The 54,905-nt window shown below is 76.0% G+C and carries 56 protein-coding genes and 1 riboswitch (2 of these 57 cut by a window edge); of the genes, 38 read left to right on the forward strand and 18 right to left on the reverse strand.

Annotated features, from left to right (window positions below):
- The 5 genes in view from A2CP1_RS17990 to A2CP1_RS18010 are tightly spaced (at most 48 nt apart) and all read left to right on the forward strand, a layout consistent with a single transcriptional unit that may run on beyond the window.
- On the forward strand, positions 1–67 hold the end of the coding sequence (locus tag A2CP1_RS17990; protein WP_015934683.1) for a fumarylacetoacetate hydrolase family protein. The gene continues 911 nt to the left of window position 1, outside the view; 67 of the gene's 978 nt are visible here — the last part of the coding sequence; the start codon falls outside the window, past its left edge; its stop codon occupies positions 65–67.
- On the forward strand, positions 64–726 hold the full coding sequence (gene maiA, locus A2CP1_RS17995; protein WP_015934684.1) for a maleylacetoacetate isomerase: 663 nt from the start codon (positions 64–66) through the stop codon (positions 724–726). Before A2CP1_RS17990 ends, maiA begins: the two co-directional genes overlap by 4 nt.
- Positions 723–1,910, forward strand: coding sequence for a 4-hydroxyphenylpyruvate dioxygenase family protein (locus tag A2CP1_RS18000; protein ID WP_015934685.1), 1,188 nt, complete (start codon positions 723–725; stop codon positions 1,908–1,910). The genes maiA and A2CP1_RS18000 overlap by 4 nt, the downstream gene beginning before the upstream one ends.
- Before the next feature lie 4 nt (positions 1,911–1,914).
- A complete protein-coding gene (locus tag A2CP1_RS18005) occupies positions 1,915–3,072 on the forward strand; it encodes a homogentisate 1,2-dioxygenase (RefSeq protein WP_015934686.1) in 1,158 nt (385 codons plus the stop codon).
- Positions 3,073–3,120: 48 nt separating this feature from the next.
- Positions 3,121–3,585 carry a hypothetical protein gene (locus A2CP1_RS18010; protein WP_015934687.1) on the forward strand — a complete coding sequence of 155 codons (465 nt, stop codon included), beginning with the start codon at positions 3,121–3,123 and terminating at the stop codon, positions 3,583–3,585.
- Positions 3,586–3,643: 58 nt separating this feature from the next.
- On the opposite strand, the gene A2CP1_RS18015 is transcribed toward A2CP1_RS18010, so the two are convergent.
- Positions 3,644–4,252: a hypothetical protein gene (locus A2CP1_RS18015; protein ID WP_015934688.1), complete on the reverse strand. Its 609-nt coding sequence runs from the start codon at positions 4,250–4,252 to the stop codon at positions 3,644–3,646.
- Positions 4,253–4,391: 139 nt separating this feature from the next.
- On the reverse strand, positions 4,392–4,928 hold the full coding sequence (locus A2CP1_RS18020; RefSeq protein WP_011422475.1) for a hypothetical protein: 537 nt from the start codon (positions 4,926–4,928) through the stop codon (positions 4,392–4,394).
- A gap of 341 nt (positions 4,929–5,269) precedes the next feature.
- Between A2CP1_RS18020 and alr the strand changes: the two genes are divergently transcribed.
- Positions 5,270–6,448 carry an alanine racemase gene (gene alr, locus A2CP1_RS18025; protein ID WP_041450550.1) on the forward strand — a complete coding sequence of 393 codons (1,179 nt, stop codon included), beginning with the start codon at positions 5,270–5,272 and terminating at the stop codon, positions 6,446–6,448.
- A 13-nt stretch (positions 6,449–6,461) separates the two neighbouring features.
- Here the strand turns inward: alr and A2CP1_RS18030 are convergent, their stop codons facing one another.
- Positions 6,462–7,523 (reverse strand): branched-chain amino acid aminotransferase, encoded by a 1,062-nt coding sequence (locus A2CP1_RS18030; protein ID WP_015934690.1) that lies wholly within the window; start codon positions 7,521–7,523, stop codon positions 6,462–6,464.
- A gap of 84 nt (positions 7,524–7,607) precedes the next feature.
- Here A2CP1_RS18030 and A2CP1_RS18035 point away from each other — a divergent pair, with 84 nt between their 5' ends.
- A complete protein-coding gene (locus A2CP1_RS18035; RefSeq protein ID WP_245529834.1) occupies positions 7,608–8,123 on the forward strand; it encodes a MarR family winged helix-turn-helix transcriptional regulator in 516 nt (171 codons plus the stop codon).
- On the opposite strand, the gene A2CP1_RS18040 is transcribed toward A2CP1_RS18035, so the two are convergent.
- Together A2CP1_RS18040 and A2CP1_RS18045 are read right to left on the reverse strand one after the other, a co-directional pair.
- Complete coding sequence (locus A2CP1_RS18040; protein ID WP_015934692.1) at positions 8,020–8,511, reverse strand: DUF4442 domain-containing protein; 492 nt, start codon at positions 8,509–8,511, stop codon at positions 8,020–8,022. The two genes, A2CP1_RS18035 and A2CP1_RS18040, sit on opposite strands and share 104 nt — an antisense overlap.
- Positions 8,512–8,753: 242 nt before the next feature.
- Positions 8,754–9,305, reverse strand: a complete 552-nt coding sequence (locus A2CP1_RS18045) for a GNAT family N-acetyltransferase (protein ID WP_015934693.1) — start codon at positions 9,303–9,305, stop codon at positions 8,754–8,756.
- Between the two features lie 91 nt (positions 9,306–9,396).
- Between A2CP1_RS18045 and A2CP1_RS18050 the strand changes: the two genes are divergently transcribed.
- The 3 genes from A2CP1_RS18050 (at position 9,397) to A2CP1_RS18060 (ending at position 12,803) form a co-directional block, all read left to right on the forward strand.
- Positions 9,397–9,783 (forward strand): hypothetical protein, encoded by a 387-nt coding sequence (locus tag A2CP1_RS18050; RefSeq protein WP_012527495.1) that lies wholly within the window; start codon positions 9,397–9,399, stop codon positions 9,781–9,783.
- 301 nt (positions 9,784–10,084) lie between these two features.
- Complete coding sequence (gene srmL, locus A2CP1_RS18055; protein WP_015934694.1) at positions 10,085–11,221, forward strand: PheS-related mystery ligase SrmL; 1,137 nt, start codon at positions 10,085–10,087, stop codon at positions 11,219–11,221.
- A 94-nt stretch (positions 11,222–11,315) separates the two neighbouring features.
- Positions 11,316–12,803 carry an amidase gene (locus tag A2CP1_RS18060; protein ID WP_015934695.1) on the forward strand — a complete coding sequence of 496 codons (1,488 nt, stop codon included), beginning with the start codon at positions 11,316–11,318 and terminating at the stop codon, positions 12,801–12,803.
- On the opposite strand, the gene A2CP1_RS18065 is transcribed toward A2CP1_RS18060, so the two are convergent.
- The 3 genes from A2CP1_RS18065 to A2CP1_RS18075 all read right to left on the reverse strand — a co-directional run bounded on the left by A2CP1_RS18065 (position 12,793) and on the right by A2CP1_RS18075 (position 15,866).
- Positions 12,793–14,622, reverse strand: a complete 1,830-nt coding sequence (locus A2CP1_RS18065; RefSeq protein WP_015934696.1) for an SLC13 family permease — start codon at positions 14,620–14,622, stop codon at positions 12,793–12,795. The genes A2CP1_RS18060 and A2CP1_RS18065 overlap by 11 nt on opposite strands.
- A 16-nt stretch (positions 14,623–14,638) precedes the next feature.
- Positions 14,639–15,073: an RsbRD N-terminal domain-containing protein gene (locus tag A2CP1_RS18070; protein ID WP_015934697.1), complete on the reverse strand. Its 435-nt coding sequence runs from the start codon at positions 15,071–15,073 to the stop codon at positions 14,639–14,641.
- A 67-nt stretch (positions 15,074–15,140) separates the two neighbouring features.
- Entirely contained in the window at positions 15,141–15,866 is a 726-nt protein-coding gene (locus A2CP1_RS18075) for a hypothetical protein (protein ID WP_015934698.1), read from the reverse strand.
- 60 nt (positions 15,867–15,926) lie between these two features.
- Between A2CP1_RS18075 and A2CP1_RS18080 the strand changes: the two genes are divergently transcribed.
- The gene (locus A2CP1_RS18080) at positions 15,927–16,472 is read left to right on the forward strand and encodes a hypothetical protein (RefSeq protein WP_015934699.1); all 546 of its coding nucleotides are present in this window, start codon (positions 15,927–15,929) and stop codon (positions 16,470–16,472) included.
- Here A2CP1_RS18080 and A2CP1_RS18085 read toward each other — a convergent pair.
- Entirely contained in the window at positions 16,469–17,443 is a 975-nt protein-coding gene (locus tag A2CP1_RS18085; RefSeq protein ID WP_015934700.1) for a histone deacetylase family protein, read from the reverse strand. The genes A2CP1_RS18080 and A2CP1_RS18085 overlap by 4 nt on opposite strands.
- A 187-nt stretch (positions 17,444–17,630) precedes the next feature.
- Between A2CP1_RS18085 and A2CP1_RS18090 the strand changes: the two genes are divergently transcribed.
- Together A2CP1_RS18090 and ppnP are read left to right on the forward strand one after the other, a co-directional pair.
- Positions 17,631–18,302 (forward strand): DUF6064 family protein, encoded by a 672-nt coding sequence (locus tag A2CP1_RS18090; protein WP_015934701.1) that lies wholly within the window; start codon positions 17,631–17,633, stop codon positions 18,300–18,302.
- Positions 18,303–18,334: 32 nt separating this feature from the next.
- Positions 18,335–18,616: a pyrimidine/purine nucleoside phosphorylase gene (gene ppnP, locus A2CP1_RS18095; RefSeq protein WP_015934702.1), complete on the forward strand. Its 282-nt coding sequence runs from the start codon at positions 18,335–18,337 to the stop codon at positions 18,614–18,616.
- Positions 18,617–18,661: 45 nt separating this feature from the next.
- Here the strand turns inward: ppnP and A2CP1_RS18100 are convergent, their stop codons facing one another.
- Positions 18,662–19,132: a hypothetical protein gene (locus tag A2CP1_RS18100; protein ID WP_015934703.1), complete on the reverse strand. Its 471-nt coding sequence runs from the start codon at positions 19,130–19,132 to the stop codon at positions 18,662–18,664.
- 126 nt (positions 19,133–19,258) lie between these two features.
- Between A2CP1_RS18100 and A2CP1_RS18105 the strand changes: the two genes are divergently transcribed.
- The 10 genes from A2CP1_RS18105 (at position 19,259) to A2CP1_RS18145 (ending at position 32,323) form a co-directional block, all read left to right on the forward strand.
- The gene (locus tag A2CP1_RS18105; protein WP_015934704.1) at positions 19,259–20,500 is read left to right on the forward strand and encodes an SMP-30/gluconolactonase/LRE family protein; all 1,242 of its coding nucleotides are present in this window, start codon (positions 19,259–19,261) and stop codon (positions 20,498–20,500) included.
- A gap of 101 nt (positions 20,501–20,601) precedes the next feature.
- Positions 20,602–24,234, forward strand: coding sequence for a DNA polymerase III subunit alpha (gene dnaE / locus A2CP1_RS18110; protein WP_015934705.1), 3,633 nt, complete (start codon positions 20,602–20,604; stop codon positions 24,232–24,234).
- A gap of 72 nt (positions 24,235–24,306) precedes the next feature.
- Positions 24,307–25,074, forward strand: a complete 768-nt coding sequence (locus A2CP1_RS18115; protein ID WP_015934706.1) for a sulfite exporter TauE/SafE family protein — start codon at positions 24,307–24,309, stop codon at positions 25,072–25,074.
- Positions 25,071–25,340 (forward strand): DUF1634 domain-containing protein, encoded by a 270-nt coding sequence (locus A2CP1_RS18120; protein WP_012527509.1) that lies wholly within the window; start codon positions 25,071–25,073, stop codon positions 25,338–25,340. Before A2CP1_RS18115 ends, A2CP1_RS18120 begins: the two co-directional genes overlap by 4 nt.
- A 459-nt stretch (positions 25,341–25,799) precedes the next feature.
- Complete coding sequence (locus A2CP1_RS18125; protein ID WP_174315306.1) at positions 25,800–26,327, forward strand: helix-turn-helix transcriptional regulator; 528 nt, start codon at positions 25,800–25,802, stop codon at positions 26,325–26,327.
- A gap of 141 nt (positions 26,328–26,468) precedes the next feature.
- Entirely contained in the window at positions 26,469–27,680 is a 1,212-nt protein-coding gene (locus A2CP1_RS18130) for a threonine ammonia-lyase (protein ID WP_015934707.1), read from the forward strand.
- A 1-nt stretch (position 27,681) separates the two neighbouring features.
- Positions 27,682–27,846, forward strand: coding sequence for a DUF1049 domain-containing protein (locus A2CP1_RS23305; RefSeq protein ID WP_012527512.1), 165 nt, complete (start codon positions 27,682–27,684; stop codon positions 27,844–27,846).
- Positions 27,847–28,030: 184 nt separating this feature from the next.
- Entirely contained in the window at positions 28,031–28,603 is a 573-nt protein-coding gene (locus tag A2CP1_RS18135; RefSeq protein WP_012527513.1) for an RNA polymerase sigma factor, read from the forward strand.
- Between the two features lie 13 nt (positions 28,604–28,616).
- Positions 28,617–31,835, forward strand: coding sequence for a WD40 repeat domain-containing serine/threonine-protein kinase (locus A2CP1_RS18140; RefSeq protein ID WP_015934709.1), 3,219 nt, complete (start codon positions 28,617–28,619; stop codon positions 31,833–31,835).
- Positions 31,835–32,323 (forward strand): hypothetical protein, encoded by a 489-nt coding sequence (locus tag A2CP1_RS18145; RefSeq protein WP_015934710.1) that lies wholly within the window; start codon positions 31,835–31,837, stop codon positions 32,321–32,323. Before A2CP1_RS18140 ends, A2CP1_RS18145 begins: the two co-directional genes overlap by 1 nt.
- 70 nt (positions 32,324–32,393) lie before the next feature.
- Here the strand turns inward: A2CP1_RS18145 and bioF are convergent, their stop codons facing one another.
- Both bioF and bioB read right to left on the reverse strand, forming a co-directional pair.
- A complete protein-coding gene (gene bioF / locus A2CP1_RS18150) occupies positions 32,394–33,590 on the reverse strand; it encodes an 8-amino-7-oxononanoate synthase (protein WP_015934711.1) in 1,197 nt (398 codons plus the stop codon).
- A 3-nt stretch (positions 33,591–33,593) separates the two neighbouring features.
- Entirely contained in the window at positions 33,594–34,679 is a 1,086-nt protein-coding gene (bioB, locus tag A2CP1_RS18155) for a biotin synthase BioB (protein WP_015934712.1), read from the reverse strand.
- 186 nt (positions 34,680–34,865) lie between these two features.
- Here bioB and A2CP1_RS23310 point away from each other — a divergent pair, with 186 nt between their 5' ends.
- Positions 34,866–35,018, forward strand: coding sequence for a lmo0937 family membrane protein (locus A2CP1_RS23310; protein ID WP_012527518.1), 153 nt, complete (start codon positions 34,866–34,868; stop codon positions 35,016–35,018).
- 26 nt (positions 35,019–35,044) lie between these two features.
- Here A2CP1_RS23310 and A2CP1_RS18160 read toward each other — a convergent pair whose 3' ends face one another.
- Complete coding sequence (locus tag A2CP1_RS18160; RefSeq protein WP_015934713.1) at positions 35,045–35,968, reverse strand: hypothetical protein; 924 nt, start codon at positions 35,966–35,968, stop codon at positions 35,045–35,047.
- Between the two features lie 143 nt (positions 35,969–36,111).
- Here A2CP1_RS18160 and radA point away from each other — a divergent pair, with 143 nt between their 5' ends.
- Entirely contained in the window at positions 36,112–37,500 is a 1,389-nt protein-coding gene (gene radA, locus A2CP1_RS18165; RefSeq protein ID WP_015934714.1) for a DNA repair protein RadA, read from the forward strand.
- A gap of 72 nt (positions 37,501–37,572) precedes the next feature.
- Complete coding sequence (locus tag A2CP1_RS18170) at positions 37,573–37,851, forward strand: hypothetical protein (protein WP_015934715.1); 279 nt, start codon at positions 37,573–37,575, stop codon at positions 37,849–37,851.
- Between the two features lie 173 nt (positions 37,852–38,024).
- Here A2CP1_RS18170 and glpK read toward each other — a convergent pair whose 3' ends face one another.
- Positions 38,025–39,503 (reverse strand): glycerol kinase GlpK, encoded by a 1,479-nt coding sequence (gene glpK, locus A2CP1_RS18175; protein ID WP_015934716.1) that lies wholly within the window; start codon positions 39,501–39,503, stop codon positions 38,025–38,027.
- A gap of 3 nt (positions 39,504–39,506) precedes the next feature.
- Entirely contained in the window at positions 39,507–40,373 is an 867-nt protein-coding gene (locus A2CP1_RS18180; RefSeq protein ID WP_015934717.1) for an alpha/beta hydrolase, read from the reverse strand.
- 132 nt (positions 40,374–40,505) lie between these two features.
- On the opposite strand from A2CP1_RS18180, the gene A2CP1_RS18185 reads away from it, so the two are divergent.
- The 9 genes from A2CP1_RS18185 (at position 40,506) to A2CP1_RS18225 (ending at position 49,922) form a co-directional block, all read left to right on the forward strand.
- Positions 40,506–40,820, forward strand: a complete 315-nt coding sequence (locus A2CP1_RS18185) for a DUF3467 domain-containing protein (RefSeq protein ID WP_015934718.1) — start codon at positions 40,506–40,508, stop codon at positions 40,818–40,820.
- Positions 40,821–41,122: 302 nt separating this feature from the next.
- Positions 41,123–41,374 (forward strand): hypothetical protein, encoded by a 252-nt coding sequence (locus tag A2CP1_RS18190; RefSeq protein ID WP_012527525.1) that lies wholly within the window; start codon positions 41,123–41,125, stop codon positions 41,372–41,374.
- Positions 41,371–41,709, forward strand: a complete 339-nt coding sequence (locus A2CP1_RS18195) for a ComEA family DNA-binding protein (RefSeq protein ID WP_015934719.1) — start codon at positions 41,371–41,373, stop codon at positions 41,707–41,709. The genes A2CP1_RS18190 and A2CP1_RS18195 overlap by 4 nt, the downstream gene beginning before the upstream one ends.
- Before the next feature lie 123 nt (positions 41,710–41,832).
- Positions 41,833–42,015, forward strand: a riboswitch (cobalamin riboswitch).
- Positions 42,016–42,082: 67 nt separating this feature from the next.
- The gene (locus A2CP1_RS18200; protein ID WP_015934720.1) at positions 42,083–44,077 is read left to right on the forward strand and encodes a TonB-dependent receptor; all 1,995 of its coding nucleotides are present in this window, start codon (positions 42,083–42,085) and stop codon (positions 44,075–44,077) included.
- A complete protein-coding gene (locus A2CP1_RS18205) occupies positions 44,074–45,522 on the forward strand; it encodes an MXAN_6577-like cysteine-rich protein (protein WP_015934721.1) in 1,449 nt (482 codons plus the stop codon). The genes A2CP1_RS18200 and A2CP1_RS18205 overlap by 4 nt, the downstream gene beginning before the upstream one ends.
- Positions 45,510–46,424, forward strand: a complete 915-nt coding sequence (locus A2CP1_RS18210) for an ABC transporter substrate-binding protein (RefSeq protein WP_015934722.1) — start codon at positions 45,510–45,512, stop codon at positions 46,422–46,424. The genes A2CP1_RS18205 and A2CP1_RS18210 overlap by 13 nt, the downstream gene beginning before the upstream one ends.
- The gene (locus tag A2CP1_RS18215) at positions 46,421–47,467 is read left to right on the forward strand and encodes a FecCD family ABC transporter permease (protein WP_015934723.1); all 1,047 of its coding nucleotides are present in this window, start codon (positions 46,421–46,423) and stop codon (positions 47,465–47,467) included. Before A2CP1_RS18210 ends, A2CP1_RS18215 begins: the two co-directional genes overlap by 4 nt.
- Complete coding sequence (locus A2CP1_RS18220) at positions 47,464–48,276, forward strand: ABC transporter ATP-binding protein (protein ID WP_015934724.1); 813 nt, start codon at positions 47,464–47,466, stop codon at positions 48,274–48,276. The genes A2CP1_RS18215 and A2CP1_RS18220 overlap by 4 nt, the downstream gene beginning before the upstream one ends.
- Before the next feature lie 539 nt (positions 48,277–48,815).
- Positions 48,816–49,922 carry an HNH endonuclease gene (locus tag A2CP1_RS18225; protein ID WP_015934725.1) on the forward strand — a complete coding sequence of 369 codons (1,107 nt, stop codon included), beginning with the start codon at positions 48,816–48,818 and terminating at the stop codon, positions 49,920–49,922.
- Here A2CP1_RS18225 and A2CP1_RS18230 read toward each other — a convergent pair.
- Positions 49,907–50,782: a porin family protein gene (locus A2CP1_RS18230; protein WP_015934726.1), complete on the reverse strand. Its 876-nt coding sequence runs from the start codon at positions 50,780–50,782 to the stop codon at positions 49,907–49,909. The two genes, A2CP1_RS18225 and A2CP1_RS18230, sit on opposite strands and share 16 nt — an antisense overlap.
- 93 nt (positions 50,783–50,875) lie before the next feature.
- Between A2CP1_RS18230 and A2CP1_RS18235 the strand changes: the two genes are divergently transcribed.
- The 3 genes from A2CP1_RS18235 to A2CP1_RS18245 all read left to right on the forward strand — a co-directional run bounded on the left by A2CP1_RS18235 (position 50,876) and on the right by A2CP1_RS18245 (position 52,943).
- The gene (locus tag A2CP1_RS18235; RefSeq protein WP_015934727.1) at positions 50,876–51,244 is read left to right on the forward strand and encodes a TraR/DksA family transcriptional regulator; all 369 of its coding nucleotides are present in this window, start codon (positions 50,876–50,878) and stop codon (positions 51,242–51,244) included.
- 65 nt (positions 51,245–51,309) lie between these two features.
- A complete protein-coding gene (gene galU, locus A2CP1_RS18240; protein WP_015934728.1) occupies positions 51,310–52,179 on the forward strand; it encodes a UTP--glucose-1-phosphate uridylyltransferase GalU in 870 nt (289 codons plus the stop codon).
- Entirely contained in the window at positions 52,176–52,943 is a 768-nt protein-coding gene (locus tag A2CP1_RS18245) for a hypothetical protein (RefSeq protein WP_015934729.1), read from the forward strand. The genes galU and A2CP1_RS18245 overlap by 4 nt, the downstream gene beginning before the upstream one ends.
- A 58-nt stretch (positions 52,944–53,001) precedes the next feature.
- On the opposite strand, the gene A2CP1_RS18250 is transcribed toward A2CP1_RS18245, so the two are convergent.
- Together A2CP1_RS18250 and A2CP1_RS18255 are read right to left on the reverse strand one after the other, a co-directional pair.
- Positions 53,002–54,471, reverse strand: a complete 1,470-nt coding sequence (locus A2CP1_RS18250; protein WP_012527537.1) for a sigma-54-dependent transcriptional regulator — start codon at positions 54,469–54,471, stop codon at positions 53,002–53,004.
- Positions 54,468–54,905 carry the 3' end of an ATP-binding protein gene (locus tag A2CP1_RS18255; RefSeq protein ID WP_015934730.1) on the reverse strand. Its footprint extends 1,134 nt past the window's final position, so only the last 438 of its 1,572 coding nucleotides appear in the window; the start codon falls outside the window, past its right edge; the stop codon is at positions 54,468–54,470. The genes A2CP1_RS18250 and A2CP1_RS18255 overlap by 4 nt, the downstream gene beginning before the upstream one ends.

Consider the following 54,905-nt stretch of genomic DNA (forward strand, 5'->3'; position numbering starts at 1 on the left):
CGAGGTCCGCGACGGCGAGGGCCGGAACGTGTTCGGCACCATCTCGCAGCGGGTGCGCGCGCCATGACCCTCCGCCTCTACTCCTACTGGCGCTCCTCCTCCGCCTGGCGCGTGCGCCTCGGCCTCGCGCTGAAGGGGCTCGCGTACGAGTATCGCGCCGTGGACCTGCTCGCGCAGGAGCAGTTCCAGGCGGCGCACCAGGCCCGGAACCCCATGTCGCAGGTACCGGTGCTGGAGGTGGAGGAGGACGGGCGGACGCACCTGCTGGTGCAGTCCATGGCCATCCTGGAGTGGCTGGAGGAGCGCCACCCCGAGCCGGCCCTGCTGCCACCCGACCTGTGGGGCCGCGCCCGGGTGCGGGCGCTCGCCGAGCACGTGAACTCCGGGACGCAGCCGATGCAGAACGCGCTCGTGCTGCGGATGCTGCGCGAGAAGGTGCCGGGGTGGGACCGCGAGTGGGCCCGGTTCTTCATCGCGCGCGGGCTCGCGGCCCTGGAGACCGCGGTCCGCGACGGCGCCGGCCGCTTCTCGCACGGCGACGCGCCCACCCTCGCCGACTGCTACCTCGTGCCCCAGCTCTACAACGCGCGCCGCTTCGGGCTCGACCTCGAGCCCTACCCCACGCTGCGCCGCGTGGACGAGGCCTGCGCGGCGCTCGCGCCGTTCCAGGCCGCCCACCCCGACCGCCAGCCCGACGCGCCGCCGCCCGACCGGAGGACCCCATGACCTCGCACTCGCAGAAGACGCAGCTCGAGCCGCTCGGCATCGTCCGCATCGAGGGGCTGCATTACTACGTGCACGACCTCGAGCGCAGCCGCCGCTTCTACACGCAGAAGATGGACTTCGCGGAGGTGGCCCGCAGCGCGCCCGCGCTGGAGCGGGAGGGCCGGCAGCGCTCGGCGGTGTTCGAGGCGGGCGACGTCCGGGTGGTGTGCTCGGAGCCGGTGGGCGAGGGCGGCCGCGCCTGGCGCTGGCTGCGCAAGCACCCCGACGGCGTGGGCACGGTGGTGTTCCAGGTGGAGGACGCGGACCGCTGCTTCCGGCTGCTGGAGGAGCGCGGGGCGACGCCCATCACCGACGTGCAGGAGCACCGCGACGACGGAGGGACGCTGCGCACGTTCAACATCACCACCCCGCTCGGCGACACCACCTTCCGCTTCGTGGAGCGCCGCGGCTACCGCGCCGTCTACCCGGGCATCGAGCCGCTCGCCGCGCCGGAGGGCGGGCGCAACGCGTTCGGCTTCGGCCACGTGGACCACCTCACCAACAACTTCCAGACCATGAAGCCGGCGCTCCTGTGGATGGAGCACGTCATGGGGATGGAGGAGTTCTGGGAGGTGGAGTTCCACACCAAGGACGCGGCCGGCGCGCGCCGGGCCGCGCTCGAGGCGCAGAAGGGCTCGGGCCTGCGCTCGGTGGTGATGCGCGAGCCGCGCTCCGGCGTGAAGTTCGCGAACAACGAGCCGTGGCGCCCCGCGTTCAAGTCCTCGCAGATCAACGTCTTCAACGAGGACCACCGCGGCGACGGCGTGCAGCACGCCGCGCTGACGGTGCAGGACATCCTCTCCTCGGTGCGCGGCATGCGCGCCCGCGGGGTGGAGTTCATGCCCACGCCGGCGACGTACTACGAGGCGCTGCCGGAGCGGATCCGCAGCACCGGCATCGGCCGGATCGACGAGGACCCGCGCGTGCTGCAGGAGCTCGAGATCCTGGTGGACGGCGCCGGCGACCACTCCTACCTGCTGCAGATCTTCCTGCGCGACGCGGCCGGCCTGTACCACGAGCCCGACGCCGGGCCGTTCTTCTTCGAGATCATCCAGCGCAAGGGCGACCAGGGCTTCGGCGCGGGCAACTTCCGCGCGCTGTTCGAGTCCATCGAGCGCGAGCAGGTGAAGGAAGGGCGGGCCTGAGCGGATGCTCGACCGGATCGTCCAGGGAGAGGTGCCGCGCAAGCACCACCTCGCGTTCCGCGACGCGGAGGGGCGGCTCCTCCACGAGGAGGCGTACACCCGCGCCGGCTTCGACGGACCGTACGCGCTGCTCTACCACCGCAACCGGCCGCACGCGGTCCACGCCGCCCAGGCCCGGAACGGCTTCCCCCTGCCGCAGCCCGCGCCGGCGCGGGCGCTGCTGAAGCGCCACTACCGCACCCAGGACCTCGCGGCGCGCGGCGGGCCGCCGGTCGACGCGCGGCGCCCGCTCCTGTTCAACGCCGACGTGGTGGTCGGCCTGGTGACGCCCACCTCCGAGGACCCGGTCTACTTCGCGAACGGCGACGGCGACGACCTCTACTTCGTCGCCGAGGGGGGCGGCCTGCTGCGCTCGCCCATGGGCGACCTGCGCTTCGGGCAGCACGACTACGTCTACGTGCCGAGGGGCCTGCTGCACCGGTTCGTGCCCGATGCCGGGCCGCAGCGCTGGCTGTCGCTCGAGCTCCCCGGCGGCATGCACCTGCCGGCGCAGTGGCGGAACGAGACCGGCCAGCTCCGCATGGACGCCCCCTACTCCCACCGCGACTTCCGGCGGGTGGAGCTGAAGGGCCCGGTGGACGAGGGCCTCCGCGACCTGGTGGTGAAGCGGGCCGGCGCGTTCCACGGGTTCCGCTACGACGCGTCGCCGCTCGACGTGGTGGGGTGGGACGGCGCGCTCTACCCGTTCGCCTTCCCCATCCTGAACTTCCAGCCGCGGGCCGGGCTGGTGCACCTGCCGCCGACGTGGCACGGCACCTTCGCGGCGCGCGGCGCGCTGGTCTGCTCGTTCGTGCCGCGGGTGACCGACTTCCACCCGGAGGCCGTGCCCTGCCCCTACCCGCACGCCTCGGTGGACGTGGACGAGATCCTGTTCTACGTGCGGGGGGAGTTCACCAGCCGCCGCGGCGTCGGCCCGGGCTCGATCTCGCACCACCCCGCCGGCACCATGCACGGCCCGCACCCCGGCGCCTACGAGGCGTCGATCGGCACGCGCAGCACGAACGAGCTGGCGGTGATGCTCGACTGCTACCTGCCGCTGCAGCCCACGGCGATCGCGCTCGGCATCGAGGACCCCGGCTACCAGGAGAGCTTCGTCGGCTGACGCGGCGCCCCTCCCCCCGGCGGCGCGCATCCGCTATGGTGTCCCGCCATGCCCTTCCGCGTCGCCCGCCCGCCCACGCCGCCGGTCACCCGCTACCGCGGCCTCGTCGAGCACCTCGGCTTCCGCCTGAAGCGCTACGCGTCGGTCGAGGCCGGGGAGCCGTTCGCGGAGGAGCGCTTCCGGAGCGGCCGCGGCCTGGCGCTGTCGGCGCTCCCCGAGCCGGCGGTGCAGCACGACCGGCCGGGCGTGGGGCTCGTCCTCGAGCACCAGCTCCCGGAGCTGGACCGGGTCACGATCGCGTGGTGGGACCGCGAGCGCGAGCTGCCGCTGCGCGTGATCGTGGGCGACGACGCCGGCTGGCGGCCGGCGCGCGAGGGCGAGTCGCTCTGCGTGTGGGATCTCGCGATCGTGGCCGCGGAGCGCGACGCCTACCTCGAGACCGTGCTCACGCCGGGCGGCGGCGGGATCGACGCGTACCTGGCGCGCGCCTGGGACGGCGCGCTGCGCGCCTGACCGGCGACGCGCGCCGCCCGCGGCCGTCGGACGGCCGCGAGCGGTGGCGCCGGACGGGCTACTTCCCCTCGACGGCCTTCCGGGTCTCCTCGGCCTTCTCGGCCGCCTCGGCGGCCTTCTCGCCGCCCTTGGCGGCGGCCGCCTTCGCCTTCACGGCCGCGTCGGACGCCCCCTCGTCGGCCTTCTGCCCCGCCTTCACGCCGGCGGCCTTCGCCTTCGCGGCGGCCTGGTGGCCCTTCTTCTTGCCGTGCGCGGACGCGGCGGCGGCCTTCGCCTGGCCCTTCGCGGCGGCGGCCTCGGCCTTCGCCTTGCCCTCGGCGACGCCCTTCGGCTCGCCGACCGGCGCCATCGCCTCGCCGCCCGCCGCCTGCTCCTGCTGCATGGCCTCGGCGGCGGACTTCGCCTCGAGCGCCTTCGCCTCGGCGGCGGTCCGGCGCGATCTCACCTTCGCGGCGGCGGCGTCCTTCTTCGCGCCGGCCTTGGCCTCGGCCTGCTTCACCTCGCCGTCCGCCTTCGCGGCGGCGGCGGTGACGTGCTCGGTGGCGTGCGCGTCGGCCTTCGCCCTGGCGGCGTCGACCTCGGCGCTGGACGGCATGGACGGGACCTGCGCGCGGGCGGTGCCGGCGAGGGCGAGGGCTGCGAGGGCGGCTGCGAGCATGAGGCGCATGGCGGGACTCTCCGCGGGACGGGTGCACTGTGCGTGGAACCGGAACCCCGGAACGCTAGCACCCGCCCACGGGTCACGCCACCGCCGTCGCGTCCTCCTGCGCTTCGCGGGAGACGCTCAGGGGTGCGGCGCGGACGGGCTACGCCGCGCCGCCCGCGCCCCGCGCCATCTCCAGCAGGCGCTGGGTGGAGATCGGGATCTTCAGGCCGCGGCCGCCGTTCTCGAGGAACAGGCGCAGCCCGTAGTCGTAGTGGCGCTTCACCGCGTTCAGGATCGACTCGTGGAGCGGCTGGAGCGCCTCGGGCGTCGGCTCCGCCATCTCGAAGTCCTCCATCCCGAACAGCGAGATGATGTAGCGGGTCTCGAGCTTCTTGAAGCGGATCTCGAGCAGGATCGAGTCGCGCCCCTTCGGCTCCTCCAGCGCGAGCCGCAGCCCGACGTGCCAGAAGCCGTCCTCGCCGAGGTGGATGGCGTCCTCGATCTTCTGCGTGGGCTCGCCGTTCGCGCCGGGGGAGACCGGCTCGTAGCCGACCAGCTCCCGCGGCCAGCCCGAGTACTCGATGAGCCCGCGCGAGAGCGTCGCGGCGAACAGCACGCACTCGGAGCGGTAGCCGGCGAACCCGGCGCGCGCCTGCTCGAGCGACTCACACAGATCCTGGTAGCGGCTGCGGCTCATGCGCTTCCTCCCGTGCTTGGGCGGCCGAACGCCCGGTCGAAGGGCCGGCAGGGTAACACGCGTGGGCGCCCGCGCGCGCGTCCCGGCGCGGCGCCACCTGACGCACCGCGCTGCCTTCTCCTGTCCAGAATTCCGGCGTGGGCCGGAGCGCCGCCCATTCGCGAGGGGCCCTGCTGCGGCGCACGCTGGCTGCCTGCGCCGGGCAGACTCGTCCCTGCGCTGCTCGACGTGCCTGCGGGCACGCCTGCGCTGCTCGGTCCTCGTGTGCCCAGGCTCGGCGACGCCATCGTGTGCCTCGCGACGGGCCCCTCGCAAACGGGAGGCGCTATAAGATGCCCGCCATGTCCATCGTCCCCTCAACCTGGGGTGGCCGGCCCGTGTGGGCCGAGATCGACCTCGACGCCCTCGCCCACAACGTTCGCCTCCTCGCCGCGCGTGCCTCGCCGGCCCGCCTCTATGCCGTGGTGAAGGCGAACGCCTACGGGCACGGCGCGGTGGCGTGCGGGCGGGCAGCGCTGGAGGCCGGCGCCCACGGCCTCGCGGTGGTGTGCGTGGACGAGGCCGAGGAGCTGCGCCGCGCCGGGGTGGAGGCGCCGCTGCTCGTCATCGGGAACACCCCGGCCAGCGACGCGGCGCGGGTGGTCGCGCTCCGCCTCCGGCCCGCCGTCGGCGCCATGGACCTGGTGGAGGCGCTCTCGGCCGAGGCCCGCCGCCGCGGCGCGGAGGTCCCCATCCACCTCGAGCTGGAGAGCGGGCTGAACCGCCACGGCCTCCCGCCCGACGCGCTGGTGGCGCTGGCCGAGCGGGCGCGCGCGCTCCCCGGCCTCCGGGTCGAGGGCCTGTTCACCCACTTCGCCGCGGCGGAGGAGGGCGACCAGCGCTTCACGCGCGCCCAGTTCGAGGTGCTGCGCGAGACCTCGCGCCGGCTGCCCTGGGTGCCCGAGCGCCACTGCTCCGCCTCGGCCAGCATCCTGCTCGACCACGAGATGGCGCTCGAGGCGGTCCGGGGCGGGCTCTCGCTGTACGGCTACCGGCCCGCGCCCTGGTGCGGGACCGACGCCGACCTGCGCCCGGTGATGTCGCTCCGCGCCCGGGTGGCGCGCGTCTCGGACGTGGACCGCGGCGCCACCGTCGGCTACGGCCGCACCTGGGCCGCGAACCGCCCCACCCGCGTGGCGCTGGTCATGTGCGGCTACGCCGACGGGTACCGGCGCAGCTTCGGCAACCGGACCCAGGTGCTGGTGCACGGCCGCCGCGCGCCGGTGGTGGGCCGCGTCGCCATGGACATGTGCATGGTGGACGTCACCGCGGTGCCCGGCGTGGCCCCCGGCGACGTCGTGACGCTCATCGGCCGCGACGGCGACGAGCGGGTGGACGCGGACGACCTCGCCACCATCGCCGACACGATCTCCTGGGAGATCCTGGCCGGCATCTCCGCCCGCGTGCCGCGCCTCTACCTGCGCGGCGGGCGCGCGGTGGAGGCGAGCACGCTGGTGGATCGGGCGCCGGTCGCGATCTAGCCGCGCCTCCCCGCTACACCGGCTCGAGCCAGCCGTGCGGATCCGGCGCCTCGCCGCGCTGGACGGCGTGCACGGCCGCGCGCAGCCGCTCGCCGACCGACTGCGGGCCGGGCGCGGGGAGGACGAGCTGCCGCCCGTCCCAGGCGAGCTCGCCGATGGGCGCCACCACCGCCGCGGTGCCGGTGCCGAACAGCTCCTCGAGCGCCCCGGCGGCGTGCGCGCGCTCCAGCTCCGCGAGCGAGACCCGGCGCTCCTCGACCGGCACGTTCCAGTCGCGCAGCAGCGTGATGACGCAGTCGCGGGTGATGCCGGCGAGGATGGTGCCCTCGAGCGCGGGGGTGACCACCGTCGCCCCGAGCTTCGCGAACACGTTCATGGTCCCGATCTCCTCGAGATCGGCGTGCCGGGCCGCGTCGAGCCAGAGCACCTGGTCGTACCCGTGCGCCTTCGCCTCCTCGCCCGCGAGCAGGCTGGCCACGTAGTTCGCGGCCGCCTTGGACGCGCCGATGCCGCCCTGCGCGGCGCGGGCGCGCGCCCGCTCGACCCAGATGCGCAGCGCGTGGGCGCCGCCCGAGAAGTAGGCGCCCACCGGCGAGACGATCACGAGCAGCGTGTACGTCTTGGAGGGCCGCACGCCCAGGAACGCCTCGGTCGCGAACATCACCGGCCGCACGTACAGCGCGGTGCCGGGCGACTCCGGCAGCCAGCCCGCGTCGGTGCGGAGCAGCGCGCGGATCCCCTCCAGCACGATGCCCGGCTCCGGCGCCGGCATGCTGAGCCGGCGCGCGCTCGCCGCGAGCCGCGCCAGGTTCGCCTCCGGCCGGAACAGGCGCATGCCGCCGTCGCGGTGCCGGAACGCCTTCAGCCCCTCGAAGATGGCCTGCCCGTAGTGCAGCACCGAGGCGGCCGGATCGATCGAGAGCGGCCGGTACGGCTCGACCCGCGGCGCGTGCCAGCCCTTCCCCTCGGACCAGTCGATCCGGAACAGGTGGTCGGTGAAGTGGCGGCCGAAGCCGAGGTCGGCGTCGGCGGGGTGCGGCTTCGGGCTGCGGGTGCGCTCCACGGGGATGCCCATCGTGTCCTCCGCTCGCCCGGTGCTACACTGGTGCGCCGGCGCGGCTCAGGTCAATGCCGTTGACGTATTACAGCCGCCCGGACCGTGAGCGTCAACATGATCGACCCGACGGACCCGCTCGACGACGCGTCCCAGCTCCTGTTCTTCGCGTTCCGCAACCTCACCGCGGAGCCGGACCGGATCCTGGCGGAGCGCGGCCTCTCGCGCGTCCACCACCGCGTCCTGTACTTCGTGCGGCGCGACCCCGGCCTCTCGCCCGGCGACCTGCTGCGCATCCTGCGCGTGTCGAAGCAGGCGCTGGCGCGCCCGCTGCGCGAGCTGCTCGCGCACGGGCTGATCGCGTCGGCGGCGGTGCCGGACGACCGCCGGCGCAGGGCGCTCACGCTCACCGCGCGCGGCGCGGCGCTGGAGCGCCGCGTCTCCGGGGCGCAGCGGCGCCTGTTCGCGGGCGCGTTCCGGGCGGCGGGGCCGGCGGCGGCGGACGGCTGGCGCGACATCATGGCGACGCTCGGAGATCGGGCGACCGCGCGCGCGGCTCGCGCCGGCGCACGTAGAGGAGCTTCTCGACCCGCGCGTGCGGCGTCCCCGTCGCGTCGGTGAGCTCCACCGCGTAGCTCCGGTCCACCGACCGCTCCGTGCGGAGCGCCGCGCGGATCGCGTCCAGCTCGGCCTCCTCGAGCGTGAAGCGGGCCGCCAGCGTCCCGCGGCCGGGCTTCAGGAACCGGATGCTCGCGGCCTTGTCCCAGACCACGTAGTCCGGTCCGAGGTTCCGGATCAGCATCAGCATGTAGATCGGGTCGACCGCCGCGTACATGCTGCCGCCGAAGATCGTCCCGACGTAGTTGCGCGTGCGCCAGCCGAGCGGCAGCTCCAGCCGGACCTCGCGCCAGTCCGCGGCGATGTAGCGGATCCGGGCGCCGGTCCCGGCGTAGGCGGGGAACAGGCCGAAGGCGAGCCGCTCGAGACGCGTCCGGAGGGACTCTGGCACGCCCCGGGATTAGCGGTCCGGCGCGGCGCGGTCGCGGGCCCGCATGGGCTGCCCGGGAGCGCGAGCGCCCGCCGGGCTCGAGAGCGCGTGAATCCATCCCCGGACCGAGCCAGGCGGTCGAGCCGCGAGCAGCGCGAGGCGCGACGACCGAGCATGCCCGTCGGCATGTGAAGGAGGAGCAACGAAGCGTTGCGACGCGGATCGGCCGCCGCGGCGACGGGAGGGGATGGGTTCACGTGCTCTCAAGCTGCCCCGCGCCCGCGCGGCTGGCCGTCGACGGTGGGCACGGCGAGGTCGCGCCGGAGCACGGTCACGTCGTTCACCAGCCGGCCCGCGCGCACCCGCGCGCTCGCCATCGGCGAGAACCCCATCCGCTCCCAGAACGCCCGCGCGCGCGGGTTCTGGGCCTGCACCATGAGCTGCACCGCCCGCGTGCCGGCCCCGCGCAGCTCGCGCTCCAGCTCGGCGAGCAGCGCCGCCCCCAGCCCGCGGGACCGGGACGCCGGCTCGAACAGCATCAGGCCGATCCAGGTGATCCCGCGCTGGGGCCAGCCGTCGGTCGCGTCCACCAGCCCCGCCAGCGCGCCGCCGCCCGCGGCCACCCCGATCAGCCGCCGGCGATCGAACCGCGGCGGCAGATCCTGCAGCAGCCACTCCGCCTCGTCGTCGCGCGGCGCGCGGCCGTGGATGAGCGCCCACCACTCGGCGCACCGCTCCAGCAGGTCCTGGATGCGCGGCAGATCGCGCGCGCCCAGCTCCTGGAGCTCCAGCCCGGCTGCGCGGAAGTGATCCATCGCGGCCTCGACCCGCGCCGGCGCGGCGTGCGCCGTGCGCCCCGCGCGCGATCGGCCCCGCGCGCGGACCTTCGACGCTATATTCCCACCCATGCCCGTCACCGTCGAGACCGGCTCGACCCTCACGTTCGATCGCTTCTGGCGCTGGCTCAAGCGCCACCCCAACTGCATCCTGCGCGCCGGGACCCCGGACACGTTCCTGTACGACCAGGAGGACCTGCACTGGCACCTCGAGGAGGACGAGGAGCGGGTGCCGGTGGTCCAGCTCTCCCGCGGCAAGCAGACCCTCGCCGAGATCGCCATCGAGGCGCGCGAGGTGCTGTTCGTGCAGGTGCTCCCCGACCCGGACGGCGACGCCGGGCAGTTCCTGTTCGAGCTGATCGGGGGCAGCGGGGACGAGCCCTACCCCGTCTACCACTTCGTCCTCGCGCACGGCTTCGACGAGGAGACCGGTCACCGCGCGCAGCTCAAGCAGTGAGCGGGCGTTGCGCCGGCGCCCGCCGGCGGATATCCTCGTGACGTGGTCCTCCTGAGCGCGATCGCGCGTCGATATTGCGGCCCCTCGTCCCGGCCCGGTGCCCGGACGAGCCCGTGTGCGCGTCGATTTAGCGGCCCTCCGTCCCGGCCCGGTGCCTGGACGGACCCGCTCGCGCGGTGAGCAGGGGCCGCTCCGCACCATCGAGATCGTTCGGGCCGTGGCGGGGGGAGTCGTCGCTCCACCCTTCCATCCACGGGCGCGCCCGCCGCGCGGCGCGCCGCCGCCTCTCGAGGTCCGAACCATGTCGAAGCTCCCCGTCCTGTCCCCCGGCGCGCTGGAACGCGCGCTCGCCCTCCGCGATCTCACCGACCCGGCGCAGGGGCCGCACGCCGTGCAGCTCGTGCTGCGCAAGGTGGTGGACGCGCTCTCCGGCGCCTGGCGCTGCCCGGTCGCCGTCGAGCGCGCCAGCCCGGTGGTCGCGGTCGCCGACAACTACGACCGGCTCCACTACCCGCCCGGCGGCGCGGCCCGCGACGCGCGCCACACCCGCTACGTCTCCGACACGCACCTGCTCCGCACCCAGACCACCGCCCTGGTGCCGCCGGCGCTCCGCAGGCTCGCCGCGGCGCCGCCGCAGGACGTGCTGCTGGTCTGCCCGGGCATGGTGTACCGGCGCGACGCCATCGACCGCCTCCACACCGGCGAGCCGCACCAGGTGGATCTGTGGCGGATCCGCCGCGGCCCGCCGCTCGGCGTGCACGAGCTGGCGGAGATGATCGCCGGCGCGGTCCGGGCGGTGCTGCCCGAGCTCACGCTCTCCGTGGTGCCATCGCCGCACCCGTACACGCGCGAGGGCCGCCAGATCGACGTCCGCGTGCGCGGCGAGTGGATCGAGATCGGCGAGTGCGGCCTCGTCACGCCCGAGGTGCTCGCCGAGGCCGGGCTGCCCGAGGACGCGAGCGGGCTCGCCATGGGGCTCGGGCTCGACCGCCTGGTGATGCTGGCGAAGGGGCTCGACGACATCCGCCTGCTCCGCTCCGACGACCCGCGCATCGCGGCCCAGATGCAGGACCTCTCGCCGTGGCGGCCGGTGTCGCGCCACCCGCCGATGCGCCGCGACCTCTCGGTGGCGGTGGCGGCGGACGCGGGCGCGGAGGCGCTCGGCGACCGCGTGCGCGAGGCGCTCGGGCCGCGCGCCGCCGACGTCGAGGACATCGAGGTCCGGTCGGAGACGCCCTGGGAGGCGCTGCCGGAGTCGGCCCGGGCGCGGCTGGGGATGCGCCCGGGACAGAAGAACGTGCTGCTCCGGCTCGTGCTGCGCGCGCTGGGGCGGACGCTCACCGACGACGAGGCCAACCGGCTCCGCGACGCCGTCTACGCCGCGGTGCACGAGGGCACCGAGCACGCCTGGGCCTGCGGCGCGGTCCCCGCCTCCTAGCTTCCGCCCCCGGCGGGGGTGCGGAGGCCCGCGGGCACCCCGCGCCCCGGCCCGGGGCTATCCTGGGAGGTGACGTCCCCCGGGAGGCCACGCCGTGCGACTGCCGGAGTACGACCGCCTCGACGCGCTCGGCCTGGCCGAGCTGGTCGCGCGCCGCGAGGTGTCCGCGCCCGAGCTGCTGGAGGCGGCGCTGGAGCGCGCCGACCGGCGCAATCCGTCCATCAACGCCATCGTCGCCCGCTACGACGACGAGGCCCGCGCCCGCGCCCGCGGCCCGCTCCCCGCCGGCCCGCTCTCGGGTGTCCCGTTCCTGCTGAAGGACCTGCTGGCCGCGTGGAAGGGCCACCCGTACACCTGCTCCTCGCGGCTGCTGGCCGGGTTCGTGGCGCCGGAGGACGCGGAGACGGTGCGCCGGTTCCAGGCGGCCGGGCTGGTGCTGTTCGGGCAGACCAACACGCCGGAGCTGGGCGTCATGGGCGTCACCGAGCCGGCGCTGCGCGGGCCGACGCGGAACCCGTGGAACCCGGCGTTCACCTCGGGCGGCTCGTCGGGCGGGAGCGCGGCGGCGGTGGCGGCGCGGATCGTCCCCGCCGCGCACGGCAACGACGGCGGCGGCTCGCTGCGCATCCCGGCGTCCGTGTGCGGGCTGTTCGCGCTGAAGGCGACGCGCGGGCGCGTCACGCTGGCGCCGGCGTTCGGCGAGGCGCTGGGCGGGTTCGCGATCGACGGCGTGCTGACGCGCTCGGTGCGCGACTCCGCGGCGCTGCTCGACGCCATCGACGGCCCGGCGCCGGGCGATCCGTACGCGGCGCCGCCGAAGGAGCGACCGTTCCTCGCCGAGGTGGGCGCGCCGCCGGGGCGCCTGCGCATCGCGTTCACGCGCGAGGGCCTGTTCGCGCGCTCCACCGACGCGGAGTGCGCCGCGGCGGTGGACGCGGCGGCGCGGCTGCTCGCCGACCTCGGGCACGAGCTGGTCGAGGCGCGCCCGAAGTTCCCGCGCGACGCGCTGGCGCGGGCGTACCTGGTGACGCTCGCGGCGCAGACCGCGGCCGACGTCGCGCTCGCCGCCCGCCACGCGGGCCGCCGCCCGCGCGCCGGGGACCTCGAGCCGGAGACGGCCGCGCTCGCGGCGGGCGGCCGCGCGCTCTCGGCGCAGGACCTGGTGCTGGCCCGCGTCGAGCTGGAGCAGGCCTCGCGGGGCGTGGCGGCGTTCTTCGAGCGGCACGACGCGCTGCTCACGCCCACGCTGGCGCGCCCGCCGGTCCGGGTCGGGGCGCTGGCGGCGCGCTCGCACGAGCGGCTCGCGCTGCGGCTGGTGGCCCGCCTCGGCTCGCGCCGGCTGCTGGAGCGCCTCTTCGACGAGCTGGGCAGCCGCTCGTTCGACGCCACCGGCAACACCATGCTGTTCAACCAGACCGGCCAGCCGGCGATGAGCCTGCCGCTCCACTTCAGCCGCGAGGGCCTGCCCATCGGCGTGCAGGTGGTGGGGCGCTTCGGGGCCGAGGCGACGCTGTTCCGGCTCGCGGCGCAGGTGGAGCAGGCCGCGCCGTGGGCCGGCCGGGCGCCGCCGCTCAGCGCGTGAACGGCCAGATCAGCGGGACGCCCAGGGTGAGCAGCGCCACGATCGCGAGCGTGAGCGGGGTCCCCACGCGCACGAAGTCCGAGAAGCGGTACCGGCCCGCCCCGTAGACCAGCATCGACGCCGGCTCGAGCGGGGTCACGAACGAGCAGGAGCCGGCCAGCGTCACGCCGATCGCGAACGGGCGCGGGTCCACGCCGAGCCGGTGCGCCGCGGCGACGGCGATGGGCAGCATCACCAGCGCGGCGGCCTGGTTGCTCATGGGCGCGGAGAGCACGATGGTGAGCACCACCAGCGCGAGCAGCACGCCGCGCGGGCCCGCCGCCGCCCCCGCCTCCGCCAGCCGCTCCCCGAGCAGCCGCCCCGCGCCGCTCGCCTCCATCGCGAGGCCGAGCGCAAGCATCGACCCCACCAGCAGCACCACGCGCCAGTCCACCCGCAGCGCACGCCGCGCGTCCACGCAGCCGGTGAAGATCATCGCGAGCAGCCCGGCCAGCCCGGCCACCGCCATGGGCAGCAGGCCGGCGGTGCCCACCGCCAGCGCGCCGAGGAAGATCGCCGCCGCGAGCAGCGCCTTGCGCCGGCGCAGCGGCTCCGCGTCCACGCCGCTCAGGACGAGGAGCACGCCGCCGTCGGCGAGGGCGCGGACGCGCTCCCGCAGGCCGCGCAGCAGCAGCAGGTCGCCCGCGGCGATGGGGAGCGCGGCGATGGACGCGGCGCGGCGGCGGCCGCCCGCGAGGAGCTGCAGCTTGGTGAGGCGCTGCACGGCGGGGCGGCGGTGGATGCCCAGCACCTCCAGCCCGAGCTGCGCCCCGAGGTCCGCGTCGGCGACCACCTTGCCGGCCAGCCGCGAGCCGGGCGGCACCGACGCCTCCACCACCACCGGCGCGTCCGGCGCGCCGGGCGCGCGCGCCGGCGCGGACTCCGCCGTGGCGCCGGGCGGCGTGCCGCCGGTGCCGAGCGCCACCCCGGGCGCGCCCGCGGCCTCGACGATCTCCTCCCGGCGCCCCTCCACCACCACGCGGTCCTCCGGCGCCAGCACCGCCCCCGGGTCGGGAGGCCGCGGCTCGCCCCGGCGCACCACCGCCACCGGCCGCGCGCCGATGGTCGGCGCCACCTCCGAGAGCGGCTGGCCCACGTGCGGCGAGCCCGCCGGCACCGCCACCTCCGACAGGTAGGCGCGCTCCGGCACCGCGTCGGGCACCACCGGGCGCGCCCCGCGCCGGAGCAAGGGGCGCGCGAGCAGCGCGACCAGCGCGATGCCCACCACGGCGATGGGCAGCCCGAGCGGCGCGAGCTCCACCACCCCGATCCGCCCCAGCCCGGAGCGCGCCATGGCCGCGCTCATCACCAGGTTGGTGGAGGTGCCGAACAGGAGCACCGTGCCGCCCAGCATCGAGGCGTACGCCATGGGCAGGAGCACGTCGCGCTTCGACAGGCCGACGCGCTGCGCGCCGCTCACCGCCACCGGGAGGAACGCGGCGGCGGTCACGGTGTTCGAGACGAAGGCGGAGAACGCGGCCACGGTGACCAGCAGCGCGACCAGGAACGCGACCGGGCCGAACCGGCCGAGCACGGTGAGCCGCTCCCCCACCGCGTTCACCACCCCGGTGGCGGCGAGCCCCTGCGTCATCGCGAGCAGCGTGAAGATGAAGATCACCGTGTCGTCGGAGAACCCCGAGAACGCCTGCTTCGGCGTGAGCACGCGCGTCGCCGCGAGCAGGCACACCACGAGCAGCGAGGTGACCTCGACCGGGACCCACTCGGTCCAGAAGAGCACCAGCGCGAGGAGCACCGTGCCGAGCACCAGGGCCGCCGCCACGCGCCGTCCCCCTCGCTCACGCGCCGGCGGGCGCGGCCGCGTCGCCGGCGCTCCGGTCGCGCACGAACTGGAGCACCACCAGCGCCACCACGTGATCGAGCTCGACCTCCATGCGGCGGACGTCGGCGGGCTCGACGCCCTCCGGCCCCGCCACCCAGGCGTCGAGCAGGCACTCGCGGAGCAGCCCGAGCTCGCCGATCACCTCCACGAGATCGAACCCCTGCGAGACCCGCTCGATGGCGTGGTGGTGCCCGAACGCGTCCCGCTCCTCGTCGGGCGCGCCGCCGTGGTCGAGGCGGTCGGCCAGCCACCGCAGCAGCTCCGGCACCTGGTCGAAGAGCGCCGGCCCGGGCGCCTGCGCCGCGCTGGCGAGCGTCCGCACCCCCGCCTCCCAGGTGGCCAGCACCTCGTCCTGGGTCTCCCGGATCCGCTCCGCCAGCCGGCTCCCCACGCGCGCACCTCCTCGGCAGAGGATGTCCACGCGGCGCCGCCCGCGTCGCCGGGTCCCGGGCGATGGCTCAGCGGGGGGCGGAACGGCCGGGGCCGAGCTCGCCCGCGAGCGCCTGCAGCGCCTCGCGCGTCCCGGGGCCGTCGAGCGCGCGCGCCGGGGCGCGCTGGAGCAGCGCCGCGGCCAGCTCGGCGGAGCCGTCCAGCCAGGCGCTCACGCCGAGCGACGGGCTCCCCTCCTCGCCCAGCAGCACCAGGCCCGCGTGCGCCCGCCAGGTCTCCACCCGGACCTCGCGGATCCGCGTCCACCGGAGCAGCGCGGCGGGGCGGCCGCGCAGGCGCAGCTCGAGGCCGTCCTCGCCGAGGCGGAAGGCGCGGCCGGAGCGCAGCGCGCTCGCGACCAGGAACACCACCCCCAGCGCGACGAGGCCCGCCAGGCCGAGGCCGGCCGCGCCGGGTTGCTCGCGCACCGCGCGCACGGCCACCGCGCCGAGCGCGGGCGCGAGCAGGAGCGGGAACGCGAGCCGGCGGGCGATGCCGGCGCGCAGGAGGGCGGCGCCGGACGCGTGGCGCGGCGCCCGGGCCCGCGGCGGCCGGCGCACCGCGACCATCAGCAGCGCGAACCAGCCGAAGAGCGCCGCGGCCTGCGCGGCGAGCGCGACGTCCGCGCGCCCGTCGCCACGCCCCCACAGCACCGCCGCGCCCACCACGAGCGCGACCGCCGCGACGGACAGCGCCAGGCGCCGGTTCTCCTTCCAGGGGGGCCAGGCGGCGCGGCGGCGGCGGGCGAGCGGCATGGGCGCGGAGTCTAGCAGCCGCGGTTCCCGGTCCGGCATGGAACGTGGCAAGCTGCCGCCATGGAAGCGGCGCTGAACCGGCTCGAGGCCCGGGTCCTCGTGTACGTGATGGAGCACGTCCCCGCCGCGGGCGGCGGGCGCGCGGTCGAGGTCGCGCTCGACCCGGAGGGCCCGCCGGCCGTGTTCGCGTCGGCACCGCTCGCGCCCAGCCCGGGCGCGGCGGTGGTGTTCACGCTCGGCCGGACCGGCCGCCGCGTGGTCGCCACGCTCACCGACGCGGACCCGATGGTGGTCGGCACGCTGCTCGCGCGCGTGGAGCGGGTGGCGCCCTTCGGCGACGCGGTCCGGATCCTCCCGTTCGCCGACCCCGCGCTGGCGGAGGCCGGGCGCGCCGGGGTGGCGCTGCTCCCGCCGAGCGCCGGCCGCTGGTTCCCGGACCTGCCGGACGCGATCCGCTTCGACGCGGAGCTGGTGCAGGTGTCGATGGCCGCGTTCCTCTCGCCGCATGAGCTCGCGGAGGCGCAGGCCCACGGCCCGGCGGCGCTGCTGGCCGCGTTCGGGCGCGGCGAGCGCGACCTCATCCGCTTCGGCGCGCGCCCGCGCTAGGCCGCCGGCAGCCCCGCCAGCGCCCGCACCACCTGCACCACGCCCTGGCCCAGCCGCGGCGGGACGTAGCCGCCCTCCAGCACCGCCGCGATCCGGTCGCAGCCCGCGGCGGCGCACCGCGCCAGCAGCGTCCGCGTCATCGCGTGCAGGTCGGCGGGCTCGAGGTGCAGGCCGCCCTCCGGGTCGCCCTCCAGCGGGTCGAAGCCGGCCGAGAGCAGCACCAGGTCCGGCTGGAACTCGGCGAGCGCCGCCGCCAGCCCCTCCTCGAAGAGCCGACGCTGCTCGGGGGCGCGCGTGCCGTGCGGCACCGCCACGTTGCGGGTGGTCCCCTCGCCCGCGCCGGCGCCGCGCTCCTCCGGCGCGCCGGTGTGCGGGTAGTGCGGCCACAGGTGCACCGAGAGCACGTAGACGGCGGGGTCCTCCCAGAAGATGGACTGCGTGCCGTCGCAGTGGTGGACGTCCCAGTCCACCACGAGCACCCGCCGCGCCAGCCCCGCCGCCTGGACCGCGCGCGCCGCGATCGCGACGTTGTTGAGCAGGCAGTACCCGCCGCCGCGGTCCGCCCAGGCGTGGTGGCCCGGCGGCCGGACCAGCGCGAACGCCGCCCCCGCCTCGCCGCGCGCCACCCGCTCGGCCGCCTCGATGGCCGCGCCGGCGGCGGCCACCGCCGCGCGCCAGGAGCCCGCCGACACCGGCGTCTCCGGCTCGAGCCAGTCGAGCATCCGGGTGCGCGCCGCCGCCTCCACGTGGGCGCGCACGCGGGCGAGGTGCCCGGGGGTGTGGACGCGCAGCAGCGCCTGCTCGGTCGCCCGCGCCGCCTCGACGCGCACCAGCACGTCCGGCCCGAGCGCGGCATCCTCCGCGAGCGCCTCCAGCGCGGCCTCGAGCCGCGCCAGGCGCTCCGGGTGTCCGGGGCCGGGATCGTGGGCCTGGCAGTCGGGGTGTGAGACGAGGAGGACGCGCCGAGGCATGGTTCGGCGCGCACCATACTCCCGGCGAGCGGGCGGGGGAACCCCGGCCGGCCCGTGCGCCCAGTTCACTGTCCGTCACACTGGCCCTCCGCCGGTCCCACCGGACCGCCCACGATCGGGTCGCCACGCCGAGGGCGCTCGACGCCGCCGCGCGGCGGTGCGCCTGCTGGGGAGCCGGAGGTGGCCCATGGGCGTCCCCTTCACCTCGCAGCAGCTCCTGGACGCGTTCGAGCAGTTCAACCGCGCGATCTGGCCCATGCCGCTCGTCGCCTACGCGCTCGCGCTCCTCGCGCTGGTGCTCGCGGTGCGCGGCGGGCGGGGCGCCAGCGCCGCGACCGCGCTCGTGCTCGCGTTCCTGTGGGCCGCGGCGGCCGCCTTCCACGCGAGCGCCCTCGCGCGCGTGTCCTCGCTCGCGCCGGCGTTCGCCGCGGCGTTCGTGGTGCAGGCGGTGCTGTTCGCGATGGCCTCGGCGCGCGGCTGGCTGTCGTTCCACGCCCGGCCCGGCGGGCTCACCACCGCCGGCCTGTCGCTCATGCTCTACGCGGCGGCCGTCTACCCGCTCGTCGGCGCGCTCGCCGGGCACGCCTACCCGCGCGCGCCCGCGTTCGGCGTCACGCCCTGCCCGAACACGATGTTCACGCTCGGGCTCCTGCTGCTCACCGACCGCCCGGTGCCGCGCCGCCTGCTGGTGATCCCGTTCCTGTGGTCGCTCGTGGGCATCCCGGCCGCGCTCGACCTGGGCATGACCGAGGACCTCCCGCTGCCGTTCACCGGCGTGCTCGCCACCGGCCTGCTGCTCGGCCGCGATCGCCCGCGGGTCCACCGCCGCCCCGCGGCCGGGGGCGCGGGCGCGCGTTGACCGGCGCGAACGCCGCGTGCTTCCATCCGGCCATGCTCACGCACAAGACGTTCTTCGAGGGTCAGGTCCAGAGCATCGGGTTCGAGCGCAACGGCCGCCGGCAGACCGCCGGCGTGGTGGACGTGGGCGAGTTCCACTTCGGCACCGAGGCGCCGGAGCGCATGACCGTGGTCTCGGGCGAGCTGTGGGCGCGCCTGCCGGGCGAGGCCGGGTTCCGCGCCTTCCCCGCCGGCACCTGCTTCGAGATCCCGGGCCGGAGCGGCTTCGACGTGAAGGCGACCGCGCCGGCGGCCTACGTCTGTGAATTTCTGTAGCGCGCAACCGCGCCCTCGCCCCGCCGGGCGGAGCTCGCCGCGGCGCTAGCTCCCGCGCGCCGGGCTCGAGCGCGCGCCGCGCAGCAGCTCCTTCACGACGTGCGCGCCGAGCGCGCGCAGCCCGTCCTCGAGCAGCGCGCGGCCCGGCCCGGCCGCGAGCGTGGCGCGCATCGACTCCGGGGCGATGCCGATCTCCAGATCGAGCCGGACCAGCGCGGCGGAGACCGCCGGCGTCGAGGGCGCCGGCCGGGCGCGGCCGCCGCGCGTCACCACGCCCGCGGAGAGCCGGTCCATGAGCGCGTCCTCCGAGGTGCGCGGCCCCTGCGCGTCGCGGAGCGCGTCGGACACCCCGGCGTAGAGCTCGTCGAGCGCCGCCGGCGCGGCGAGCGCGCGCGAGAGCCGGTCGGTGGCCTCCTCCTCGTCCACGCCGCGCGCGGCGGCGTACGTGGGCACGAGGAGGCGCACGAGGTCCTTGCGCGGCAGGACGCCGGGGAGGCGGCGGGAGAAGTGGGCCACACGACACAGTTAGCACGCGCCGGCCGCGACCGCAGCCCGCCCCCGGCGCGCCCCGGGCGTGGCCGCGCCCGTCACATCGCCCGCGCCGGCGCATCGGTCCGGGGAGCCCCTTCACGTGAGGTGACCATGGCCCCCGCCGCGCGCCCGACCCCTGCCCGTCCGTTCCCGATCGCGCTGCTCGCCGCCGCGGCCGTCGCCGCCGCCGGCTGCCAGCACGCGCCGGCCGCGCCGGGCGCCGCCGCGAGCCCGGCTGCGCCCGCCGTCGTGGCGGCCGCTGGCGGCGCCGCGCCCGAGGATCCCGGCGACCCCGGCCTCCCCTACCTGCGCGCCTGGCTCGCCGCCCGCGAGGGCGATGCCGACGGCGCCCTGGCGCTGCTCCGGTCGCTGGACGAGGCCGGCTGGTCGAACGGGATGGATCCCGTCGACTTTCCCGAGCTGGCCGGGCGGCCCGAGCTGGAGGCCCTCGCGGCCCGGTTCGCCGCGCGGGTCCCCAGGACGCCGCACGCGCCGCTCGCGGCCACGCTCTCCGAGCCGGGGCTGGTGGCGGAGGGCATCGCGGCCGACCCGCGCGACGACGCGCTCTACGTCGGGAGCATGCGGCTCCGGAAGATCGTGCGGGTCGATCCGGGCGGATCGACCCGCGACCTCGTGACGGGCGGGGTGGACCAGGTGCTGGGGATCAAGGTGGACGCCGCGCGCGGCCTGCTCTGGGCGGCCTCCCTCGCACGCGCCGACGCGGCCACCGGGACGCCGGCGCGCACCCGCCTCCTCGCGTTCGACCTCGCCACCGGCGCCGCGCGGCGGAGCGCCGGGCTCGACGGGCCGGGCCACATGCTGAACGACCTCGCCGTCGCCGAGGACGGGACGGTGTACGTGACCGACAGCGAGGGCGGCGAGGTGTGGCGCCTCGATCCCGGCGCCGCCGCGCTGGTGGCCGCCGGCGGCGGGCGGCGCTGGGTGTACGCGAACGGCATCGCCTTCGCCGAGGGCCGCCTCCTCGTCGCCGACGCGACCGGCCTGTGGGACCTGCCGCGCGACGGCGGCGCGCCTCGCCGCCTGCGCGGCCCCGGCCGCTTCCCGCTGACCGGCATCGACGGCCTCTCCGCCGCGGGACGGACGCTCGTCGCCGTCCAGAACGGCGCCGGCTTGCCGCGCATCGTCCGCCTCGAGCTCGAGCCCGGCGCCGCCGGCGTCCGGACGGCCGAGGTGCTCGAGACCGCCAACCCCGGCTGGCACGTGCCCACCACCGGCGCCCTGCTGCCGGGCGCGTTCGTCTACATCGGCAACAGCCACGTGGACGGGTGGAAGGACGGGAAGCTCGCGCCCGCCGGGATGGAGCCGACGCGGATCTACCGGCTGGCGCGGTGAGCGCGCGCGAACGACCTGCGACGGCGCGGAATTCCCTCTTTTCCGCTGCCCACTTCCGGCGCCTTCCGCCTGTCACCCCCGCCTGCTAGACATCGGGCCCGATGCCCGACTTCGTCCACCTGCACCTGCACACCCTGTACTCCCTCCTCGACGGCGCCATCCGCATCAAGGACCTGCTGAAGACCGTCAAGGCGAAGGGCATGAGCTCCGTGGCCGTGACGGACCACGGCAACCTGTTCGGCGCGGTGGACTTCTACAAGAAGGCGAAGGAAGCCGGGGTGAAGCCCATCCTCGGCATGGAGGCGTACGTCGCGGGCGACAAGGGGCGCACCGACCGCTCCGAGCGCATCGGCCGCCACCTCATCCTGCTCGCGAAGAACGCCGAGGGCTGGGCGAACCTGCGCTACCTCTCCTCGAAGGCCTTCACGGAGGGCTTCTACTACGACCCGCGCATCGACAAGCAGCTCCTGCGCGACCACTCGAAGGGCCTGGTCGGCCTGACCGCCTGCCTGGCGGGCGAGGTGCCGCGCCTGGCGCGGCAGGGCGACATGGACGGCGCGCGGCGGGTGGCGCGCGAGTACCGCGACATCTTCGAGCCGGGCTCGTTCTTCCTCGAGGTCCAGTCGAACGGCATGCGCGAGCAGCTCGACGTCAACGCCAAGCTCGCCCAGCTCGGCCGCGACGAGGGCATCCCGCTCGTCGGCACCGCCGACGCGCACTACGTGAGCCGCCAGGAGGCGAAGGCGCACGAGGTGCTGATGTGCATCGCCTCCAACAAGACGTTCCAGGATCCGAAGCGGCTCCGCCACGACACCGACGGCCTGTTCGTCGCCGGGCCGGACGAGATGGCCGCGGCGCTGCCCGACTTCCGCGAGGCGCTCGACAACACGCTGCGCATCGCCGAGATGTGCAACGTCGAGCTGCCGCTCGGGAAGACGTTCCTGCCCTCCTTCACGCTGCCGGAGGGGATGAGCGAGGACGACTACATCGACAAGCTCGCGCGGGAGGGGCTCGACCGGCGCTTCCGCGAGATCGACGGGAAGTACCCGCACGATCGCGACGTCTACCGGCAGCGGCTGGAGATGGAGCTCGGCGTCATCAAGAAGATGGGGTTCCCGGGGTACTTCCTCATCGTCCAGGACTTCATCAACTGGGCGAAGGAGCACCACATCCCGGTGGGCCCGGGCCGCGGCTCCGGCGCCGGCTCCATCGTGGCCTGGTCGCTGCGCATCACCGACCTCGACCCGCTCCGCTGGCACCTGCTGTTCGAGCGCTTCCTGAACCCGGAGCGCGTGTCGATGCCGGACTTCGACGTGGACTTCTGCCAGAACCGCCGCGACGAGGTGATCCAGTACGTCCGCGGCAAGTACGGCCAGGACAACGTCGGCCAGATCATCACCTTCGGCTCGCTGAAGGCCCGCTCGGTGATCCGCGACGTGGTGCGCGTGATGGGCCTGCCGTTCGCCGAGGGCGACCGGATCGCGAAGCTCGTCCCGGACCCGGTGCAGGGCAAGACGCCGCCGCTCAAGGAGCTGGTGTTCGGCTCGGACAAGATGCCGGCGGAGCCGCGCCTGAAGGAGCTCCACGACAAGCCCGCCGTGATCTCGCAGTGGGTGGACGACAAGGGCGTCCAGAACAAGGTCACCACCAAGGACCTGCTCGACATCGCCATGTCGCTGGAGGGCCTGAACCGCCAGGCCGGCCTGCACGCGGCCGGCGTGGTGATCGCGGACAAGCCGCTGTGGGAGTACGTGCCGGCGTACAAGGACGACAAGTCCGAGATGCTGGTGTCGCAGTTCGCGAAGGAGGAGGTCGAGGCCGCCGGCCTGGTGAAGTTCGACTTCCTCGGCCTGAAGACGCTCACCGTCATCGACGACGCCCTGCGGATGGTGAAGCGGAACCACCCCGAGATGAAGGACTTCGCCGCCAGCGACATCCCCATCGACGATCCGGCCGTGTACGAGCTCATCAGCCGAGGCGACACCGGCGGCGTCTTCCAGATGGAGTCCTCCGGCTTCACCGAGATGGTGGTGAAGATGAAGCCGTCGCGCTTCGAGGACGTCATCGCCGCGGGCGCGCTCTACCGGCCCGGCCCCCTCGACCAGAAGCTCGAGGACGGCCGCACCATGGTGGACGTCTACATCGACCGCAAGCACGGCCGCGAGAAGGTGCAGTACCCGCACCCCAGCCTGGAGAAGGTCCTCGAGCCGACCTACGGCGTGATCGTCTACCAGGAGCAGGTGATGCAGATCTCGCAGGTCCTGGCGGGCTACTCGCTGGGACAGGCCGACCTGCTCCGCCGCGCCATGGGGAAGAAGAAGGCCGAGGTCATGGCCAAGGAGCGCGTCGGCTTCCTCGCCGGCGCGGTCGCGAACGGCGTGGACGAGAAGGTCGCCGGCGGCATCTTCGACCTCATGGAGAAGTTCGCGGCGTACGGCTTCAACAAGTCGCACTCCGCCGCGTACGGTCTGCTCACCGTCCAGACCGCCTGGCTGAAGGCGCACTACCCGGTGGAGTTCATGGCCGCGCTCATCTCGAGCGAGGCCTCCAACACCGACAAGGTGGTGCTCCACATCTCCGAGGCGCGCGCCAGCCAGCTCGAGGTGCTCCCGCCGGACGTCAACGAGTCCGACGCCGCCTTCGGCGCGTTCCCGCCCGGGCCCGAGTCGCCGAAGGGCTCCCGAGGCCGCATCCGGTTCGGCCTCGGTGCGGTGCGCGGCGTGGGCGAGTCCGCCGTGCAGGCCATCGTCGAGGCGCGCGCGTCCGGGCCGTTCAAGTCGCTGTTCGACCTCGCCGGGCGGGTGGACTCGAAGAAGATCAACAAGAAGGTGCTGGAGGCGCTGGTGAAGTCCGGGGCGCTCGACTTCGAGGGCGTGCCGCGCTGGCAGCTCTACTTCGGCATCGATGCCGCCATCTCCGCGGGCGCGTCGGCGCAGGCCGACCGTGCCAGCGGCCAGGCCTCGCTGTTCGGCGCGCTCGCCGCCTCCGCGGCCACCGAGGCGAAGCCGCGCTACCCGAGGCCCGGCGACGCGGTGGGAGAGGTGACGGTGGAGGAGTGGCCCGAGCGCGTCCGCCTCGCGTTCGAGAAGGAGGCGCTCGGCTTCTACCTCACCGGCCACCCGCTGATGGGCTACGAGCGCGAGGTCCGCCGCTACGCCTCCTCCACCTGCGCCGCGGTCGCGCAGAAGCGCCACGGCGACAAGGTCACCGTGGTCGGCGTGGTCGCGTCGCTGCGCGAGCGCATGAACAAGGAGAAGGGCACGCGCTTCGGCTTCCTCACGCTGGAGGACCTCACCGGCACGACGGAGGTCATCTGCTGGGCGTCGCGCCCGGGTCAGAACGGCCGCCCCGCGCAGAAGGGCTGGTCGGACTGGGAGCACTTCGTGAAGGGCGACGAGCCGGTGCTGGTGCACGGCGAGGTGCGGATCAACAACCGCGAGGAGGAGAACCCGCGGGCGGAGATCACCGCGCTCGACATCGAGCCGCTCGCCGCGGTCCGCAACCAGAAGACGAGCGAGATCGCGCTCCGCATCGACGCCGACCGGCTCACCGCCGCCCGCGCCGGCGACCTGAGGACGCTCCTCGGGCGCTTCTCCGGGAGCTGCCCGGTGACGGTTCGCGCCGTGATCCCGGAGCAGACCGAGACCACCATCGCGGTGCCGGTCAAGGTGCAGCCCGCCGACGAGCTGCTCGAATCCGCGCGCAGGCTGGGCTTCGAGGTCGAGCTGCGCTGACGCGTCCTCGCGTGCGGCCCGGCCGAAGGGCCGGTTTCCGGGCACCCGACCGTACGGTAGAGTGGGCGCCCCGTGACCGCCCTCCTGCTCGCCTCCGTCGGCCTCGGCGCCGGCACCCTCGGCGCCCTCATGGGCATCGGGGGCGGCATCATCGTCGTCCCCATCCTCACCGCCGGCTTCGGCCTGCCGTTCCGTCACGCCGTGGCCGTGTCGCTGGTGGTGATCATCGCCAGCTCGTCGTCGGCGGCGGCCTCCTACGTGGACCGCAAGCTCTCCGACATGCGGGTCGGCGTGGTGCTGGAGCTCGCGACCGTCGCCGGCGCCATGCTCGGGAGCGCCGTCGCCGGCCTCGCGCCGGTGGGCCTGCTGAAGGCGCTGTTCGCCGCGGTGGCCGTGTACTCGGCGCTGGTGATGTGGCGGCGGCGTCCGGCCGGCCCGCCGGCCGCCGAGGGCGAGCCGTACGTCGTCCGCCGATGGGGCACGGGCCTCGGCGCGAGCGCGGTGGCGGGCGCCATCTCCGGCCTCATCGGCGTGGGCGGCGGCTTCATCAAGGTGCCGGTGATGACGCTGGCGATGGAGCTGCCGTTCAAGGTCGCGGTGGCGACCTCGAACTTCATGATCGGCGTGACCGCCGCCGCCAGCGCGTACGTCTACTACGCGCGCGGCGATCTCGAGGTCGCCGTGGCCGCGCCGGTGGTGGTGGGCGTGTTCGCCGGCGCGCGGCTGGGCGCGACGCTGCTCGGCCGGATCCCGGCGGCGCGGCTCCAGGCGGCGTTCTCCGCGCTGCTGGTGCTGCTGGGTGGCCGGATGGTGTGGGACGTGCTGCGGGGGCTGCCGTGAACCGCACCGTCTCGCTCGCGCTCTGGGCCGGCACGCTCACCGGCGTCGGCCTCTGCGGCGCGGCCACGCTCGCCTACGCGCTCGACCTCGAGGTGGCGAGCCACCTCGCGCGCCTCGGCGTGATCGCGCTGTTCATCACGCCGCCGCTCCGGCTCGCCGTCGCCGCCGGCGGCTTCTTCTCGGTGGGTGAACGCCGCTTCGGCGCCGCGTCGACCGTGGTGCTGGTCGCGCTGCTCGCCGCCGCGGTCCACGCCGCGCTCCGCTGAGCCGTGGGGCCCACCCGCGGGGCGCGGCAGCGGCGCGAACGCGCGGCCCGGACCGGCGCGCGTGCGTACGTTCCCGGCGGAGCCTCCGCGCATGTCCTGCCCGTTCCTCCGCCGCTCGCACCCGCCCCGCTGCGGCGGGGTCGACGGTCAGGCCCAACCGGTCCCGCACGAAGCGTCAACGTCGCTCTGCCACCGCGCTCATCAGGGGTGCCTCGTGTTCCGGGTGATCCGCGCTACCGGACGCGCAGTGCATCCGTCCGATTTCAGGGCATGGGTTGCCGCTTCCGTCGCACCAGGAAGGACGGGACCCGATGCGCCCACCCCCTCCGACGCAGATGGGTCATAACCCCCCGGAACCCCGAAGGAGATCGCGACGGCTCGCGATGCGAGTGACCACTCGTTCGCAGGGCTGTAGTATGTGGGTCCTGTCTCCACACGGAGGCAAAGGGGGTGCTGGCCATGATGCGAGCGAACGTTCGCGTTCCCGCTCCGCGCGGGGCTGCCGCTCACAGCGACGCGGGTGGGCTGCTGCGCGCCGACCGGCAGGCGGAGGAGATGCTGAAGGTGTTCTTCGCGGACGCCGCCGACGGCGCGCTGGTGCCGGCGGAGCTCCGCGGCCTCACCGACGGGGCCCAGAACGGGCCGCCCGGCGTGCGCCGCACGCTGGTGATGGAGGGCCACGGCGAGCGGCTCCGCATCGAGGTGACCGCCGTCGGGAAGGGCAAGACGCAGCTCCACCTCTGGCGCGAGCCGCTCCCGGAGCCGCTGCAGGTCGGCCCCGAGACCCCGACCGCCACGCCGGCCGACGGCCTCACGCAGCGCGAGCGGGAGGTGGCGCTGCTCGTGGCCGACGGGCTCCGCTCCCGCGAGGTGGCCGAGCGGCTGGGGATCGCCTCCCAGACCGTGAAGAGCCACCTCAAGACCATCTTCGACAAGCTCGGCGTGCGGAACCGCGTCGAGCTCGCGCGGAGGCTGGTGCAGCACTAGCGGCGAGCGGCCCCGGGCCGCTCGCGCCTGGCCTCTCCGGCGGCGTCCGGCGCCGCCGCGACGCCCGTTCCTCGTCCGGTCCTCGCGCGCGTGCGGCGCTTGCCGTTCGCCCGCGCGGGGCGGTAGCGTTCGCGATCCGCCATGGTGACGCTCCCCGACGTCCAGGCCGCGCTCGGCCGGATCCGCGACCGGATCTACCTCTCCCCCTGTGCCCGCACCGAGACCCTCTCCCGCCTGAGCGGCACCAGCGCCTTCCTCAAGCTCGAGAACCTCCAGATGACCGGCTCCTACAAGGAGCGCGGCGCCCTCAACACGCTGCTGCTGGCGGCCGAGGCCGAGCGCGCCCGGGGGCTGATCGCGGCGAGCGCCGGCAACCACGCGCAGGGGGTCGCGTACCACGCCGGTCGCCTTGGGGTGAAGGCCACCATCGTGATGCCGGAGTCCACGCCCATCATGAAGGTGGCGAACACCCGGGCGCACGGCGCGCGCATCGTGCTCCACGGGGCGAACTACGACGAGGCGTACGCCGAGGCGCGCCGGCTCGAGCAGGCCGAGGGGCTCACCTTCGTGCACCCGTTCGACGACCCGCGCATCATCGCGGGCCAGGGCACGGTCGGGCTCGAGATCCTGGACCAGGTCCCGGAGGTGGACGCGATCCTGGTGCCCATCGGCGGCGGCGGGCTCGCCTCCGGAGTGGCCGTGGCCGCGAAGGCGCTGCGCCCCGAGGTTCGGATCGTGGGCGTCGAGACCGAGGTGCTCCCCAGCATGCTGGCGGCGATCGAGGCGGGCCGGCCGGTCACGCTCGAGCCGGCCAGCACCGTCGCGGACGGCATCGCCGTGAAGCGCGCCGGCGACCTCACCTTCGAGCACGTCCGCCGCCTGGTGGACGAGATCGTGACCGTCTCCGAGGAGGAGATCGCGAGCGCGATCCTGTACCTGCTCGAGAAGGAGAAGACGGTCGCGGAGGGGGCGGGCGCGGTCACGGTGGCGGCGCTCATGAACCGCCGCGCGACCGGCCTCGAGGGCCGGCGCGTGGTCGGCATCGTCTCCGGCGGCAACATCGACGTGAACCTGGTCGCGCGCATCATCGAGCGGGGCCTGGTGAAGGACGGGCGGCTGGTGCGGGTGAGCGTCGCGCTCACCGACAAGCCGGGACAGCTCGCCAAGGTGTCGGCGATCATCGCCCACCACCGCGCCAACGTCATCGAGGTGCACCACACGCGGGCGTTCGCGACGCGGTTCGGCGACACCACCCTCCAGCTGACGCTGGAGACCCGCGGCCTCGAGCACGTCCAGGAGCTCCTCCAGGCGTTGCGCGAGCGCGGGTACCAGGTCCAGCAGCTCGGGATGTGACGTGTCCTTCCGCGCCCGGACCGCGATCGCCGCGCTCCTGCTCGCCGCCGCGATCGGGTTCGCCGCCGGCTGGCTGGTCGGGCTGCGGTCGGACGACAGCATGGAGGCGCGCGTCCGGGACGAGGCGCACCGGTTGCGGGAGCGCGTGCACGAGCTGTCCCGCTGAGGCGCGCCGCCCCCCCGGTCACGCCCGCGCTGCCCGCCCCTCCCTCACCGGGAACGTCCACGCGGAGGGCCCCACCGTGCGAGCCACGCCCATTGCGGCAAACGGCACCGTCCGTTATGGTCGGCCCTCTCCCGGCCCGTTCCCGGTCGTCCGGCCGGTCCGCGCCCCGGAGCCCCTCGCCCGGATGACCGACCACGGACGCGCCGCACCGTTCCTCGAAGCCGGCGATCACCGGGGAGCCGCCGAGGCGGTCCTCCGCGAGTACGGCCCGCAGCTCCTCGGCTACCTCTCCTCCATCCTCCGGAACGACGCCGACGCCGCCGAGGTGTTCTCCCAGTTCACCGAGGACCTCTGGCGCGGCCTCCCCGGCTTCCGCCGCGAGTGCCCCGTCCGCGTGTGGGCCTACCGGCTCGCCTGGCACGCCGCGGCCCGCCACCTGCGCGACCCCTACCGCGGCCGGGGCCGCCGCCTCGAGACCCACGAGCTGTCGCGCATCGCCGACGAGGTCCGATCGTCTGCGCTGCTCGGCCGGCGCGAGGCGCGGCAGCGCGGCATCGACCGGCTGCGCGCCCGCCTGCAGCCGGACGAGCAGACGCTCCTGGTGCTGCGGCTCGACCGGGGGCTCTCCTGGCGCGAGGTCGCGACCGTGCTCGCCGACGAGGGCGATGCGGTGGACGAGCCGGCGCTGCGCAAGCGCTTCGAGCGGCTGAAGGAGAAGCTCGCGCGCATGGCGCGGGAGGAGGGGCTGCTCGAGTAGCGGCCGCGTCCCAATGCGCGAGGCGCCCCGCGCCATCCCCCCGGAGCTGGAGGGCGAGAGCCAGGAGCTCTCCGACCTGCTGCTGGAGCTCGCCTCCGCGCCGGCGCGCGATCCCTCGCAGCTCGCCGCGCCGCTCGAGGCCGGGATGGTGGTGGGCCGGTTCGAGCTGCTCCGGGAGATCGGCCGGGGCGGCTTCGGGCTGGTGTTCGAGGCGCGCGATCGCGAGCTGGGCCGGCTGGTCGCCTTCAAGGCGATGCGCCCCTCCCGCGCCGAGCCGGCCGCGCTGGAGAAGCCGCTCCGCGAGGAGGCCGAGGCGGCGGCGCGGCTCAACCACCCCAACGTCGTCACGCTGCACGACTTCGGGATCCACGAGGGCACGCCGTACCTCATCCTCGAGCTGCTCCGCGGCGAGACGCTCCAGCAGCGGCTGAAGCGCGGCCGGCTGCCGCCCGAGGAGGCGGTGCGCATCGCCCGCGACGTGGCGAGCGGCCTCGTCCACGCGCACTCGCGCGGCGTGCTCCACCGCGACCTGAAGCCCGGCAACGTGTTCCTCACCGAGGGGGGCGGCGTGAAGCTGCTCGACTTCGGCCTGGCGCGGCTGCTCGACCGGGCCAGCCTCGCCGGCGGGACGCCGGCGTACATGGCGCCCGAGCAGCTCCGCGGCGAGCCCGGCGACGCGCGGGCCGACGTGTTCAGCGCCGGCGTGGTGCTGTGGCAGATGCTCACCGGCGAGCTGCCCTTCCCGGTGGTGGACGGGCGCAGCACCGTGCTCGACCCGGGCCCGCCGCCGCGGCTCCCGCTCGAGGACGCGCCGCCCTCGCTCGCCTCGCTGCTCACCGCGGCGCTCTCGAAGGCGCCCACCGGGCGCCCGCAGACCGCGCTCGGCCTGCTCGACGGGCTCGGCGGCGTGGAGCAGGCCTACGCCGGCCGCGCCGTGGCGCAGGCCCGCGCCGCCCGGCTGCGGCGGCTGCGCCGGACCGGCACCGCGGCGGGCGGGCTGGTGGTGCTGGGGCTCGCCGCGGCCGCGGCGCTCGCGATCCGCAGCGGCGACCGGGCCGAGCGGGCGCTGCGCGCGGCGCGCGTCGCCGGGACGGCCGACGGCGCCTCGGATCCGCTGGTGGCGGCGCTGCTCATGGCCGAGCTCCCCGACGACCCGCCGCCGCGCGCGGTCGCGATCGCGCAGCGCCTGCTCTCGGAGCCCATCCCGGAGACGGTGCTCGACGGCGTGCCCAAGGGCGAGGGGCTCGCGGTCAGCCCGGACGGCGCCTGGGTCGCGGCCGGCGGCGAGGGCGGCGGCGCCAGGCTCTGGCGCGCCGACGGGACCGGCGCGCCGCGGGGGCTCGGCGCCGACGGCCCGGCGCGCACCGACGGGCTCGCCTTCACGCCCGACGGACGGCGGCTCGTCACCGCCGACCACGCGGGCACGCTGCGGGTGTTCCCGCTCGACGGCGGTGGCGCCCCGCGCACGCTGCCCGCCGGCGGTGTCCCGCTGGTCCGGCTGGCGCTCGATCCGGCGGGCCGGATCGCGGCGGCCGGCGCGCTCGACGGGCGGCTCTGGCTGGCCGACCTCGCCGGCGACGCGCCCCCACGCTCGGTGGTGCACGACGGCGCCGTGCTCGCGCTCGCGTTCTCCCCGGACGGCACCCGGGTCGCCACCGGCACCGCGGACGGCTTCGTACGCGTGATCGCGTCGCCCGGCGGTGCGGTGCTCGCGACCGCGCCGCTGCCGGGCGGCGTGGTGTGGTCGGTGGCCTGGTCGCCGGACGGCCGCCTCGTCGCGGTCGGCTCGGAGGACGGCGTGGTGCGCCTGCTCGGGCCCGACGGGCGCGTCCGCCAGTCGCTGGGCGCCCCCGGGCTGGCGGTGTCCTCGGTCGCGTTCGACCGCGCCGGCACGCGCGTGGTGGCGGGCTCGCAGGACGGGGCGGCGCGCGTGTGGCGGCTCGGCGCCGCCGTCCCGGAGGTCCGCCTGCGCGGCCACCGCGGCAGCGTGGCGTACGCCGCGTTCGCGCCTGACGGGCGCCGCGTGGTCACCGGCGGCACCGAGGGCACGGTGCGGATCTGGCCGGCCGACGGCGAGGGCTCGCCGGTGGTGCTGCGCGGGCACACCGTGGTGGACGGGGCGCCCACCCCGGACGGCAGCCGGCTGTTCACGCGCGGCACCGACGACGTGATCCGCGTGTGGCGCACGGACGACCCGCGCCAGCGCGGGCAGCTGGTGGGGCACGAGGCGCTGGTGGACACGGTGCAGTGGACGCGGGACGGCACGCGCGTGCTCACCGCCAGCCACGACGGCACCGCCCGGCTCTGGCCGGTGCACGGGGGCGCGGCGCTCACCGTGCGCGACCCGGGCAACGTGATCCACTCCGCCGACCTCGATCCCACCGAGCGCACCTTCGTGACCTCGTCCGAGGATCGCACCGTGCGCGTGTGGGATGCCGCGACCGGCGCGCTGGTGCGCGAGCTGCGCGGGCACGACGGGCCGGTGCTGTCCGCCGCGTTCAGCCCGGACGGCACGCTCATCGCGAGCGGCTCGCTCGACAAGACGGTGCGCGTGTGGCGCGCCGACGGCACCGGGACGCCGCTCGTGTTCCGCGGCCACGGCGCGGTGCTCACCGCGGTGACCTGGACGCCGGACGGCAAGGCGGTGATCTCCTCGTCGCAGGACGAGGCCTCCGTCCACGTGTGGCCGCTCGACGGCTCGCCGCCGAGGGTGGTGCGGGCCGGCCGCCCGGTCTTCCGTGCGGCGGTGGCGCCCGACGGCACGCTGCTCGTCCCGGAGCAGGGCGGCGCGCTGCGCCGCTTCAGCCCGGACGGCGAGGAGCGGGCGCCGTTCCCGGCCTTGCCCGAGGGGCTGTTCTCGGTGGCGGTGAGCCGCGACGGGCGCCGCTGGGCGCTCGCCTCGAGCGACGGCACCGTCCGCGTGTATCCGCGCGACGGGAGCGGGGACCCGCTGGTGCTCCGCGCCCACGACGGCGCGGTGGGCAACGCCGCGTTCAGCCCCGACGGCACCGAGCTCGCCACCGTGTCTGCCGACGGGACCGCGCGCGTGTCCACGGTGGACTGGGGGCGGCTCCGCGCGGCCCTGCGCGCCGCCACCTCCGCCTGCCTGCCGGTGGCGCACCGGATCCAGGTGCTGGGCGAGGCGCGCGTCGAGGCGGAGCGCCGGTTCGCCGACTGCGAGACCGCGCACGGCCGCGTCCCGCCGCCCCGCGCCCCCCAGGGGAGCCCGTGATGCGCTTCCACCGCCCGCTCGCGCTCGCCGCGCTCGCGCTCGCCGCCGCCCTCCCCCTCGCGGCCAGCGCCGACGCGCCGGAGCGCCGCCGCGAGCCGCCGCCGGCGGCCGAGCTTCCCCCGCCCGGCGCGCAGCGGATCGAGATCGACGTCTCGTTCCCGGACTGGCAGTACACCGGCACGTTCCGGCTCCGCGACGCCTCGGGCGCCACCGTGGACGAGGGCGTGGCCCGCGACATGGGCGGGTTCCCCGCGGGCGGCGGCGTGGTGGAGCGCGTGCTGGAGGGCGGGCGCGGGACGCTGCGCGTCCGGCTGACGACGGCGCGAAAGGGCGCCGCCCTGCCGGTGGTGGGCCGCTGGACGGTGCTCGACGGCACCGGCGCCTACGCGGCGCTGGCGGCGAAGGGCACGTTCACCTCGTGCTCGAGCGGCAACCCCGGGCGGAGCAGCCTGTACGAGCAGTGGTACATGCTCGGCCACGCGCGCTGAACGCGGAGGGGTGCGCGCCCGCCGGCGGCGCGCCCGTCGGGTCGCGAGCCGGGACGGCGTTGAGCTCCGGCTAGCCGGCCCGCCGCGGCCCGGCCGGCGGCAGGTCCGGCAGCACCGCCGCCAGCGCCGCCAGGAACCCGTCCACCTGCGCCGCGTCGTGCGCGGCCGAGAGCGCCACCCGCAGCCGGCTCGTGCCGTGCGGCACGGTGGGCGGGCGGATGGCGCGCACGAACCAGCCCCGCTCGCGGAGCGCCGCCGCCGCCGCCAGCGCCCGCGCCTCGGTGCCCAGCACCACCGGGAAGATGGGCGACGCGACCCGCGCCACGTCGAACCCGAGCCGCGCCAGCCCGGCCTGCATCCGCGCGCAGAGCGCGAACAGGTGGGTCCGCCGCGACGGCTCGGTCGCCACCACCTCCAGCGCGGCGAGCGCCGCGGCGCAGGCGGGCGGCGGGAGCGCGGTGCTGAAGACGAACGGCCGCGCCCGGGAGACGAGCAGCTCGATGAGGCGCCGCTCGCCGGCGACGTACGCGCCGAACGCGCCGAGCGCCTTGCCCAGCGTGCCCATGTGCACGTCCACGCGATCCTGCACCCCGAGCGCCTCGGCCAGGCCGGCGCCGTTCGGCCCGAGCACGCCGGCCGCGTGCGCCTCGTCCACGTAGAGCATGGCCCCGTGGCGGTCGCACAGCTCGGCCAGCTCGCGGAGCGGCGCGGCGTCGCCGTCCATGGAGAAGATCGCGTCGGTCACCACCAGCTTCCGGCGGGCCCGCGTGCGCGCCAGCAGCCCGGCCAGCTCCTCCACGTCGCAGTGGCGGTAGCGGACCAGCTCGGCGCGCGACAGCAGGCAGCCGTCCACGATCGAGGCGTGGTTCAGGACGTCGGAGAACACCGCGTCGTCGCGCCCCACCAGCGCGCCGGGCACGCCGGCGTTCGCGTGGTAGCCCGAGCCGAACAGCAGCGCGGCCTCCCGGCCCTTCCACGCGGCGAGCCGCGCCTCCAGGGCGCCGTGTGGCGGCAGGTCGCCCGCGACGAGCCGCGCCGCGCCGCTGCCCGCGCCGAAGCGCATGGCGGCGTCGGCGGCCGCCGCGCGGACGCGCGGATCCGCGGCCAGCCCGAGGTAGTCGTTGGAGCAGAGGTTCACGAGCGCGCGGCCGCCCACCTGCACCACCGGCCCCTGCGCCGGGCCGATGGGCTCGAGGGACCGGCGCAGGCCCTTCGCGTCGAGGGCCTCGAGCTCGGCGCCGATCCAGTCGAGCGCGCCGCGCGCCATCGCCTAGCGGACCACCGGCAGCGGCCGCGGGCGCGGCTCCGCGGCCTTGCGGTTCCAGTCGGCGTCGGACGGCGCGTGGCCGTCGAACGCCCAGGCCTTCCCGGTGTCGGGCGGCCGGAGCGTGAGGCCCTGCCGCTCCACCATGCCGACGGTGAGGTCGGGCGCGCGGCCGGCGCTGGTGAGGTAGTTGCCGACCATGGTGCCGTTCGCGCCGGCGCGGAAGATGAGGTCCTGCCGGTCGCCGAGGTTCACCTCGCGCCCGCCCATCACGAAGATGTGCGCCGCCGGCATCATCAGGCGGAACACGGCCACGGCCGCCAGGCACTCCTCCGGCGTGATGGCCTTCAGGTGCGCCATGGGCGTGCCGGCGCGCGGGTTGAGGAAGTTCACCGGCACGCAGTCCACGCCGAGGTCGCGGACCTCCTCGGCGAACTCCACGCGCTGCTCCGGGGTCTCGCCCATGCCCAGGATGCCGCCGGAGCAGAGCTTCAGCCCGAGCCCCTTCGCGGCGCGGATGGTCTCGAGCTGCTCGTCGAACGTGTGCGTCGTGCAGACGTTCTCGAAGTGGCTGCGCGCGGTCTCGAGGTTGTGGTGGTAGTGCATGAGCCCGGCGTCCTTCAGCCGCCGCAGCTCCGGCTCGCGCATGAGGCCGAGCGAGGCGCAGGGCTCCACCGCGGTCTCCGCCCGCAGCCGCCGCAGCGCCTCCTCGACGGTCGCGAGCTCCTGCTCCCGCGCCAGGCGCGTCCCGCTCGCCACGATCGAGAACTCGCGCGCGCCGGCCCGCTCCGCCTTGTGCGCCTGCTCCACGATCTCGCCGGCGCCGATCATCGGGTACACGGGCGCGTCGGCGCCCTCGAAGCGCGCCGACTGCGAGCAGAAGCCGCAGTCCTCGGGGCAGCGGCCGCTCTTCGCGTTCGTGATGCCGCACAGCGCGACCTCGTCGCCGTGCACCGCGCGCCGGACCGCCTCGGCCCGGTCGAGCAGCGCCTCGAGCTCGGGGCCTGACGTGTGGTGGATGAGGCGGCGGGCCTCGTCACCGGAGATCGGCGTGATGCCGGGCGGCAGCGTCCTGGAAGCGGTCTCGCACATGGGGCCCGCACGATAGACAGGCGGGGATCCGCTCGTCAACCAGGCGGTCGCACGTGGGTTGACGACCCCCAACCAGGCAGGGGGCGCCTCCTCCGGACCGCGCACCGCCCGGCGGGCACGCGCCTGCCGCGGCCCGCTTCCACCTCGCGCCGCGTGCGTACCTTTCGATGCAAGGGAGGGGGCCGCATGCTCTGGACGATCACAGTCATCCTGCTCGTGCTGTGGGCGGTGGGCCTGGTATCGGGCGCCACCGTCGGTTGGTGGGTGCACCTGCTGCTCATCCTCGCCGTGATCACGCTCATCCTGGCGGTGATCCGGCGCGGCTCCGCAGCGGTATAGGGCGCGCGCCGGGCGCGATCACGCGATCAGGGGCACGCGCCCGGCGCGCCTTCACTGCACCAGCCCCGCTGGAACGCCGGGCCGGGGGGCGGCGCGCCGTGGCTGTCGCGGCCGAACGCGCCGGTCGCGCCCCAGCGGCCGGGCCACGCGAGGAACGCGACGCGCGGCGCCGCGCGCTCGCCCACGTTCACCACGCCGCCGAAGCCGGGCGCCGCGGGCCGCCAGACGGCGCAGCCCGCGGTCGTCGCGCGCGCCGGCTCGGCCTCCGGGCAGAGCCGCTCCCACGGCGGCGCGTCGTCCGGCGAGGCATAGCTCGCGTGCGTGCCGTGCGCGGAGAGCACCACGGGGTGATCCCCCTCGCGCCGCAGCGCGCCCCACGCGAACCACGGACCCGGCTGCGCGTCGGCGTGGCGCGCCAGCCAGGCGCCCAGCGGCCGGCCCGCGGGATCCAGGCGCACCGTGACGTGCTCCCAGTCGCCGTCGTGGTCGAACGCCCAGAACGCCGCGTTGAACGGGTAGAGGAACCAGTACTGGAGCAGCACCCCGCCGTCCGGGGCCCGGAAGGCATGCCCGTAGGCCGTCCAGTCGGAGGCATCCGAGCTGCCGGCCTGCGCACCCGCGGCGAGGCGCAGGCGCGCCCCCGGCTCCTCGGTGCCCGGGATCACGAGCGCCGCGAGCGCGCCCAGGGCGGAGGCCTGGAGGACCCGCGGCGGCGGTCCCGGCGCCGTCTCGAGCGCCGCGCGGGCGAGCACCCAGGGGGCGCTCGCCGGCCGCACCGGCTCGTCCGGCGCGAGGACCACCACCGGCGCGAAGCGCGCCAGCAGCGCGTCCTCGAGCGCGTCGTCGAGGCCGTCGCGGTCGAGATCGACGGCGCGAGCGGCCGCGGGGAGCACGGCGAGCATGGCGAGGAGCAGCGCGGCGGGCAGGCGGCGGGTCGGGTGCGAGGGCATCGGCTGAGGTGGGAGTCCGCCCGCAGCCCGTGCGGGCTGGCGAGCGTCGAGCGGCGCGGAGGATCGTGCATCGCGGGCCGCATCGGCAAGAGACGGAGCGGCGGGCGCCGACATGTCGGACGTGCGTGCTAACGCCTGCTTCCATGTCGCGCGCCGCCCCGAGGGTCCGCACCGTGTTCGCCTGCGCCGAGTGCGGGCAGCAGAGCCCGAAGTGGCTCGGCCAGTGCCCCGCCTGCAAGCAGTGGAACACGCTGCAGGAGGAGATCGCCGCCCCGGAGCCGAAGGTCGGCGCCGCGCCGCGCGGCTGGGGCACGCACGCCGCGGCGAAGCCGCTGCCGCTGCGCGAGGTGGAGGCGCGCGAGGAGCAGCGGCAGCGCACCGGGATCGGCGAGCTGGACCGGGTGCTGGGCGGGGGCGTGGTGCCCGGCGCGCTCGTGCTCCTCGGCGGTGACCCCGGCATCGGCAAGTCCACGCTGGTCCTGGCCGCGCTCGACCGCGTGGCCCGGGCGAACCCCGACCGCCCGGTGCTGTACGTCTCCGGCGAGGAGTCGGCGCGGCAGGTGAAGCTCCGGGCCGACCGGCTCGGCGTCGCCGCCCGGAACCTCCAGGTGCTCGCCGAGACCGACGCGCTCAAGGTGCTCCAGGCCGCCGAGGCGCTCGCCCCGGCCGCCGTGGCGGTGGACTCGATCCAGACGCAGTACCTGCCCGAACTGCAGAGCGCGCCCGGCACCGTCACGCAGATCCGCGAGGTGACCGCGCGGCTCATGGCGCTCGCCAAGACCACCGAGACGCCGATCTTCCTCATCGGGCACGTCACCAAGGACGGCAGCATCGCCGGGCCGCGCGTGCTCGAGCACATGGTGGACACGGTCCTCTACTTCGAGGGCGGCGGCGCCCACCCGTACCGCGTGCTCCGCGCGCACAAGAACCGCTTCGGCTCGGCCAGCGAGATCGGCGTCTTCGAGATGAAGGCGGGCGGGCTCGCGGAGGTGGCGAACCCGTCGGCGCTGTTCCTGGCCGAGCGCCCGGAGGACGCGCCCGGGAGCGCCGTGACGGCGGTGCTGAACGGCACGCGCACGGTGCTGGTCGAGGTGCAGGCGCTGGTGGCGCCCACCGGCTACGGCACCCCGCGGCGGACCGCGCTGGGCGTGGACGGCAACCGCGTGGCGCTGCTCGCGGCGGTGCTCGAGAAGAAGGTCGGGCTGGAGATCCTGCCCTGCGACCTGTTCGTCAACGTGGCCGGCGGGCTGTCGGTGGACGATCCCGCCGCCGACCTCGCCGTGGTCGCCGCCCTCGCCTCGAGCTTCCGGGAGCGCGCCCTGCCGGCGCGGACGCTGGTGCTGGGCGAGGTGGGCCTGGCGGGCGAGGTCCGGGCGGTGTCGCAGCCCGGGATCCGCCTGGCGGAGGCGGCGCGCCTCGGCTTCCAGCGCGCGATCGTCCCCGCCGCCAGCCTCCGGCACGCCGACGCGCCCGACGGGATCGAGCTGGTGGGCGTCACGACCGTCGCCGACGCCCTCGACCGGCTCGCGTAGCCCACACCCGCCCCCACGGGAACGGGTCGCCGGGTTGCGCCGGTGCGATCCCTCTCGCAAGATGATCCTGCGATGAGCCACGTCGTCCGCCGCCTCCGCCCCGATGGCATCGTCGAGCTCCGGCCGCGGGACGTCCGGGTCGAGCGCCCGGAATGGTACCTCGGCGCCTACACCACCTTCCTCGTCTCCGGGGCGCTGTTCATCAGCACCGCGGTCCCGGCGCAGCTCGTGGCGATCACCTTCCTCGGCTGCCTCCTCGGCGAGGTGTGCTTCGGGCTCCGCGCGCTCGCCGCGCTGCGCCGCCCGCTCGCCGAGGTCGAGGTGCTGGCGCAGGTCCGCCGGGCGCGCTGACGCGCGGTCGCGGTGAGGCTACCTTCGGGCGGCTACGCCCCCTGGACCGCCTTCCGCCACTTGGCGATCTCCACGGGGCGTGCCGCCCCGCCCCGCCGGCAGAGCCGTCGGGGCCCCACCCCTGCTGCGCGGGTCCCTTGGCGTCACCTCCGGTGGCGCTGCCCGCGGGGCGGCTACGCCCCCTGGACCGCCTTCCGCCACTTCGCCACGTGCTGCTCTCGCTCGACCGGCTTCATCTTCGGCTCGAAGCGCTTCCCCACCTGCCAGGCGCGGCGGATCTCCTCGCGGTCCTTCCAGAAGCCCACCGCCAGGCCGGCCAGGAACGCGGCGCCGAGCGCGGTGGTCTCGATCATGCGCGGCCGCTCCACCGGCACCTCGAGCAGGTCAGCCTGGAACTGCATGAGCAGGTCGTTCTGGGAGGCGCCGCCGTCCACCTTGAAGACCGGGAACGGCTTGCCCGCCTCGGCGCGCATCGCCTCGGCGAGGTCGTGGATGAGGAAGGCGATCCCCTCGAGCGTGGCGCGCGCCAGGTGCGCCGCGGTGGTGCCGCGGTCGATGCCCGCGATGAGCCCGCGCGCCTCCGGCCGCCAGTGCGGCGCGCCCAGCCCCGCCAGCGCCGGCACGAACACCAGCTCGCCGGTGGACTTCACCTGCTTCGCGAGCGCCTCCACATCGGGCGCGCGCGCGATGAGCCCCAGCCCGTCGCGGAGCCACTGCACCGCGGCGCCGGCGATGAACGAGGAGCCCTCCAGCGCGTACGCCGTCTCGCCCCCGACCGTCCACGCGACGGTGGTGAGCAGGCCGCGCGACGACATCACCGGCTCCGGCCCGACGTTCTGGAGCAGGAACGCGCCGGTGCCGTAGGTGCACTTCGCCTCGCCCGGCCGGAAGCAGGCCTGGCCGAACAGCGCCGCCTGCTGGTCGCCGGCCATGCCCGCCACCGGGATGCCGTCCGGGAGCACCTTCACCCCGCGGGTGGTGCCGTACACCTCCGACGACGCGCGGATCTCCGGGAGCACGTTGGGCGGGACGCCGAACAGGTCCAGGAGCTCGCGATCCCAGCGCCGCTCCCGCAGGTCCATGAGCAGGGTGCGGCTCGCGTTCGAGACGTCGGTGACGTGCGCCGCGCCGCCGGTGAGCCGCCACACCAGGAAGCTGTCGATGGTCCCGAACGCCAGCGCGCCGGCCTCGGCCTTCTGCCGCGCGCCCTTGGTGTTGTCGAGCAGCCACCGCAGCTTCGTGGCGGAGAAGTACGGATCGAGCACCAGACCGGTCCGCTCGCGCACCAGCGGCTCGTGCCCGGCGGAGCGCAGCTGCGCGCACGCGTCGGTGGTGCGGCGATCCTGCCAGACGATGGCGTGCGCCACCGGGCGCGAGGAGCGGCGCTCCCACAGCGCCGTGGTCTCGCGCTGGTTGGTGATGCCCACCGCGGCGACGTCGGAGCCGCGGATCCCCGCCTCGCGGAGCGCACGCTGCACGGTGGACACGGTCGAGCCCCAGATGTCCTCGAGATCGTGCTCGACCCAGCCCGGCTTCGGGAAGATCTGCCGGAACTCCTGGTTCACGCGCGCGCGCGGCGAGAGGCGCCGGTCGAGGACCAGCACGGTGGTGCCGGTGGTGCCCTGGTCGATGGCGAGGACGTAGCTGGCCACGGTTCACCCCCTGCGCCGGCGCCCGGCGCGGGCCTTCGCCTTCGTCCCGCCCGCCGCCCTGGGGCGGCGCGGCGCCGTGCCGGGGTGGCGGCGGCGGCCGCCCGGGATCGGCAGCGCCTCCAGGAAGCGCGCGGCCTCCTCGGCGCAGCGCTCCCGCTCCACGTCGATGCCCACGAGGTGCCAGCTCTCCGGCAGGACCCGCAGCGCGGCGGGGCCGGAGCCGATGCGCCGCGCCACGCGGCGCGCGCCGCCGAGCGTGACCGTGTGGTCGTGCCCGCCTGCGATGACCAGGGCCGGCGCGGCGATGCCGGGCAGCTGCGCGTCCACGTGGCGCGCCAGCTTCGCCAGCTCGGCCACCGCGCCGAGCGGCACGCCCGGGAAGGCGGGGTTCGCGGCGCGCATCTCGGGGTCGCGCACGTCGGAGCCGGCCGCCTTCGGGATCACCACGCGCCGGAGCGGGCCGAGCCGCCCCAGCAGCGCGCCCAGCCGGCCCTGCAGCTGCAGCTCCAGCGCCGGGGCCAGCAGCACGAGGCCGTCGGCACGCGCCGGGTGGTCGTGGGCCAGCGCACAGGCGACCAGCGCGCCCATCGAGCAGCCCACCAGGAAGGTGCGGCGCGCGCCAGCGAGCCGCTCCAGGTCGCGCCGGGCTTGCGCGATCCACTCCGTGTACGAGACCTCGCCCAGCGCCGCGGGGCCGCCGGCGTGGCCGGCCATCCGCGGGGCGAGGCAGCGCATGCCGGCGGCGTGGAGCCGCTCCGCGACGGGGAGGACCTCGAACGTCGAGCCGGTGAGGCCGTGCAGCAGCAGGACCGCGTCGGGCCCACCGGGGAGTTCGAACTCGTCGCCGCGCGCGCTGGAGGTCCGGACCACGCTCCACGAGCGTTACCCCTGCCCGGGCCGTCTTTCAATCCTCCGCCTGCGGCCGGCCCCCTCGGGATGCGGGGCGAATTGACGCTGCGTGAAGCCGGCGCGGGGCCCGGCGATTCCTGTTAAGCCTGGGACATGTCCGACAAGCCCGCCGCACCGCCGCCGCACGGCATTCCGGTGCAGATCGAGATCGATCCGGCCACCGCGCAGGGCGCCTTCGTCAACATGGCGATGGTGAACCACACCGAGACCGAGTTCACGCTCGATCTCATCTACGTCCAGCCGCAGGCGCCCAAGGCCACGGTGCGCGCGCGGGCGATCACCACGCCCAAGCACATGAAGCGGCTCCTGCTCGCCATCCAGGAGAACCTGGCGCGCTACGAGGCCCGCTTCGGGCCGGTCGAGCTGGGCGACGCGCCCGCGTTCCCGCAGGGCGGGAAGTTCAACTGACGAGGGCTGCGCCGTCGCCCCGCCGGCAGAGCCGTCGGGGCCCACTCCGGCTTCGCGGGTCCCGTGACCGCTCGCGCCCGCGTGCGCGGGTACGCGAGCGGTCCCCGCGGGGAGGGGCTGCAGCCCTCCCCAGCCCACGGACCGCATCCTCCGGTCCGCGGCGCGGCCGGCGGTCCGCCGGCTGAACGCGCGTTCAAGGCCCGCCGCCCGTGTTCCCGCGGGGTTGGCGCGGGCACGCCGGCTGCTCTCCCCGGCTCGCCGCCGCGCACCTCGCGCGGCGGTCCGAACCCACGGAGAGGCACATGAGCGACACGAACGGAAACCGGCGGCTCGCGGTCTACGCGATCCCCGAGAGCAAGGACGGCGAGAAGCGCTACTGGCCGCGCATCGGCGCGGCGTACGTGAACCGCGACGGCAGCATCACGCTGCAGCTCGACGCGCTGCCCATCGGCACCGCCACGCTCCAGGTGCGCGAGCCCAAGCCGCCGGCCGAGCGCGGCGGGACCGCCCCGGCGCGGCGCGACGGCTTCGAGACGGTGGAGGTGCACCCGTGATCCCGCGGTGGAGGGCGCTCGCGGTCGCGGCCGCGCTGCTCGCCGCGGCCCCGGCGTTCGCGGCGAAGAAGGCGCTCGCGCAGGGCGAGAAGGTCGACCTGAACCGCGCGCCGGTGGTGGAGCTGATGCGGCTGCCCGGCGTCGGCCAGCAGCGCGCGCAGGCCATCGTCGCGCACCGCACCCGGCAGCCGTTCCGCCGGGTGGAGGACGTGCTCGCGGTGAAGGGCCTCGGCCCCGCCTGGCTCGCGAAGGTGCGGGCCAACGTCACCGTGGGCAGCGCCGCCGCGCCCGGGGCGCCTGCCGGGGCGCAGCGGACCGCCTCCGCGGGGCGGTGAGCGGGCCCGCGACCGGCCGGCCGCGCCCTGCGCCCGGCCGGCCGGTCCGGCATCCGTCCGCGCGGGCTCCGGAATCCTGGGCGCGCGTCCTCCGCGCTTGACGGGTCCGCGCGCCTCCGCTACTCCGGGGAAGCTTTTCGGCTCGGAGGAACAGGGAAGCCGGTCCAAGTCCGGCGCGGTCCCGCCACTGTAGCCGGGGTGAAGCACCCTCGACGTCGTCGCCACTGCCGCGGATGCTCGCGGCGGGAAGGTGGAGGGTGCCTGGCGGAGCGATGCTGCTCCGCGGCCCCGGAAGCCAGGAGACCTCCCTCCGGGTCCGCCGCGAATGGTTCGCGGCACGTGAAGTCCGCGGGTCCGAAGGAGACCCGGCGACTTGGACTCGAGGCCTCCCCTCGGGCGGCGCGCACGCGCGCTCGCCCTCGTCTTCTCCGCCGTCGCCGGCGTCGCCTCGGGCGCCGCTGCGCGCGCCGACGATCCGCCCACCAGCGCCGACGCCGGCGCGCCGGATCCCGGCGCCGCGCCGGTGGAGCTCGACGAGCTCGTCATCCGCGTCCCCGGGGCCGAGGCGACCCGCGATCCCACCGGCGCGGTCACCGTGGTCGAGGCCGGCCGCTACGCGGGCGAGGCCAAGGCGGTCGCCGAGCTGGTCGCCACCGCCCCCGGCGTGGCGGTCAGCGCGTACGGCGGCCTCGGCCAGCTCTCCACCGTGTCCATCCGCGGCTCGAGCGCGAGCGGCGTGCTCGTGCTGCTCGACGGGCTGCCGCTCAACACCGCGTTCGGCGGCGGCGTGGATCTGTCGACGCTTCCGCGCCAGTGGATCGAGCGCATCGAGGTGCTGCGCGGCGCCGAGGGCGCGCACTACGGCGCGGGCGCGCTGGGCGGGGTGGTGAACGTGGTCACGCGCGGCGGCGAGCCGGGGGGCTGGTCGGCCGAGGCGAGCGGGGGATCCTTCGGCACCGCCGCGGCGTCGGCCGAGGCGGCGGCGGGCGGGGAGCGCTGGACGCTGTTCGGCGCGGCGGGGGCGGAGCGGAGCGACGGGGACTTCACCTACCGGAGGCGCCCTCAGAGCTCGCTGCCCGGCAGCCCGTACCAGACGTTCACGCGCGAGAACAACGGCAGCGCCCGCGCCGGCGGGATCGCGAAGCTCACCGCGCGGCTGGGCGAGCGCCGCCTGGACGCGCTGCTGCAGCTCTCCGGCGGCCGCCGCGAGCTGGCCGGATGGCCCGGCACCGACACCCCCGACGACTGGCAGCGCGACGCCCGCGCGCTCCTGTCGGTCCGGCTCTCCGGCGCCGGCCCCGCGCCCGGACTCACGCTGGGGGCGCGGCTCACCGGGCGCGCCGACCTGCTCGACACGCGCATCGGCAGCCTGTCCGGCGGCGACCCGGTGCACCAGCGCGGCGGCGCGGCGGGCACCGAGGCCGAGGCGGTGCTCCTCCACCCGCACGGCGCGCTCCGGGCCGCGCTGGCCGCGGAGGGCGAGGCGCTCCGCGCCGACGGGCTGGGCGACACGCGGACCCGCGCGCAGCTCTCCGCCACGCTCTCCGAGGACGCGCGCCTCGCCGCCGGCCGGGTGCGCCTCTCGCCGGCGGTCCGCGCCGAGCGGGTGGGCCCGTTCGACGGCGTCTCCGCGAAGCTGGGCGGGAGCGTTCGGGTGGTCGGCCCGCTCTCGGCGCGCGCCAGCGCCGGCCGGACCTTCCGCGCCCCCGGCTTCGCCGAGCTCTACCTGCAGCTGGGGGGCGCGCTGCCCAATGCGTCGCTCCGCCCCGAGACCGGCCTCTCCGCCGACGCCGCGCTCGTGGCGGAGGGCGCGCGCGGCATGGCGAGCGTGGGCGGCCACGCGACGCGCTACGAGGACCTCATCGTCTACCAGGCGAGCGCCCTCGGTCGGATGAAGCCCTTCAACACCGGCCGCGCCCAGGTCGCCGGCCTGGAGGTCGAGGCCGCCACCACGCCGGCGCCGCGCCTGCTCGGCCTGTCGCTCGGCGCCGCGTACACCTACCTGCGCACCGAGACGCTGCGCGGCGAGGCGGCCGAGGTGGGCCAGGACCTGCCCTTCCGCCCCCGCCACCGGCTGTTCGCGCGCGCCGCGATCGCGCCCGGGCCGGCCGAGGCCCACCTCGAGGCCCACCACGTGGGCGCGCAGTGGCGGGACGCGCGCAACGCGGACCGCGTCCCCGAGGCGCTGCTCTGGAACGCGGGCGCCTCGGTGCGCCTCGCCCGCCGGGCCGGGCTGCGGCTCGGGCTCGAGGCGCGCAACCTGCTCGACGACCGCACGCTGACGGACCCCATCGGAAACCCGCTTCCCGGGCGCATGGTGATGATCACCCTGCGCGCCGGCTCGACCCCAGGAGACCTCACGCCATGATCCGGATCCCCCTCCCCGCCCTCCGGGCGGCCCTCGCCGCGGCGGCGCTCGCGCTCGCGGCCTGCAGCAGCGACCCCGAGATCGTCTGCGCCGCCGGCGAGCAGGTCTGCGGCGGCGCCTGCGCCGCGGTCGAGATCGACTCCTCGAACTGCGGCGCGTGCGGCGCCGCCTGCGGCGCATACCAGGAGTGCAACGCGGGCGCGTGCGAGTGCGGCCCCGGCACGGTCGAGTGTGGCGGCGGCTGCGTGGACCTGTCCTCGGACCCCGCGAGCTGCGGCGCCTGCGGCGTCGCCTGCGGCACGGGACAGGTCTGCGCCGGCGGGGTCTGCGCCAGCGCCTGCCCCGGCGGGCAGCGCTCCTGCGGCGGCGCCTGCGCAGACCTGTCGTCGGACCGCTGGAACTGCGGCGCCTGCGGCGTCCGCTGCGATCGCGGCGAGAGCTGCCGCGAGGGCGCCTGCCGGCCGGACGTGTACGTGGCCTGCTTCGCCACCGACGACGTCCGCCCCGCGAACGCGGCGCTGCGCGCCGGCCTGCCCCGCGCGGCCGGCGACGGCCCCATCGCGCTGGGCGTCTCGGCCGGCCGGCTCTGGGCGGCGGCCTCGCTGTCGCACTCGCTCGTGGCCTTCCCGCTCGACCTCGGCGCGGCGGGCGTCGAGACGATGCTCGGCGGCGGCGACCTCGAGGCGCTGTCGGTCAGCGGCGACCGCCTGTGGGTCGCGAACGCGGCGGCGGGCTCGCTGGTGGTGTACGACGCGTCGGCGCGGCGGGTGGTGGACGAGGTCGTCCTCGGCACGACCGGTGTGAACCCGCGCTGGGTCGCCTTCGCGAACGGCCGCGCCTACGCGGCCCTGTACGGCCTCGACGCGACCTCGGGCGGCCAGGAGGTGGCGGTGATCGACCCGGCCACCGGCGAGATCCTGCGGCGCGTCGACCTGCGGGCGCTCGCCGACGCGCCCGGCCTGCCCTTCCCGGCCCACGCCGTGGTGGCCGGCGGCCGCGTGTTCGTCACGCTGGCCAACCTGCGCCTGGGCGAGTGGGGCTACTACACCGACCCGGCGGGCAGCGGGAAGCTCGCGGTGATCGACCCGGCAGCGGACGACGCGCTGTCCTCCATCGACCTCGGCGACGGGTGCCTGAACCCGGGCGGCCTGGCCGCGAGCGCCGACGGGCGCATGCTGTGGGTGGCGTGCGGGGGGAGCGCCGCGGTGCTGCCGGTGGAGCTGGGCGACGCCGGGGTCACGCTGCACGCGCCGGTGGCCGCGCCCGACTTCTCGGCGCCGGGTAACATCGCGCTGTGCGGCCGCGATGCCTACGTCACCGACCAGTGGTCCGGCTCGGTCTGGCGCTTCGATCCCTCCACCGGCGAGCGCCTCGCCGCCGGCGAGATCTGCCCGGCCAGCCAGGCGGGCTGGGCCTGGGCCGCGGACGTCGCGTGCGCGCCGTAGCCGCCGGGTGCGCCGCGCTGGCGCTCGCGCTCGCGGCGCCGGCGGCGCGCGCCGGCGGGGTCGCGGACCTGCTGCGCCCGAGCGGCCGCGGCGCCGCCGAGGGCGGGACGGTGTGGGCCGGGCCCCGGCCCAGCGCGCCGCCCCGGCGCGTGGTGGTGCTCGCGCCGAGCCTCACCGACGTGGTGCTGGCGCTCGGGCTGGGCGACCGGCTGGTGGGCGTGACCCAGCTCGACGACGCGCCGGAGGTGCGGCACGTGCCGCGCGTGGGCGGCTTCATCGACCCGAACCCGGAGGCGATCCTCGGGCTCCGCCCCGACCTCGTGCTCTGGATCTCCGACGGCGGCGCGCTCGCGGCGGTGCGCCGCGTGGCCGAGCTCTCGCAGGCGTCGTCGCGCCCGTTCCCGGTGGTCGCCATCCCGGTGGTGAGCGTGGCCGACGTGCTCGCCACGCCGCGCATCGTGGGCGAGGCGCTGGGCGCGCCGGCCGCGGGGGCGCGGCTCTCCGCGGAGCTCGCGGCGGAGGTGGAGCGGGTGCGGGCCCGCGCCGCGTCGCTGCCGCGCCGGCGCGCGCTCTTCCTGGTGGGCCGCGAGCCGCTGGTGGTGGCGGGACCGGGCAGCTTCCCGGACGAGCTGCTGCGCATCGCGGGCGCCGTGAACGTGGTGGGCGGCTCCCGGCCCTGGCCGGTGTTCCCGCTGGAGCGCGCGGTGGCGCTCGATCCGGAGGTGGTGGTGGACGGCGCGCCGCAGGAGCCGGCCGAGGGCATCGTCCGCCTGTCCGCGATCCCGGCGGTGCGGCGGGGCGCGGTGGTGCGCCTCCCGGACGACGCCCTGCTGCGCCCCGGGCCGCGGATGATCCGCGGGCTGGAGACGCTGTTCCGCGGGCTGCACCCGGAGGCGCGGTGAGCCTGACCCGGCGCACGCGGCTCGCGCTGGCGCTCGCCGCCGGCGTGCTCGCGATCGCGGTCGCCGTGGCCATCTCCTGCGGGCTCGGCCCGCAGCCCATCTCGTTCCGGGCCGCCTGGGCCGGCGCCGATCCCGACGCGGCCATCCTGTTCGGCCTGCGGCTGCCCCGCGCGCTGCTCGCGGCGCTGGTCGGCTGCGCGCTCGCCGCGGCGGGCACCGCGCTCCAGGCGCTGCTGCGCAACCCGCTCGCCGAGCCGTTCGTGCTCGGGGTCTCGGGCGGCGCCGCGCTGGGCGGCTCGCTGGTGCTGGTCGCCGCCGCGGGCGTGACCCGGCTGGCGGGCCGCGCGGGCGAGGCGCTGGGCGGGGCGCCCCCCGTGGCGGCCGGCGCGGTGGCCGGGGCGGTCGCCGCGACCGCCATCGTGTTCGGGCTGGGCCGGATCGGCGGCCGCCTGGTGCCCGAGGCCGCGCTGCTGGTGGGCATCGTGTTCAACGCGTTCGCCGCCGGCGTCATCACCCTGCTCAAGATGCTCGTCCCGCCGGAGCAGGCCGGCCGGCTCATGTACTGGCTGCTCGGCGCGGTCGGCTACGAGGCGCCGGGGACGCTGGCGCTCGGCGCCGTCCTGGTGCTGCTGTCGGTGGGCGCGCTGGTGGCGCTCTCGGCGCGGCTCAACCTGCTCACGCTCGGCGACGAGGAGGCCGCGTCGCTCGGCCTCGACGTGCGGCGCGACCGCGCCGCGGTGTTCTTCGCGGCGAGCGCCGCCACCGGCGCCGCGGTGGCGCTGGCCGGCATGGTGGGGTTCGTGGGGCTGATCGTCCCGCACCTGGTCCGGCGGGTGATCGGCCCCGACCACCGGCTGCTCGTGCCGGCCTCGGCGTTGTTCGGCGCCGCGTTCCTGGTGCTCGCGGACGCGCTGGCGCGCCTCGCGTTCCTGCCCCTCGGCACCGAGCCGCCGGTGGGCGCCGTGACGGCGTTCCTGGGTGGACCGTTCTTCCTGTGGCTGCTGCGGCGGAGCGGGCGGCCCGAGGCGGAGGGGGCGCGATGAGCGAGCCGGCCGGCGGCGCGGGGACGGCGCCGATGGTGGAGGTGCGCGGGGTCACGTTCCGCTACGGCGCCCACGCGGCGCTCGAGGACGTCTCGTTCTCGGCGCGGGAGGGCGAGTTCGTGGGGCTGCTGGGACCGAACGGCGCGGGGAAGTCCACGCTGGTCCGGCTCATCGCCGGCCTGGCCGCGCCGGCGCGGGGCACGGTGCGCCTGACCGGCATGGACCCGGCCGCCGCCCCGCGCCGCGCGGTGGCGCGGGTGTGCGCGCTCGTGCCGCAGGAGCCGCGGCTCGGCTGGCCGTTCACCGTGCGTGAGGCGGTGATGATGGGCCGGGCGCCGCGGCAGGGCCTGCTGGCGGTGCCCTCCCGCTTCGACCACGGCGCGGTGCAGGGCGCGCTCGAGGCGTGCGACCTCGTGCACCTCGCCGGCCGTCGGCTCGATGCGCTCTCCGGCGGCGAGCGGCGCCGCGTGTTCTTCGCCCGCGCGCTCGCGCAGGAGCCGCGGGTGCTGCTGCTCGACGAGCCCACCGCGTTCCTCGACCTCGGACACCAGGTGGCCGCCATGCGGATGGCCCGCGTGGCCGCGCGTGGCGGGCTGTGCGTGGTCGCGGTGCTCCACGACCTCAACCTGGCCGCGGCCGCGTGCGACCGGCTGGTGGTGCTCTCGCGCGGGCGCGTGGTCGCGGAGGGGGCGCCCGACGACGTGATCACGGCCGAGCGGGTCAGAGCGGTGTGGGAGGTGCCGGTGTGGCGCGGGGAGAACGGCGTCACGGGGGCGCCGGTGGTGCTGCCGGCGTTGGGGCGGGAGTGAGGAGCGGGGCGGGGCGGGGCCGCGTGACCGCGGGCGGGGCGGCGCGGGCTTGGCGGTGAGGGCGCGGTGGGGTCGGGGGCGATGCCGCTTGACCGCGGGCGCGGCGGCGCGGGCGGTGAGGGCCCGGCGGCGGCCGAGGCTGCTGCCGCGTGGCCGTGGGCGGGGCGGCGCGGGCTTGGCGGTGAGGGCGCGGCGGGGTCGGGGGCGGTGCCGCTTGACCGTGGACGGGGCGGCGGGATCGGCTTGCGAGAGGCCTGATCGTGGGGCGCGGAGCGCGGAGGGGCGCGGGAGGGCGGTCACCGTGAGTGACTGATTGCTTGCGGCCCAACGGGAACGCTCTGCGGGTTTGACGAGGTATGCGGACGGAGCGGGGCCCGCGAGCGGAATGGCTGGGGCACAGGGCCCTGGTGCGTCCGCAGGCTGCGGCTGAGGCGCTGGAGGACGAGGCGAGGGGTCGCGGGGCCCCGGGTGCATTCGCGCGTGTGGGGCGATCCTCGTGCGTTTTACGGAGCGCGAAGATCGCGTGCGATGCTTCGTGCATGGACAACGCAAACGAATTCACGAAGCGTCTGGTCGAACTGCTCCGGTCCGAGCGGCACGCGATGGCGGAATTCCTGGTCGCGCTGGCGGAGTTCGACCGGCGGGGTCTGTGGCGGCAGCGCGGGCACACGTCGCTGTTCTCGTTCCTGCGGCGCGAACTGGGGCTGTCCGCCGGCGCTGCGCAGTACCGGAAGACGGCGGCGGAGCTCATCAACCGGTTCCCCGCTGTCGTGGCGGCGCTCCGGGACGGGAAGCTGTGCCTGTCGTCCGTCTGCGAGCTGGCGAAGGTGGTGACCACCGACAACTGCGCAGAGGTCCTGCCCCGGTTCTATGGGCTCTCGAGCCGGGACGCGGCAGCGGTGGCTGCTGGCATCCGGCCGGTCGAGAATCCGCCTCGGCGCGAGGTCGTCGTGCCGGTGCGGGCCGTGTCCGCGCCGGCGGCGGTCGTGGCGCCTACCGCGGAGCCGATTCTATTTCGGGCGCCCGAACCAAAGGCACCCAGCCGGGCCGAGGTCGCGGCTCGTGAAGAATCCGCTCGCAGTGAGCCTGTCGCGGAGTCCGCTCGCAGTGAGCCTGTCGAAATGCGAGGGGCGACGCTTACCGCCAAGCCCAGCTCCGTCGATTGGCTCGACGGGGAGTCGGCTCGCATGCACCTCACCGTCTCGAAGACGTTCCTGAAGAAGCTCGACGCGGCCCGGGACGCGCTCTCTCACTCCATGCCGGGCGTCTCTCGCGAGAACGTCCTCGAGGCGGCGCTGGATGAGCTCCTTGCGCAGCGCGCGCGTCGGAAGGGGCTCACCGCGAAGCCGCAGAAGACGGTTCGTCCTTCCAGGCCGGACCACGTCCCGGCCCACGTTCGCCGCGAGGTCTGGGCGCGCGACGGCGGGCGGTGCACCTTCCCCCTCCCGTCCGGCGAGCCGTGTGGCTCCACGCACCAACTCGAGCTCGACCACGTCGTGCCGCTCGCGCGTGGCGGGGCCTCGACGGCGGACAACCTCCGGATCCGTTGCCGAGGGCACAACCTCGAGGAGGCGCGACGGGTCCTCGGCGACGGACTGATGGACGCGTACGTGCCGAGGGGCCGGCGCGGTCAGTTGAACATGTAGATCTTCAGCGACGCCGCGATCTGGCGGGCGGTCGGGTCCGTCGTGCTCTGCCGGTAGCCCACGTCCACCGCGGCGCCGCTCTGGGCGGCGATGCCGAGGCCGGCGGACCACCAGTTCGTGTCGAGCGTCTCGTCCTTCATGAACCCGGCGCGCAGCGCCACCATGCGGCCGGCGAGCACCTCGGCGCCGACGGAGTAGCGGTTGCTGGTCTTGCCGAGCCGGTCGAGGTCGCTGCGCCAGTCGGCGGTGAGCTGCGCGCCCTGGTCGTTGCCGAGCGCCATGCCGGCGCCGAAGCCCATGGGCGCGATCTGGTCCTGGTGGATCGCCACCAGGTTGTAGCCGGCGGCGCCGAGCGAGAACAGGTCGGACACCTGCCAGAACAGGCCCGCGTCCACGGTCGCCGCGCGGATCTCCTCCCGTCCGAGGGCGAGGGGGCCGCGCAGGTCGAGCCACTTGCCGGCCGCGCCGATCCACATCCGCTCCACCAGCGGCGTCACGAGCGCGAGCGTGAGCTGGTTGCCGACGGCGTCGCCCTTGGCAGCGCGCGTGAAGGCGAAGCCGGCCGTCACCGACGAGGACATCGCGTCCACCACCGACGCGTTCAGGAACTGCCCGGGCGACTCGGCGCCGCGGCGGTCCAGCATGCCGCCCACCTCGAGCGCGTAGCGGCGCCGCGCGCCGACGGCGGCGGGGTTCACCGACAGCCCCTCGTTGTTGGCGGCCACGCCGATCGACGCGGACAGGCCGAGCGTCCGGGGGCCCGCCACGTCGGGGAGGCCGCCCGCGGGTGGAGCGTCGGCTGCGGCGGCGGCGCCCGCGACGAGGAGCGCGGCCGCATGACACAGGATCCTTGCGTGCACGTGCCGAGGATACGGGACGTGTCGCGCCCCCGGCAAGGACGCTTGTGGCGCGCGGACGCGAGCGCTAGCGTCGATCGCCACGCGGAGGTCGCCATGAACGCACGCGAGACCGAACGCTACCGCCGGATCCTGGCGGCGCAGCTCGAGGCGCTGGTGGGCCAGGGCGAGCGCGCCGTGCACGAGATGGCCGACTCGGAGGGCGGCGGCGAGGTCGCCATCCCGGACCCGAACGATCGCGCCACCGCGGAGGAGCGCCGCAACTGGGCGCTGCGCCTGCGCGATCGCGACCGCCGGCTCCTCGGCAAGGTCCAGGCGGCGCTGGCCCGGCTCGACGCGGGCACGTTCGGCACCTGCACGTCCTGCGGTGCGCCCATCAGCGCGGCGCGCCTGCGCGCGCGCCCGGTCACGGACCTGTGCATCGCGTGCAAGACCGAGGCGGAGCGCGTGGAGCGGCCGAGATAGCGCCCGGCCCGGGGCGGTGCTCACCGGTGGTGCCTGGCCCGGGGCCGGGCTAGATTGGCGGCACCATGGCGCCCAAGAAGATCCGCAAGGCCGTGATCCCCGCCGCGGGCCTCGGCACCCGGTTCCTCCCCGCCACCAAGGCGGTCCCGAAGGAGCTGCTCCCGATCGTCGACACGCCGACCATCCAGTACATCGTGGCGGAGGCGGTCGCGGCCGGCGTCCGGGACATCATCCTCATCTGCGCGCGCGGCAAGGACTCGATCGTCGACCACTTCGACATCGCCGCGGAGCTGGAGGACCGGCTCGAGAAGGCGGGCAAGCGCGAGCTGCGCAGGCAGATGCGCGAGATCGCCCAGATGGCGAACGTGCTCACCATCCGCCAGCAGGAGCCGCTCGGGCTCGGGCACGCGGTGCTGTGCGCCCGCGACGCCATCGGCGACGAGCCGTTCGTGGTGATGCTGGGCGACGACATCATCGACGCGCAGGTGCCCGGCGCGAAGCAGCTCGCCGACTGCTGGGAGCGGCACGGGCTCGGCACGGTGGCGCTCATGGAGGTGCCGCGCGAGGACACGCACATGTACGGCATCGCCGCGGGCCAGGCGATGGACCCGCGCACCGTGCGCATCGACCGGCTGGTCGAGAAGCCCAAGGCGGATCCGCCCTCGAACCTGGCGGTGATCGGCCGCTACGTCCTGCCCCCGCGCATCTTCGAGATCCTCGAGCGCGTGAAGCCGGGCGTGGGCGGCGAGATCCAGCTCACCGACGCGCTGGCGGTGCTGGCGCGCGAGGAGGGGCTGCTGGGCTACCAGTTCGAGGGCGAGCGCTACGACGCGGGCGACCGCTTCGGCTACCTGAAGGCCAACATCCTCTACGCGATGAAGCGCCCCGAGCTGGCGGGGCCGCTGCGCGCGCTCATGAAGGAGCTCGTCAAGTGAACCTCCGCCGCCTGGCCGCGGCCGCCGCGCTCGCGGCGGCGATGCCCTCGCTCGCCTACGTCCTCCACACCTCCGCCGTGCTGCGGCGCATGGGCGAGAAGCGCGCATCGCTGTCGCTCTCCGCGCTCGAGGTGACCGGCGCCGTCCAGGTGGAGGGACCGGCCGCCGAGCGGCTCGCGTCCGCCGCCGGGCTGCAGCGCTCGGCCACCGGCGAGGTGTCCGCGCCGGCCCGCTTCCTCATGAAGGTCCCGGGCCGCTGCCGGCTCGAGCTCGCGCCCGCGGGCGTCGCCGAGGCGCAGCGCCCGGCGGTGTCGCTCGCCCGCGACGGGCGGCTCACCGGGCGCGGCGGGCTCGAGCAGGTCCCCGCCGCGGCGGCGCTGGTCCGGGCCGCGTGCGCGCTGCTCGCGACGTCGACGGCCGGCGACGCCGCCGGCGCCTACGCGGCCGCGCTGTCCCGGCGCGGCGTGGCGGTCTCGGAGATCGGCCTGGGCCGGTTCGACGGGCGGCTCGCGTACGTGATCGGCGGGCGCTCGCGCGAGGGCCGGCCGGTCGCGTTCGTGGACAAGGAGGCGTTCCAGCCGATGCGCCTCGTCGCGGCCGAGGGCGGAGCCCTCCAGGACGTGCGGCTGCTGGGCTGGGGATCGCCGGCGGGCGGCGACTGGTTCCCGCGCGCCGTCGAGGTGGCCGAGCAGGACGCGCTGCGCCTGCGCTTCACGACCGAGCGCGCGCACGCCAACCCGGCCCTGCCCGACGCGGGCTGGTGAGGCGCTCCGCCGGCGGGGCCGCCGCGGCGGCCCCGGGGCGGGCGGGCCGCGCGCCGCGTCAGGCCAGCGCGCGCGAGGAGCCGTCCTCCTCGGTGTCGGGCTCGACGTCGGTGCGGTACTTGCGCAGCACGCGCTTGAAGTTGGAGCGGTCCATGCCGGCCTTGCGCGCGGCGGCGGAGATGTTGCCGTCGCAGGCGCGCATGAGCGCCTCGACGTAGCCCTTCTCGAACCGACGCAGCGCCTGCTCCTTGGCGGCGGCGTACGAGAGCGCCAGCCAGGCGGCCTCGTCGCCGGAGGCCGGCGCCTCGCGCACCAGCGGCGCGGTGCGGCCGGTCACCGCCGGCGGGAGATCGCCCGGCACCACCGAGTCGCCCCGGCACAGCACCACCGCGCGCTCGATCGCGTTCTCCAGCTCGCGCACGTTGCCCGGCCAGCGGTAGCCGCACATGAGCTCGAGCGCCTCGGGCGCGACCGTCCGGACCTTCTTGCCCAGCCGCTCGGCGTAGCGGCGCACGAAGTGGTGCGCGAGCAGCGGGATGTCCTCGACGCGCTCGCGCAGCGGCGGCAGCGGGATGTTGATGACGTTCAGCCGGTAGAACAGGTCCTCGCGGAACCGGCCGGCCTTCACCAGCTTGGGCAGGTCCCGGTGCGTGGCGGCGAGCACCCGCACGTCCACCCGCACCGGATCGGCCGAGCCGACCCGCTTGATCTCGCCCTCCTGCAGCACGCGCAGCAGGCGCACCTGGGTCGAGAGCGGGATGTCGCCGATCTCGTCCAGGAAGATGGTGCCGCCGTCGGCCGCGTCGAACAGGCCGCGCTGGTCGCGCTGCGCGCCGGTGAACGCGCCCTTGACGTGCCCGAACAGCTCGGACTCGAGCAGCGTCTCGGTGAGGGCGCCGCAGTTCAGGGCGACGAACGGGTGGCTGCGGCGCGGGCTGCGGGTGTGGAGCGCGCGCGCGACCAGCTCCTTGCCGGTGCCGCTCTCGCCGGTGATGAGCACGGTGGTGGCGCTGTACGCCACCGCCTCGACCATCCGCGTCACCTCGCGCATGGGCGCGGAGGTGCCCACCAGCCCTTCCGACGGCGTGCCCTCGCGCTCGCGCAGCGCGCTCTCGAGCTGGCGGTTGCGGTCGAACAGCATCTTGCGCTCGGCCGCCTTCGCCACCGCGCGCGCCACCACCTCCACGTCCTCGAACGGCTTGGTGAGGTAGTCGTAGGCGCCGGCGCGGACCGCGGCGAGCGCGGTCTCCACCGTGGCGTGGCCGGTCATCATGATGACCTCCACCTCCGGCCGGCGGTGCTTCACCGCGTTGAGCAGCTCGAGGCCGGAGAGCTGGGGCATCTTGATGTCGAACAGCGCGACGTCGAAGTCCTCCTGCGCGAGCCGCTGCGTGGCCGCGATGGAGGAGTCGAGGCCGATGACCTCGTGCCCCTTCCGCCGCAGCAGCGCCTCCATGGCGCGCAGCAGCGTCGGCTCGTCGTCCACCACCAGCACGCGGGCCGGCCGCGCCTCGGTTGCCTCGTTCATGGGACCGCTTCTCCTCGCTCGTGCCTCGGTTGCGCCGCCGGGAGCTCGAGCACGAAGCAGGCCCCACGGTGCGGGCCGGGCTGCTCGAGGCGGATGGTCCCGCCGTGCTCCTCGACGATCTGGTAGCAGATGGAAAGGCCCAGGCCGGTGCCCTGGCCCTCGGGCTTGGTGGTGAAGAACGGCTCGAAGATCCGCAGCGCGGCGTCCTCGGGGACGCCCGGCCCGGTGTCGGCCACCGACAGGCGCAGCCGCCCGGGCGCGGCGGGGCCCACCGCGACGGTGACCGTGCCGCGATCGCCCATGGCCTGCAGCGCGTTCACCAGCAGGTTCACCACCACCTGCTGGAGCTGGTTGCCGTTGCCGATCGCGACCGCCGGCTCGAACCGGCGCACCACCTCGAAGCGGCCGGCGCGGAGCTGCGGCGAGAGCAGGAA

The sequence above is a fragment of the Anaeromyxobacter dehalogenans 2CP-1 genome (assembly GCF_000022145.1).
Lineage (GTDB): Bacteria > Myxococcota > Myxococcia > Myxococcales > Anaeromyxobacteraceae > Anaeromyxobacter > Anaeromyxobacter dehalogenans.

Coding starts and splice junctions, on each gene's coding strand:
- maiA (WP_015934684.1), top strand. CDS start 64: ATGACCCTCCGCCTCTACTCCTACTGGCGCTCCTCCTCCGCCTGGCGC.
- A2CP1_RS18000 (WP_015934685.1), top strand. CDS start 723: ATGACCTCGCACTCGCAGAAGACGCAGCTCGAGCCGCTCGGCATCGTC.
- A2CP1_RS18005 (WP_015934686.1), top strand. CDS start 1,915: ATGCTCGACCGGATCGTCCAGGGAGAGGTGCCGCGCAAGCACCACCTC.
- A2CP1_RS18010 (WP_015934687.1), top strand. CDS start 3,121: ATGCCCTTCCGCGTCGCCCGCCCGCCCACGCCGCCGGTCACCCGCTAC.
- A2CP1_RS18015 (WP_015934688.1), bottom strand. CDS start 4,252: ATGCGCCTCATGCTCGCAGCCGCCCTCGCAGCCCTCGCCCTCGCCGGC.
- A2CP1_RS18020 (WP_011422475.1), bottom strand. CDS start 4,928: ATGAGCCGCAGCCGCTACCAGGATCTGTGTGAGTCGCTCGAGCAGGCG.
- alr (WP_041450550.1), top strand. CDS start 5,270: ATGTCCATCGTCCCCTCAACCTGGGGTGGCCGGCCCGTGTGGGCCGAG.
- A2CP1_RS18030 (WP_015934690.1), bottom strand. CDS start 7,523: ATGGGCATCCCCGTGGAGCGCACCCGCAGCCCGAAGCCGCACCCCGCC.
- A2CP1_RS18045 (WP_015934693.1), bottom strand. CDS start 9,305: ATGGATCACTTCCGCGCAGCCGGGCTGGAGCTCCAGGAGCTGGGCGCG.
- A2CP1_RS18050 (WP_012527495.1), top strand. CDS start 9,397: ATGCCCGTCACCGTCGAGACCGGCTCGACCCTCACGTTCGATCGCTTC.
- srmL (WP_015934694.1), top strand. CDS start 10,085: ATGTCGAAGCTCCCCGTCCTGTCCCCCGGCGCGCTGGAACGCGCGCTC.
- A2CP1_RS18075 (WP_015934698.1), bottom strand. CDS start 15,866: ATGCCGCTCGCCCGCCGCCGCCGCGCCGCCTGGCCCCCCTGGAAGGAG.
- A2CP1_RS18080 (WP_015934699.1), top strand. CDS start 15,927: ATGGAAGCGGCGCTGAACCGGCTCGAGGCCCGGGTCCTCGTGTACGTG.
- A2CP1_RS18085 (WP_015934700.1), bottom strand. CDS start 17,443: ATGCCTCGGCGCGTCCTCCTCGTCTCACACCCCGACTGCCAGGCCCAC.
- A2CP1_RS18090 (WP_015934701.1), top strand. CDS start 17,631: ATGGGCGTCCCCTTCACCTCGCAGCAGCTCCTGGACGCGTTCGAGCAG.
- ppnP (WP_015934702.1), top strand. CDS start 18,335: ATGCTCACGCACAAGACGTTCTTCGAGGGTCAGGTCCAGAGCATCGGG.
- A2CP1_RS18105 (WP_015934704.1), top strand. CDS start 19,259: ATGGCCCCCGCCGCGCGCCCGACCCCTGCCCGTCCGTTCCCGATCGCG.
- dnaE (WP_015934705.1), top strand. CDS start 20,602: ATGCCCGACTTCGTCCACCTGCACCTGCACACCCTGTACTCCCTCCTC.
- A2CP1_RS18125 (WP_174315306.1), top strand. CDS start 25,800: ATGATGCGAGCGAACGTTCGCGTTCCCGCTCCGCGCGGGGCTGCCGCT.
- A2CP1_RS18130 (WP_015934707.1), top strand. CDS start 26,469: ATGGTGACGCTCCCCGACGTCCAGGCCGCGCTCGGCCGGATCCGCGAC.
- A2CP1_RS18135 (WP_012527513.1), top strand. CDS start 28,031: ATGACCGACCACGGACGCGCCGCACCGTTCCTCGAAGCCGGCGATCAC.
- A2CP1_RS18140 (WP_015934709.1), top strand. CDS start 28,617: ATGCGCGAGGCGCCCCGCGCCATCCCCCCGGAGCTGGAGGGCGAGAGC.
- A2CP1_RS18145 (WP_015934710.1), top strand. CDS start 31,835: ATGCGCTTCCACCGCCCGCTCGCGCTCGCCGCGCTCGCGCTCGCCGCC.
- bioF (WP_015934711.1), bottom strand. CDS start 33,590: ATGGCGCGCGGCGCGCTCGACTGGATCGGCGCCGAGCTCGAGGCCCTC.
- bioB (WP_015934712.1), bottom strand. CDS start 34,679: ATGTGCGAGACCGCTTCCAGGACGCTGCCGCCCGGCATCACGCCGATC.
- A2CP1_RS23310 (WP_012527518.1), top strand. CDS start 34,866: ATGCTCTGGACGATCACAGTCATCCTGCTCGTGCTGTGGGCGGTGGGC.
- A2CP1_RS18160 (WP_015934713.1), bottom strand. CDS start 35,968: ATGCCCTCGCACCCGACCCGCCGCCTGCCCGCCGCGCTGCTCCTCGCC.
- radA (WP_015934714.1), top strand. CDS start 36,112: ATGTCGCGCGCCGCCCCGAGGGTCCGCACCGTGTTCGCCTGCGCCGAG.
- A2CP1_RS18170 (WP_015934715.1), top strand. CDS start 37,573: ATGAGCCACGTCGTCCGCCGCCTCCGCCCCGATGGCATCGTCGAGCTC.
- A2CP1_RS18185 (WP_015934718.1), top strand. CDS start 40,506: ATGTCCGACAAGCCCGCCGCACCGCCGCCGCACGGCATTCCGGTGCAG.
- A2CP1_RS18190 (WP_012527525.1), top strand. CDS start 41,123: ATGAGCGACACGAACGGAAACCGGCGGCTCGCGGTCTACGCGATCCCC.
- A2CP1_RS18205 (WP_015934721.1), top strand. CDS start 44,074: ATGATCCGGATCCCCCTCCCCGCCCTCCGGGCGGCCCTCGCCGCGGCG.
- A2CP1_RS18220 (WP_015934724.1), top strand. CDS start 47,464: ATGAGCGAGCCGGCCGGCGGCGCGGGGACGGCGCCGATGGTGGAGGTG.
- A2CP1_RS18225 (WP_015934725.1), top strand. CDS start 48,816: ATGGACAACGCAAACGAATTCACGAAGCGTCTGGTCGAACTGCTCCGG.
- A2CP1_RS18235 (WP_015934727.1), top strand. CDS start 50,876: ATGAACGCACGCGAGACCGAACGCTACCGCCGGATCCTGGCGGCGCAG.
- galU (WP_015934728.1), top strand. CDS start 51,310: ATGGCGCCCAAGAAGATCCGCAAGGCCGTGATCCCCGCCGCGGGCCTC.
- A2CP1_RS18250 (WP_012527537.1), bottom strand. CDS start 54,471: ATGAACGAGGCAACCGAGGCGCGGCCGGCCCGCGTGCTGGTGGTGGAC.